Raw genomic sequence first — 57,065 nt, 5'->3', positions numbered from 1 at the left:
CCGAGTACGCACCCGCGCACCCCGAGTACGCACCCGCCGGTGCCGGCTACGGCGAGCAGGCCGCGTACGGCGGGCAGGACGGCCCGCACGGTCAGCAGGGACACGACGGTCACCAGAGTCACGACGGTCACCAGGGACACGACGGCTACGAGGCCCACGACGGTCATGAGAGCCACCAGGCCCACGGCGGTCACGAGGGTCACCAGGGCTACGACGGTCACGACGGTTACGGGAATCACGACGAGGGTCACGGGGGCCAGGACGATCACGGGGGCCAGGAGAGCCACGACGGCCCCGGGTACGACGGCTACCGGGGCGGGGGCGGCTACCGGGGCGACGGCTTCGACTTCGCCGGGGGCGGGTTCGCCGGGCCGTACGACCACCATGTGCACGCGGTCGCCCCGGCCGGCGAGGTGGACGACGGCACCAAGGGGCTGGCGGTGCTCTTCTGCGACCTGGACGGCTTCAAGTCGATCAACGACCGGTTCGGCCACCACACCGGGGACGCCGTCCTGATCGAGGTGGCCCGGCGGCTCACCGCCGGGGTGCGGGACGGGGACACGGTGGCCCGGCTGGGCGGTGACGAGTTCGTGGTGCTCGCGGACGGGCTGGGCGCGGCGGACGCGGCCGATCTCGCGGCGCGGCTGCGCAACGGCATCCTGCCGCCCATCCGGGTGGACGGCCGGGCGGTCCGGGTGGGCGCCAGCTTCGGCATCGGCTGGGCGGAGTGCGGCATGTCCGTGGAAGAGGTGCTGAACTCCGCCGACCAGCGGATGTACCTGGAGAAGCGGTCCCGCTCCAAGGTCCACCGCCGGGCCGGCTGACCGTTCGGGGGCCCGCGCGGCGCCTCCGCGGGGCCCGCCCCGGCGCGGCCGGGAGGGATCATGGGGGCGATCATGAAAGGACGGCCGCTCGGCCGTTCGGGGTAGGCTCGCCGGGTCGGTGACCGCTGGCGAGCACGATAGGAGTGACCGGGATGGCTGCCGGTAACAACGGCGCGAGCACGCCCGAGGACGACGATCCGTTCGGCTATCTGTACGCGGACGGACAGCCGGCGGGCGCTCAGCAGGGACGCCAGGGCGGCGGCTACGGCTACCCGGGCCCGGCGGCCCAGCCGGGGGTGCCCCGGACGTCGTACAACCAGGTCAGGGCCGTCGGCGAGCGCCAGTACGGCCAGCTCCCGCCGCAGCAGCCGTACGCCTCCCAGCCGGGGCAGTCCGGTCAGCCGGGCCAGCAGCCCCAGCAGCCGTACGGCCCCGGGGCCCAGCAGCCGCCCTACGGCGCTCCCCAGCAGCCGTACGGGGCGCCGAACGCGCAGTACGCCGCGCCCGAGACGTACCCCGGTGCCCCGCAGCACCAGGCCGCCCCGCCCTATCAGGAGCGCGGCGGCCGGAGCGGCGGGCCCAACACCCGGGGCCTGCTGATCGGCGCCATCGCGGTCGTCCTGGTCGTGGTGGCGGGCATCACGGTCGCCCTGGTGACCAACAACACCGGCAAGAAGGACGACAAGGCCGGTCCGGGCCCGAGCGCCTCCGCCGGCGAGCAGCAGCCGTCCCCGAGTAACGAGCCCTCCGGGGGCGCGGACGACGGCGGGAGCGGCGCCGACAAGCCCGTCGAGCTGCCCAAGCAGGACGCCGCCACCCTTCAGCTCGGCGCCCCGGCGGCGCTGGCGAAGGACGTGAAGGGCGCCGAGGGCGCGGACGGCGCCTATGTGACCAACTTCAACTCGGTCGGCGCCTCGGTCACCTGGCGGGCCAAGGTCCAGCGGGCGGGCGAGTACCGGCTCTATGTGCGGTACGCCATCCCCGCCCAGGACGCCAACGCCACGCTGACCGTGAACGACAAGGCCAACTCCAACCCGCTGGGGCTGAAGAACTTCATCGGTTCCTCGGACCCCGACCTGGAGAAGAACTGGCAGACCACCTGGGCGCCGGTGACCCTCCAGAAGGGCGAGAACACCCTGAAGATCTCCTGCGAGCAGGGCAACCAGTGCAACGCCATGTTCGACTGGCTGGAGGTCCGGCAGCCGTAGCCGTGACACGGCCTGTCAGGCCGCCGCCGGTGTCTCTTCCACCGTGACCTCGGCGCACAGCCGCCGGTACGCCTCCGCCGCGAACTCCCCGGCCGCCGGGGCCAGCACGGTGGCGGCCGAGAGGGCGACGGCCCGGACCAGCCGCTCGGGCCAGGGCAGGTCCATGACCAGGCCGGAGAGCAGGCCGGCCACGGCGGAGTCGCCGGCGCCCGTGGGGTTGCCGGCCACCGGACGGGGCGGCGCCGCCCGCCAGACGCCGTCCGGGGTGACCGCCAGCAGACCGTCCGGGCCCAGTGAGGCGACGACCGCCCGGGCGCCCCGGCGGCGGGCGTCATGGCTGGCCAGCAGCGGTTCCCGGGCGCCGGTCAGCCGGGCCAGCTCCTCGGCGTTCGGCTTGATCAGCTCCGGCCGGGCGGCGACCCCCCGGCGCAGCGGCTCCCCGCTGGTGTCCAGCAGCACCGGGACCCCCGCCGTACGGGCGCGGCGGATCAGCTCCGCGTAGGCGCCGACATGGACGCCGGGCGGGAGGCTGCCGCAGAGCGCGACCGCCCCGGTGCCGGGCAGCAACTCCTCGTAGCGGCCGAGGAAGGCGGCCCATTCGGCCGGGGTCACCTCGGGCCCGGGCTCGTTGAGCTGGGTGGTGTCCCCGGTGGCGGCGTCCACCACGGCGAGGGTGCGGCGGGTGGTGCCGGCGATCGGGACCAGGGCGTCCCGGACCGGCAGCGGGGCGAGCAACTCCCGTACGACGTCCCCGGTGGGGCCGCCCGCGAAGCCGGTGACGGTGGTCTCATGGCCGAGCGCGGCCAGCACCCGGGCCACGTTGAGCCCCTTGCCGCCCGGCCGTTCGGCCACCTCGGTGACCCGGTGCGAGGCGTGCGGGATCAGGGCCGGGACCTGGTAGGTGACATCGAGCGCCGCGTTGAGCGTGACCGTCAGGATCACCGGTGACACCCCCGGAAGTGCGCGATCGGTTGCGATGGACGGAATCCGGCGGCCGGACCCGTCCGCGAACCCGGCCCCGGACCCGGGTAACGGGCCCGCCGTACGCGCCCGTTGAACCGGTCCGCCGAAGGGGCCCGCCGAAAGGCTCCGCCGCGCGGGTCGGTCGAGCGAACCCGACGGACACCCCGGCGGACGAGCCGACGGACACCCCGGCGGACGAGCCGTCGGCCGAACCGGCCGAACAGGTCCGCCGTACCGGCCCGTTGCCCGGCTCCGCCGGACGGCCCGGGCGAACGGGTCGTCCGTACGGGCCCGTTGGACGGGTTCGCCGGACGGATCCGTGCGACGGGAATCCGGCCCCTCGGCCCTGATCATGCCAAATACCGGCCGATCGGCCCAGTCCCCGGGCGTGCCGCCGTCCGGTGCCGTGCGTCCCGGCTCACTGGTGCCGCGTTCCCGGCCGGGCCGCCCGGCGGCCGTCAGACGCGGGGCGGTTCGACCACCCAGCTGCCGCGCCGCATCACGCCCACCAGCCCGAAGTCGGCGTCCAGGACCACCAGATCGGCGTACTTGCCCGGCTCCACCGAGCCGATCTCGTCGTACCGGCCCAGCAGCCGGGCGGGGTTGGCCGACAGGGCGCGCACGATCGACTCGACCGGCAGCCGGTCCACGGTCGCCGCCCGCCGGAAGGCGGTGTCCAGGGTGAGCGTGGAGCCCGCGATCGAGCCGCCCTCGACCAGCCGGGCGACGCCCTCGCGCACCTCCACCTCCAGCGGCCCCAGGTGGTAGATCCCGTCGCCGATGCCCGCCGCGTCCATCGCGTCCGTGATGAACGCGACCCGGTCGGCGCCCGCGTGATGGAAGGCCAGTCCCAGCGCGGCCGGGTGGAGATGCGTACCGTCGTTGATCAGCTCGACGGTGACCCGCTCGTCCTCCAGCAGGGCGGTGATCGGGCCGGGGGCGCGGTGGCCGATGGCGGGCATCGCGTTGTAGAGGTGGGTGGCGACGGTGGCGCCCGCGTCGATCGCGGCCACCGTCTGCTCGTAGGTGGCGTCGGTGTGGCCGACGGCGGCGATCACCCCGTGGTCCGCGAGCAGCCGTACGGACTCGATGCCGCCGGGCAGTTCGGTGGCGAGGGTGACCATCACGGCCCGGCCGCGCGCGGCGTCGATCAGCTTCCGGACCTCGGCCGGCTCCGGGTGGCGCAGCAGCGTCTCGCTGTGCGCCCCCTTGCGGCAGGGCGAGATGAACGGGCCCTCGAAGTGGATGCCGGCGATGTCGCCCTGCTCGGCCAGTTCGGAGAGGAGCCCGGCGCGCTCGGCCAGGGTGTGCAGGTCGTCGGTGACGGTGGAGGCGACCAGGGTGGTGGTGCCGTGCAGCCGGTGGGTACGGACGCCGTGCAGGACGTCGTCGGCGGTGCCGGAGGTGAAGGAGCCACCGCCGCCGCCGTGGTTGTGCAGATCCACGAAGCCGGGCACCAGCCAGTGCCCGGTCAGGTCCACGGCCCCGGGCTCCACGGCGCCGGGCGCGGCGACTCCGGGCTCCACGGCGTCCAGGGGCGGGGCCACGGCGGTGATCCGGCCGTTCTCCACGGTCACCCGCCCGCCTTCGACCATGCCGGACGGCAGCACCACACGGGCGCCGGCGAGAACAGTGCGATCGGCCATCAGGCGGAAACCTCCCGGTCGGGGGTGGACTCGGTCTCGTTGGTCTCGTCGGACTTGTGGGACTCGGCGGACTCGTCGGACTTGTGGGACTCGGCGGACTCGGAAACGGTGTACGACCCGGGCCCGGCCGTCCCGGAACCGGCCGACGCCCCGGGCCCGGCGGGACCGCCGTCCGGACCGGACCCGGCGGGACCGGAGCCCGCCCCGTGCCCGGCGGCCCCGGCGTACGACCCGGGCCCGGCGGACCCGGTCAGCAGGTCCCAGGCGAGGAGGCCCGCGCCCAGGCAGCCGGCGGTGTCCCCGAGGGCGGCCGGCACGATCGCGGGCAGCCTCTGGAAGGTCACCCGCTCCGCCATGGCCGCCCGCAGTGGTGTGAACAGGGTTTCCCCGGCCTCGGCCAGACCGCCACCGATGATCAGGGTGCGCGGGTCCAGCAGGGTGACGGCGGTGACCAGCCCGTCGGCCAGCGCCGCGACGGCCTCCCGCCACACCCGTACGGCTCCGGGGTCGCCCGCCGCGACGGCCCTTGCGCAGTCCGCCGCGTCCGCTCCCGGGACGCCGCTCGCCGCCGCCCAGGCCCGGCCGACCGCGCCGGCCGAGGCGAGCGCCTCCAGACAGCCCCGGTTGCCGCAACCGCAGGCCGGGCCGCCGGGGCGCACCACGATGTGGCCGATCTCGCCCGCGTACCCGTGCGCCCCGGCCTCGGTGGCGCCGTCGATGCCGATGGCGCCCGCGATCCCGGTGCCCAGCGCCACGAACAGGAACCGGTCGGTGCCCCGGCCCGCTCCGACCCGGCCCTCGGCCAGTCCGCCGGTGCGCACGTCGTGGCCGAGCGCGACCGGTACGCCGGCCAGCCGTTCACTCAGCAGGGCGCGCAGCGGCAGGTCGCGCCAGCCGAGGTTGGCGGAGTACTTCGCGACGCCCCGCTCGGAGTCCACGATTCCGGGTACCGCGACCCCGGCGGCGACGGCGGGCCGGCCGTACCGGTGGTGACCGTGATCACGCAGCTCGGCGGCGAAGTCGAGGATCCCGGCCACCACGGCCCCGGTGCCACGCTCCCGGCCGGTCGCGCGGCGGGCCTCGTACAGCAGCGTCCCGTCCGCTCCGACCAGGGCGGCTTTCATTCCGGTGCCGCCCACATCGAGGGCGATGACGTGTTTCACGGGGACCAGTGTCGCCCGCCGGGGTTGAAAGGTCTAGTCCACTTGCGCGATTCCCGGAGTGGGGCCTGAGTTGCGCCGGAGCGCCGGACTGGTGTAGACCTCATCGTCTTATTGTCGGGTTAATTGCAGCTCAAAGTAGAGCCAGAGGTGGATAGCTGTGCGGCGCCGCAACATGGGGTGGATCGCGGCGGTGGCCGCGTTGGGCATGGCGGCGACGCTGTCCGGCTGTGGGGGCGAGGCGGGCGGCGGTGACGTCACCCTGAAGCTCGTCGCCGCCGACTACGGCAGCACCGATGCCAACACCTCCAAGCGCTACTGGGACGACCTGGCCCGCGCGTACGAGAAGAAGAATCCGGACACCAAGGTCGAGGTGACGGTCCTGTCCTGGAAGGACGTGGACCGCGAGGTCGCCAAGATGGTCAAGGAGGGCAACGCCCCCGACCTGGCGCAGATCGGCGCCTACGCCGACTTCGCCAAGGAGGACAAGCTCTACAAGGTCCAGGACATGGTGTCGGTGACCACCGAGGCCAACTTCCTGCCGCTGCTCAGCCAGGCGGGCGAGGTCCACCGGGTCCAGTACGGCCTGCCGTTCGCCTCCAGCACCCGGCTGCTCTTCTACAACGAGGACCTCTTCACGAAGGCCGGCGCCAAGCCCCCGACGACCTGGGCCGAGCTCCAGGAGGCCGCGCAGAAGCTGAAGGACAAGGGCGTGAAGTACCCCTTCGCCCTGCCGCTCGGCTCGGAGGAGTCCCAGGCCGAGACGCTGATGTGGATGCTGGCCGGCGGTGGCGGCTACCGCTCCAAGAACGGCGACGGCTATGCGATCGCCTCCGAGGAGAACGCCCACACCTTCAGCTGGCTCCGGGACAACCTGGTCGGCAAGGGTCTGACCGGTCCGGTCGCCCCCGGCCGGCTCGACCGCCAGCCGGCCTTCGACGCCTTCGCCAAGGGCGAGGTCGGCATGCTGAACGGCCACCCCACCCTGATGGAGCAGGCCGAGAAGGCCGGCATCAAGGTCGGCATGGTGCCGCTGCCGGGTGAGAAGGGCAAGGCCAAGGCCGCGATGGGCGTCGCGGACTGGATGATGGCCTTCAAGCAGAACGGTCACCGCAAGGAGATCGGCAAGTTCCTGGACTTCGTGTACCGGGACGACAATGTGCTGAAGTTCTCCGGCGACTACGACCTGCTGCCCGTCACCGTGACGGCGAGCCAGCAGATGACGGACGACCCGGCGCACAAGGAGCTGAAGCCGTTCCTCCAGGAGCTGCCGACCTCGGTGCTCTACCCGGTCGGTGAGACCTCCTGGGCGGCGGTCAGCAAGAGCATCAAGGCCAACATCGGCAAGGCGGTCGAGTCCAAGGGCGACCCGCAGGCCGTACTGGACCGGATCGCCACCGACGCCCAGAACGCCGAAGCGGCGGAGTGAACGCCGAAGCGGCGGAGTGACGGCCTGACGGCCGGGCCGGTACCTGGATCCTGAAGGCCGGTACCCGGGCCCGGCCGGTACCCGGGCCCGTCGGCCGGACCTGGTTCCTGACGGCCGGGGCCGGGGCCTGACGGTCGGTACCAGGGTTCTGACGGCCGGGGCCGGGCACCGACGACCGACCGTCCGCGCCCGGCCCCGTGCCGTACCGGCGGCTCCGGTCCCGGGGGCCGTACCACCGGCTCCGGTCCCGGGGGCCGTCTCACTTCCCGGGGCCCCGGCCCCCGTGCCCGTACCGTCTCCGGCCCGGAAGAGGCCCCGCCCCGGGCTCCGGGCCGTACCACCGCCCGCGCCCGGCCCCGTGTCGGTATCCACCCCGGCCCCGGGCCCCGGCCCTCGTGTCCGTACCGCCCGCCCCCGGGCCCCGGAGAGGGCTCCGTCCCGGCCCCCGGGAGGGCTCCCTCCCGGCCCCCGGGAGGGCTCCCTCCCGGCCCCCGGGAGGGCTCCCTCCCGGCCCCCGGGAGGGCTCCCTCCCGGCCCCCTCGGGAACGCCGTGCCCCCGGAAGCGTTAGGTTGCCGCCATGACCCCGTCCGATCCCGGCCCAGGCCCCGCCCCGGACGACCGGACCGCCCCGGCCGGCCGGCCGGCCGCAGGCGAACCCACCTCCGGCCCCGTGCCGGGCGCAGCCGCCTCCGGCCGCGCCCCCCGGCGGCTCACCGCGCGGGACCGGGCGGTGCTGGCCCTGGAGCGGCGGTCCTGGCCCGGGCCCGGCGCCAAGGAGCGGGCCGTCCGGGAGGAGCTGGGGCTCTCGCCCGTCCGGTACTACCAACTGCTCAACGCCCTGCTGAACGACCCGGCCGCCCTGGAGCACGACCCGGTGACCGTCAACCGGCTGCGCCGCCTTCGCGCCTCCCGCGAGGACCGCCGCTGAGCCACCGGGGACCCGGACGCGAACCGCCGGGCGGCCCCGGGACCGAGGTGTGCGCCCCGGCGACCGGGGATAGGTTCCCCCACATGGGCAGCACCCCCGACGACATCACCCCCGACGTCTCTCCCGACCGCACCACCGTCCCCGGCACCACCGCCCCGGACCCCACCGGCCCCGGCGCCCCCGCCGTCCCCGGCATCCCGGAACCGGCCACCCCCGCCGGGCGGGCCGGGCTCGACGCGCTGCTGGCCGACCCCGGCCGGGCGGTCGTCGCGCTGGACTTCGACGGCACCCTCGCCGACATCGTGGCCGACCCCGAGCAGGCCCGCGCCCACCCCGGCGCGGTGGAGGCCATCGCCCGGCTCGCCCCCCACCTGGCCGCCGTCGCCGTGATCACCGGCCGGCCCGCCGGGGTGGCCGTCGAGTACGGCGGCTTCGCCGGAGTGCCCGGCCTGGAACACCTGGTGGTCCTCGGCCACTACGGCGCCGAGCGCTGGGACGCCGGCACCGGTACGGTCCGGGCCGCTGCCCCGCACCCGGGCGTGGCCGCCGTCCGCGCCGAGCTGCCCGGGGTGCTGGAAGGGTCCGGCGCCGGTCCCGGCACCTGGATCGAGGAGAAGGGCCGGGCGGTCGCCGTCCACACCCGCCGCGCCGAGGACCCGGCCGCCGCCTTCGAGCTGCTCCGCGGCCCGCTCACCGAGCTGGCCGCCCGGCACGGGCTGGTGGTCGAGCCGGGCCGGATGGTCCTGGAGCTGCGCCCGCCCGGCATGGACAAGGGCGTGGCCCTCACCGAGCACCTGCGCGAGACCCGGGCCCGCTCCGTGCTGTACGCCGGCGACGACCTGGGCGACCTGCCCGCCTACGCGGCGGTCGGGAAGCTCCGCTCCGACGGCCTCCCCGGCGTCCTGGTGTGCAGCGCCAGCAACGAGGTCCCGGAACTGGCCGACCGCGCCGACCTCCGCCTCCCCGGCCCCGCCGGAGTCGTCGCCTTCCTGTCGCGCTTGGCCGACACCCTGGAGACCCCGCCCGCCGCCTGAGCCCCGCCCGGGGGCGCGAGCCCGGGCGGGGCCCGGGCTCGCTACGCGGGCCCGCTACGCCGTCGCCGCGCGGAGGGCCTCCAGCTGGTCGAGGAACCAGCGGGCCGGGGGAAGGGCGGTGGCGGCGGCGGCCAGCCGCTTGGAGCGTTCGGCGCGCTCGGCCGGGGGCATGGAGAGCGCCTCGTGCAGGGCGGCGGCCGTGGCGGTGATGTCGTACGGGTTCACCGTCACCGCGTCCTCGCCCAGCTCCTCGTACGCCCCCGCCTCCCGGGAGAGCACCAGCGCGCACCCCTCGTCGGAGACGACCGGGACCTCCTTGGCGACCAGGTTCATGCCGTCCCGGATCGGGTTGACCAGGGCCACGTCGGCCAGCCGGTAGGCGGCCAGCGAACGCGCGAAGTCGTCCTTCACGTGCAGCACCACCGGCGTCCAGTCGTCCGTGCCGTACTCGGTGTTGATCTCCTCGGCCAGCCGGGCCACCTCGGCCGTGTACTCCCGGTAGACCGCGAGATCCTGGCGGGAGGGATAGGCGAAGGCGACGTGCACCACCTCTCCACGCCACTGCGGGTACTCCGCCAGCAGCGTCCGGTAGGCGTGCAGCCCGCGCACGATGTTCTTGGACAGCTCGGTACGGTCCACCCGGACGATCGCCTTGCGGTCCCCGATCTGCTCCCGCAGCGCGGCCATCCGCTCGTCCACGTCCGGCCGGCGCGACCGCTCCCGGAGGAACTCCGCGTCCGCGCCCAGTCCGTGCACTCCGATCTCGGTGGAGCCGGTGCCGCCCAGCAGCCGCTCGCAGCAGCCGGCGAAGGCGTCCGCCCAGCGGCGGGTGAGGAAGCCCAGCCGGTCCGCGCCGAGCATGCCGCGCAGCAGCTCCTCGGCCACGTCGTCCGGGAGCATCCGGAAGTAGTCGGCGGGCGCCCAGGGGGTGTGCGAGAAGTGCCCGATCCGCAGGTCGGGGCGGAGCTCCCGCAGCATCCCGGGGGCGAGCGTCAGATGGTAGTCCTGGATCAGCACGGCGGCGCCCTCCGCCGCCTCGGCCGCCAGCGCCTCGGCGAAGGCCCGGTTGTAGGCGCGGTACGCCTCCCACTGGCGGCGGAACTCCGCGTCGAAGACCGGCTCCAGCGGCGTCTGGTACAGCAGGTGGTGGACGAACCAGAGCACCGAGTTGGCGACCCCGTTGTACGCGGCGGCGTGGGTCTCCGCGTCGATGTCCAGCATCCGTACGCCCGGCTCGGAGATCCCGCGCCGCACTGCCTCCCGGTCGCCCTCGCCCAGCGCCGAGCAGACCCAGAGCGCCCCCGCGTCCGGCCCGATCGCGGAGAGCCCGGAGACCAGTCCGCCGCCGCCCCGCCGGGCCTCCAGCGAGCCGTCGTCTCGGGGGGTGTAGCTGATGGGACCACGGTTCGACGCGACAAGAATCTGGGCTGCCATGGCAACGAACCTAGCCCGCCGGGGAACCACTCAAACGTACGGCGATCCGGCCAGACGCGTACCCGCCGACCCGCTGGTCAGCACCCCGCCACCCCCGGCCCCGGCCTCCCGGTCCCGCCCCCCGGGCCCCGCCGCCCCGGTCCCGCCCCCCTCGGGCCCGGCTCCCCGGTCGGCCCCCGGCCCCGTCGCCCGGCCCTGCCGCCCGGTCCGCCACCCCCAGGCCCGGCCTCCCGGCCCCGCCGTCCGGTCCGGCCCCGGCCCTGCCGCCCGGCCCCGGCCCCCTCGGGCCCGGCCCCCCTCGGCCCCGGTCCCCCCGGCCCCGCCGTCCGGTCCGACCGTCCGGCCGCCCGGGTCCCGGTCGTCGCTCAGGCCACCCGGCGGCGGCGGGCGTACTCCGCGATCTCGGCCATCGGCGGCCGTTCCTCGGTGTCCACCGGGCCGGTGGACGGGACGAAGCCCTCGGCGCCGCGCTCGAACTGGGTCAGCCTCGGCCGCACCAGATGCCCGCGCGACAGCCGCACCTGGGCCGTCCGGTAGATCGCCGCCGCCATCCGGCCGAGCGCCCGTTCATCCTGGTGCCGGTGCAGCCGGACGCCCACGTCCACCTGGGCCAGCGCGTCCAGCCCCACCGTGTGCAGCGCGTCCACCAGCAGCGCCAGCTCCACCCCGTACCCCACCGGGAACGGCAGCCGTTCCAGGAGCGTGCGGCGCGCCGCGTACTCGCCGCCCAGCGGCTGTACGAAGCCGGCCAGCAGGGGCCAGTGCAGATTCAGCAGCGGCCGCGCCACCAGCTCGGTCACCCGCCCGCCCTGCCCGCCGCCGGAGCCGGCCCCGGCGGCGGGCCCGGGACCGGCCCCGGCGCCGATCTCGGCCCCGGCCCCGGAGCCGCCTCGGTAGGGCCGGTCGTACATCGCCTTGACGAACTCCACCGAGGGGTCGGTCAGCAGCGGCCCCACGATCCCGGTCACGAAGTCGGCCGAGAACTCCCGCAGATCCGCGTCGACGAAGCAGACCACGTCCCCGCTGGTCGCCAGGAGCGAGCGCCACAGCACCTCGCCCTTGCCCGGCACCGCCGGTATCCGGGGCAGGATCGCGTCCCGCGCCACCACCCGCGCCCCGGCCGCCGCCGCCACCTCGGCCGTACGGTCGGTGGACCCGGAGTCGACCACCACCAGCTCGTCCACCAGCGGCACCGCGTCGGACATCAGCTCGCGCCGGATCACGGCGACGATCTCCCCGACCGTCGCCTCCTCGTTCAGCGCGGGGAGCACCACACTGACCGTGGTGTCCCGCTTGGCGGCCAGCAGCCGCTCCGGCGGGCGGTCCCGCACCGTCCAGGACCGCCGGGCCAGCCAGCGCTCCACCTCATCCAGCACGTGATCTCCATCTCGCGGTGCGGACGACCGGTCCGGTCGTCCAGGGGTTCGGTTACAGTCTTGAACAACGTGGCCGGCCACCGCATGGCGGGGGTCGCACGCGCATCGCCGAAGAGGCACCCGCGCACCACCGAAGACAGACAACCGAAGAACCACAACCGCATACCGCTCATCCAGAGGGGCAGAGGGACACGGCCCGTTGAAGCCCCGGCAACCCTCCAGCCGGCACTCGTGAGATCGCCTGACGATCGCACCGCGAGGCCCCGGCTAGGGAAGGTGCCAATTCCGTCTCATGGCGAGATGCGCCATGAGGAAGATGAGGAGAAAGGGCCTCGCCTCCATGGCTGTTCAGACCGTTGACACCCCCCGGACGCCCGGTACCGGAGAGGGCCACGGCCCGGCCGTCGATCTCGGACCCGCCGCCGCGCTGTCCTGCCGCGAGTGCGGCGAACGCTTCGCGCTCGGTCCCATTTTCGCCTGTGAGCTGTGCTTCGGCCCGCTGGAGGTCGCGTACGACCTGCCGGCCGGTGACCCCGAGGCGCTGCGCGCCCGTATCGAGGCCGGCCCCACCAGCATCTGGCGGTACGCCCCGCTGCTGCCGGTCCCCGCCGACGTGGCCGAGCGGCCCAATCTGAACCCGGGCTGGACCAAGCTCGTACGGGCCGACAACCTCGCCCGCGAACTGGGTGTCGAACCCGGAAAGCTGCACATCAAGGACGACTCCGGGAATCCGACCCACTCATTCAAGGACCGGGTCGTCGCCCAGGCGCTGGAGGCCGCGCGCGCCTTCGGCTTCACCACCCTCTCCTGCTCCTCCACCGGCAACCTGGCGGGCGCGGTGGGCGCCGCCGCCGCCCGCGCGGGCTTCCGCTCCTGCGTCTTCATCCCGCACGACCTGGAGCAGGGCAAGGTCGTGATGGCCGCGGTCTACGGCGGTGAACTGGTCGGCATCGAGGGCACCTACGACGACGTCAACCGCTTCTGCTCCGAGCTCATCGGGGACCCGGCGGGCGAGGGCTGGGGCTTCGTCAACGTCAACCTCCGCCCGTACTACGCCGAGGGTTCCAAGACGCTGGCGTACGAGATCTGCGAGCAGCTCGGCTGGCGGCTGCCGGACCAGCTGGTGATCCCGATCGCCTCCGGCTCCCAGCTGACCAAGATCGACAAGGGGCTGCGCGAGCTGATCGAACTGGGCCTGGTCGAGGAGAAGCCGTACAAGATCTTCGGCGCCCAGGCCGAGGGCTGCTCCCCGGTCTCCGCCGCCTTCAAGGCCGGTCACGACGTGGTCCGCCCGCAGAAGCCCGACACCATCGCCAAGTCGCTCGCCATCGGCAACCCGGCCGACGGCCCCTATGTCCTGGACATCGCCCGCCGCACCGGCGGCGCGGTGGAGGACGTGAACGACGAGCAGGTGGTGGCGGCGATCAAGCTGCTCGCCCGCACCGAGGGGATCTTCGCCGAGACGGCGGGCGGGGTGACCGTGGGCGTGACCCGGAAGCTGATCGAGGCCGGTCTGCTGGACCCCACGCTCACCACCGTGGTCCTCAACACCGGCGACGGGCTGAAGACCCTGGACGCCGTGGCTCCCACCACCGGCCCCACCGCCACCATCCGTCCCAGCCTGGACGCCTTCCGCGCGGCCGGCCTGGCACACTGACCGGCCGCCCGGGCGCCTGACGGCCCGGGCGTTCCCGGGCGCCCGGGCGCTCCCGGCGCTCTCGTGCCCGCGTCCGCGCCCGTGTCCGCCGTCGTGTGTCCACGTGCCCGCGCCCGCGCACGCCGTCGCGCGGCCGGGCGCGGCGGCCGTACGGCGCCGGGGGCGTACCGCCGCCGCGGGAGCGGGCCGGAGCGTGTACGGCCAGGGGGGTACCGCGGCTCCGGAGCCGCCGTGCCGGTGCCCGGCGCGGCGCCGGATGCCCGTACCTTTCCGGCCATCGCCCGAGCCGCCGAACCCCGCCCTGTCCCCCCGCCGCCCTGTCCCCCCGCACATCCCACCGAGCCCGATCGATCACGCCCGGACGAGCCCGTATCCGAGGGCACGAGGGCGAGAAAGCAGGACCCCATGAGCGTCAGCGTCCGCATCCCCACCATCCTGCGCACCTACACCGGCGGCCAGGCCGAGGTCACCGCCGAGGGCGCGACCCTCTCCGAGGTCATCGAGTCGCTGGAGCGCGACCACCCCGGCATCGCCGCCCGCGTCCTGGACGACCAGGGCAAGCTGCGCCGCTTCGTCAACGTCTATGTCAACGACGACGACGTGCGCTTCGAGAACGGTCTGGCCACCGCGACGCCGGACGGCGCCGGTGTCTCGATCATCCCCGCCGTCGCCGGCGGCTGCTGAGCCGTACGGCGCGTCGTACGGCCGGCCGTACGACCGGTTGTACGGCCAGTTGTACGACCGGAGACGGCGGCCGGCGGGCGGCGGGGAGCCCGCGACCGCCGTTTCCGGCCACGGAATCGCCCCCTTCGGGTGTCCTGAGCGAAGGGGGCCGTTCCGCATGGTTGAGCGCGGTAGAGTTGGGGAAGCCCGCGCCGCCGCTCATGTCACGCGCATATGAAAAGGCGCCCCGGCCCGACAAGATGAAGTCAAAGTGGCCCCGCGACATGCGGAGTTTGCCCGCTTTTCCCGGCCCGAGTTGCCCGGGATTCCGCCGAAGCGCGGAGTAGGTCCGTTCCCGCCTGCCCGGATTTCTCGTCCGACTGACCTGTTGCAGACGGCAGTTGGGCAGATACATTCAGCGGCGGTCGACGCGTTCCGGCGCACACCCCCCACCTCTCGGCCCCGGCGCCGGGGGGCCTGTTCGGGGGTGAGGTCTGACCCGGGTCCGCGAAGTGCGGTCCTGTGCAAGGGCCAGTAATAGGGGAGTTAGGCATGGCTCAGGGCACCGTCAAGTGGTTCAACGCGGAGAAGGGGTACGGCTTCATCGCGGTCGACGGTGGTGCGGATGTATTCGTCCACTACAGCGCGATCCAGATGGACGGCTACCGCACCCTTGAAGAAGGTCAGCGAGTCGAGTTCGAGATCTCGCAGGGCCAGAAGGGTCCGCAGGCGGACATGGTCAAGCTCGCCGTTGGCTGAGTGCCGCGCGATCGACCATTGACTCAGCAGCGCGCCGAGGGGTTCGTGTCCGAGGAGGGGCACGGGCCCCTCGGCGCGTCTCCGCCCCGGTCCGCCCCGGTCCGGTCCGGTACACCCCGCCTCGCCCCGGTCCGCCCCGCCTCGGTCCAGTCCGGTCCTGTCGGTGGTGCGCCCCCGCCCGCTTCCCGCCCCCGGCGCGAGCGTGCCCGGTATGCCCCGGCCCACGTCCCGCCGCCGGCGCGTGCCCGGCCCGGCCCCGGGCGCGTGTTCGGCCCGGCCCCGCTCGGGCTCCGGCGCGTATGCGTCCCTCCTCTTCGCCCCGCCCTCCGGACGGGTGTCCGGAGGGCGGGGTTCCACTGTCCGGAAGCCGGGCGGGCGCGCGGGATTCGCTTGCACTCGCAGGGGTCGAGTGCTAATCATTGGCGTTAGCACTCGACGAGTGAGAGTGACAACCGAGGATCGGGTCGGTGAGGCCCGCGGGCCAGTGGGGCAAGGAACCACAGGGGTCGCGAGCCGTCCGTCGCGGGCACCAGCGCGGTCCGGCTTTTCCACCCCGTCCGGGAGGACCACTTCACATGGCCAAGATCATCGCGTTCGACGAGGAGGCACGGCGCGGCCTCGAGCGCGGCATGAACCAGCTCGCCGACGCCGTCAAGGTGACCCTGGGCCCCAAGGGTCGCAACGTCGTCCTCGAGAAGAAGTGGGGCGCCCCCACGATCACCAACGATGGTGTCTCCATCGCCAAGGAGATCGAGCTCGAGGACCCGTACGAGAAGATCGGCGCCGAGCTGGTCAAGGAAGTCGCCAAGAAGACGGACGACGTCGCCGGTGACGGTACGACCACCGCGACCGTTCTCGCCCAGGCGCTCGTCCGCGAGGGCCTGCGCAACGTCGCCGCCGGCGCCAACCCGATGGCCCTGAAGCGCGGTATCGAGAAGGCCGTCGAGGCCGTCTCCGGCGCGCTGCTGGAGCAGGCGAAGGATGTCGAGACCAAGGAGCAGATCGCTTCCACGGCCTCCATCTCCGCCGCCGACACCCAGATCGGTGAGCTCATCGCCGAGGCCATGGACAAGGTCGGCAAGGAAGGCGTCATCACCGTCGAGGAGTCCCAGACCTTCGGTCTGGAGCTGGAGCTCACCGAGGGTATGCGCTTCGACAAGGGCTACATCTCGGCGTACTTCGCCACCGACATGGAGCGTATGGAGGCGTCCCTCGACGACCCGTACATCCTCATCGTCAACTCCAAGATCGGCAGCGTGAAGGACCTCCTGCCGCTCCTGGAGAAGGTCATGCAGTCCGGCAAGCCGCTGCTGATCATCGCCGAGGACGTCGAGGGCGAGGCCCTGTCGACCCTGCTGGTCAACAAGATCCGCGCCACCTTCAAGTCCGTCGCCGTCAAGGCCCCGGGCTTCGGTGACCGCCGCAAGGCCATGCTGAACGACATCGCCATCCTCACCGGTGGCCAGGTCATCTCCGAGGAGATCGGCCTGAAGCTGGAGAACGCCGGTCTCGACCTGCTGGGCCGCGCCCGCAAGGTCGTCATCACCAAGGACGAGACCACCATCGTCGACGGTGCCGGTGAGAGCGAGCAGGTGCAGGGTCGCGTCAAGCAGATCCGCGCCGAGATCGCGAACTCCGACTCGGACTACGACCGCGAGAAGCTCCAGGAGCGTCTGGCGAAGCTGGCCGGCGGCGTGGCCGTCATCAAGGCCGGTGCCGCCACCGAGGTCGAGCTCAAGGAGCGCAAGCACCGCATCGAGGACGCGGTGCGCAACGCCAAGGCCGCCGTCGAGGAGGGCATCGTCGCCGGTGGTGGCGTGGCTCTGATCCAGGCGTCCTCGGTCTTCGAGAAGCTGGAGCTGTCCGGTGACGAGGCGACCGGCGCCAACGCCGTGAAGCTCGCCCTGGAGGCCCCGCTGAAGCAGATCGCCGTCAACGGTGGTCTCGAGGGCGGCGTCATCGTCGAGAAGGTGCGCAACCTGCCCGTCGGTCACGGCCTGAACGCCGCCACCGGCGAGTACGTCGACATGATCGCCGAGGGCATCATCGACCCGGCGAAGGTGACCCGTTCCGCGCTGCAGAACGCCGCCTCCATCGCCGCGCTGTTCCTCACCACCGAGGCCGTCATCGCGGACAAGCCGGAGAAGGCCGCCGCGGCCGCTCCGGGCGGTATGCCGGGCGGTGACATGGACTTCTGATCCTCCGGGATCACTGCCGGTCCGGTCTCCGGGCCTCCGGAACTCCCGGACCGGCGAGTCCTCCGGATCGCGTGCCCTCCCGGCCGCGCGACCCGTACACCGAGGGCGGCACCCCACTCCAGGGGTGCCGCCCTCGGGCGTTCCCCGGCCCGGGGTTCCTTGCCCCCTTGTTGCCGCCCGGCCCCCTGGGAGGGCGTCAACGGGCGTAGTTCTTCAGCCTTTCCGTGTCGAGCGTGACCCCCACGGGGTCCGGCAGCCGCAGACTCGCGCCGTACGCGTGGCTGGTACGCCGCCGGTAGTCGCCGCTCGCCGGGTCGCTGTGCACGACCACCCGGCGTCCTCGCCGGTCGACGAACACCTGGACGGGCACCCCCGCACGGGCGTAAGCGCGGCGCTTGGCCCGCCGGTCGCGGGGGTCGCCGGGGCGGAACGAGCTGACCTCCACCGCCATGAGGCCGCCGTCCGCCGGGTGCCATTCACGCCGGCCGGCGAAGTGCCCGAGCGGCGCCAGAAAGCCGTCCGGGCGGAGCCGGGAGGGCGGGTCGGTGCCGACGCGCAGGCCTGGCAGCAGGAACAGGCCGAGTGCGGGCCGCTGTTCCCGGCACCGTCGCAGCAGCCACTGCAGAATCGCGCCGTGGTCGCCGTCCCGGGGCGGTTTCTCCCGCAACCGGCCCTCGATGAGCTCCAGTTCCACCGTTTCGGGGGCGCCGTGCGCCAGCTCCTCGAAGTGCTCGGTGATCACGTACGGCACGGCTCCGGCGGCAGGCCGGTCGCGGCTGCCCGGGCCCGGGCAGCGTGGGCGCGTACGCGGGCGGGGGAGAGGAGGCGGGCGGACGGTGGTGGGGCCGGCCGGCCCCGGCAGGGGCCGCATTCGCCGTCGAGCAGCGCCTCGGGGCGGGCCGGGTCGCCGCAGCGGGCGCATTCCAGCACCCGGAGCGGCGGGCGGACCGGGCGGATGCGCTCGGGCGGGATCTTGTCGGTCAGCCGCCGGTGGAGCAGGGCGAACGGGTGGTGGATCACCGGCGGCAGCCCGGTCGTCAGGGCGTACCGGACCTGGCGCTCCTCGGCGCCCCGGTCGAACCACGCGGTGACCAGCGGCGCCAGCCGGGTGCAGTCGGCGGACGACAGGGTCAGTGCCGGGGTCTCCCGGGTCAGCGCGGCGAGCAGCACGAAGGCCCGGGAGAGCGTGGTGCGTTTCGGCCGGTCCTCGTCCGGGACGTCCCCGCGCTGGAAGGCCGCCCACCAGGCGTCGTCGCGCGGGGTCCGCGACCACCAGGTCCGGGTCACCCACCGCGGGCCGCCCGAGGTGTCCGTCTGCTCCCGCCCCCGGCGCAGATACCCGGCCCTGACCAGGTTGTTCAGCGCCGTACTGACCGCCTGCTGGCCGTAGAGCGGCAGCACCGAGGCCAGCGTCTTGTGGCCGATGTCGGAGCCGTCCGGCAGCCGGTCGATGTATCCGGCGATGTACTGCTCACGGTGCGGAAGCTCCGCGAAGTCCGCCGCCGAGCGGGGACGTTGGCCCGGCGCGGACCGTTTGCCGTAGCCGGGACTGGCGAGCGGGTGCGCGGCGGCACTAAGCTGGCTCTCAGCCATGGGATCGCTTTCTTTCAGGTTCGACGATCTCGACGGCCAGGCCCTCGAAGGTGTTGCCGCACCTCGGGGGCTGTCGTCATTCGGGCACGTTAGAGCCTCTTCACCGTTCGTGGCAAATGCGTCGCTCCGCGTCAAGCCCTCGCCAACTGCCGGGGTGGGCGGGTGGGTTCATCCAGGCCCTTTACCCATTCCTTGCAAAGAGAGCCCGGCCCCCGAAGCTCAAGCCCCGGAGTGATCCGGCCCGGACGGCGGCCCCGGAGGGCGTCCCGGTGGGCAGTGGCTCAGTCGCCGGTGGGTCCGGCCGCCGGACGAATGGCGGACGCCGACGGGATCGCGAAGAAGACCAGAACCGCGAGACCCGCCACCCCCGCCGCGAGCGCCAGGGCACCCGGGAGGGACCGGGCCGCGACCGGTCCGGCCACTGAGGCCCCCACGGCGAATCCGGTGATCTTCATACTGGCGCCGGTGGTGAAGATCTGGCCGCGCAGCCGGTCCGGGGCCTCCCGGTGACGGACCGCGAACAGGGCGGCCAGCTGGGGGCCCTCCCCGGCCCCGGCCAGGAGTACGGCCGCGACGAGCGCGGTGGGCCGACCCGTCACGGCCAGCGCCAGGGCGGCGGCCTGGACGGCGGCTCCGGCCCAGATGACGGTGTCGGGGGCGACCGAGCGCGGAAACCGGGCGAGCACGGCGCCGGCCAGCAGCGCGGAGACCGCCGGGCCGGAGAGCAGCAGCGCACCGCGACCGGCTCCGCCCAGGGCCCGTTCCCCCAGAAGCGGGAGACAGGCCGTCAGCATGCCCTGGGCGACACAACAGACCACCGAGGTGGCGGTCGCCCGGGCCAGGGAGGGCCGACCGGCGACGGCCCGCAGACCGGCGGCGAGGTCCCCGGCCACCGAGGCCGGGCGGGCGCCCCGTTCCCGCCCGGCCTCGGTGGGGCGGGCGCCCCGCTCTCGGCCGGGACGCGCGGGCAGCCGCCACGCGGCGGGCAGCGCCAGGGCGATGAGCCCCACGGAGACCACCACGGCCGACCGGGCCCCCAGCAGTTCCGCCACCCCGCCGGCGAGAGCCGGACCGGCCAGACTCGCGGCGCTGAACGTCATGGCGTCCAGCGCGGTCGCCCGGGGCAGCCGGTCGCCCGCCACCACCCGGGGGAGCTGGGCCGTCCAGCCCCCGGAGAGGGCCGGACCCGTCAGCCCCGCCACCACGGCGACCAGGAGGGTGACGGCGAACGGCAGGCGGCCGAGCCCCGCCAGGACCGCGCCCAGGCCCACCGCGTACAGGAGGAGGGCGCCGGCCAGCAGACGGCCCGGCCGTTCCGCACGGTCGAGGAGCACCCCGACCACCGGCCCGCCGGCCGCGGCGGAGACCGTGATGCCCGCCAGCAGCGAGGCGGCGTCGACGGCCGATCCGGCCAGGGCGAACTCCGCCGGCGTCAGCGCCGGCCCCGACATCTCGTCCCCGGCCCGAGCCGTCACGGCCCCGGCGACATAGGGGGTCGAGGAACATCGGAACGGAAACCGGCGCTAAGCCCTTCCGCCCTCTGTGAGGGCTTTGACCTGGGCTTCTGCGGTGGCTGAACCTTCGGCAGTCGTGTTGATCGACTGTTTTGGAGGTCCTGGGTGCCGGTCGAGTCTTTGACGGATGAGCAGGCTGCCGCGTACGCGGCGTATCGCGGGGCGCTACCCCGTACGGAGTTGGAGCGGTTCTTTTTCGTGGACGACACGGATCGGGAGCTGATCGAGTCCAAGAGGCGGGCGCACAACCGCCTGGGGTTTGCGGCCCAGCTCACGACCGCGCGGTATCTCGGGGTGTTCCTGGACGACCCGGCCGAGGTGCCGCCGGAGGTCGTGGGCTACCCCGCCGAGCAGTTGGACATCGGGGACCCGCCGGTGCTCAAGGCGTACGGCGAGCGGGAGAACACCCGGCTGGAGCACGTACGCGAGCTGCGGCGGGTGCTGGAGTACCGGGAGTTCACCGAGGCGGAGGGCGAGCTGCGGGAGTGGGTGGACGCGCGGGCCTGGACGACTGGCGAGGGGCCGAAGGCGTTGTTCGACGCGGCGGTGGGGTGGCTGCGTGAGCGGCGGGTGCTGCTGCCGGGGGTCACGACGCTGACGAGGCTGGTGGCCTCGGTGCGGGAGGCGGCGAACCAGCGGCTGTGGGACACCTGTACGGGATGCTCGGGGTGGGGCAGCAGGCGGTGCTGGACTCCCTGCTGACGATTCCGCCCGGTGAGCGGGTCTCGGAGCTGGACCGGCTGCGCCGGGCCCGGTGCGGGTGTCGGGCCCGCAGATGAAGAGGGCCTTGGAGCGGGCGGAGGAGATTGCCGCGCTCGGGATGGGCGCGGTGGATGTGTCGGGGATACCGCCGCGCAGGTTGGCGGAGCTGTCGCGGTACGGGGTGGACGGCAAGACGTCGCTGCTGCGCCGGCACTCCGACGCCCGCCGCCTGGCGACGCTGCTGGCCACCACCGTCTACCTGACGTCGCGGGCGGTGGATGACGCGCTGGACCTGCTGGAGGTGCTGATCGCGACGAAGCTGCTGGCGAAGGCGGAGCGCGAGAGCGCGAAGGAGAAGCTGAAGACGCTGCCGCGGGTGGAGCGGGCGTCGGCGAAGCTGGCGACCGCCTTCCAGGTCGTGTTCGACACCACCTCCGAGCAGGTCGACACCGACACCGGGGAGATCGCCCCGCCGAAGGTGGAGAGCCTGGAGGCGATGTGGGCGGCCGTCGAGCAGGTGGTGCCCCGCAACGAGCTGGCCGCTGCGATCGCCGCGCTGTTCGAGCTGACCCCGCCGCTGGACTCCGATGCCGACGAGGCATGGCGGGCCATGCTGGTGGGCCGGTTCGGCACGGTCCGCCCGTTCCTGAAGCTGCTGGTCACCGTGGTGGACTTCGACGCCACTCCGGAAGGCGAGGCCGTACTGGGCGCGCTGCTGTCGCTGCCGGAGCTGATGGGCCGCAAGAAGGTCGGCCCTGCCGAGATGGACACGGGGCTGCTCACCGGGTCGTGGCGTCGCCTGGTGCTGTCGGCGCCACATCTGGAGCCGGGCACGGTGGACTGGAAGGCGTACACGTTCTGCGTGCTGGAGCAGCTGCACCGGATGCTGCGCAGCAAGCAGGTCTTCGCCCGCAACTCCTCGAAGTGGGGCGACCCGCGGGCGAAGCTGCTGGCCGGTGAGGCGTGGCAGCAGGCCCGGCCGACCGTGCTGGCCTCGCTGAACCTGCCCGGGGAGGCGGGCGGGCATCTGGCGGCGCGGGCCGCGCTGCTGGACGGCACCTATCGGGAGGTCGCCGGCCGGGTCCCGGACAACGCGCAGATCGTCTTCGACGACGACGGCCGGCTGCACTTCGCCGCCCTGGAGCCGGAGCCCGAACCGGCCTCCCTGCTCGATCTGCGGGCTGCGGTGAACGCGATGCTGCCGCGGGTGGACCTGCCCGAGGTGTTGCTGGAGGTGTTCTCCTGGACCGGTGCCGACGCCGCGTTCACCTCGGTGACCGGCGGCGAGGCGAGGTTGAAGGACCTGAACGTCACGATCGCCGCGCTGCTGGTCGCCCACGGCTGCAACGTCGGCTACACCCCGGTGATGGGCGGCGCGGACGCGCTGAAGCACGGCAGGCTGTCCCACGTTGACCAGACGTATCTGCGGCCGGCAACGTACCGGGCCGCGAACGCGACCCTCATCGACCACCAGGCGTCCATCGGTCTCGCGCAGACGTGGGGCGGGGGCCTGGTCGCCTCGGTGGACGGGATGCGATTCGTCGTCCCCGTCCCCAGCGTGTACGCGCGGCCGAACCCGAAGTACTTCGGGCGCCGGGGCGGCGCGACCTGGCTCAACATGATCAACGACCAGGCGGCGGGTCTGGGCGGGAAGGTCGTGGTCGGCACCCCGCGCGATTCCCTGTACGTGCTGGACGTCCTCTACGACCGTGACGGCGGCAAGCGTCCGGAGATGATCGTCACCGACACCGCCTCGTACAGCGACATCGTGTTCGGGCTGCTCACCCTGGCCGGGTTCGCCTACGCCCCGCAGCTCGCGGACCTGCCGGACCAGAAGATGTGGCGGATCGACCGGAGCGCCGACTACGGCGCCTTCCAGGACGCGGCCCGCGGCCGGGTCGACCTCGCCCGGATCGAGCGGCACTGGGAGGACATCCTGCGGATCATCGGCTCCATCCACACCGGAGCCGTCCGCGCGTACGACGTGATCCGGATGCTGTCGCGCGACGGACGCCCCACCCCGCTCGGCGACGCGATAGCGCACTACGGGCGGATCGCGAAGACCCTGCACATCCTGCGTCTGGCCGATGAGCCCGGCTACCGGCGCCAGATCAGGTGCAGGCCAACCTCCAGGAAGGCCGCCACGCCCTGGCCCGGAAGATTTTCCACGGCCGGGCCGGACAGCTTTACCAGCGCTACCAGGACGGCATGGAGGATCAGATCGGCGCCTTGGGCCTGGTCCTCAACGCGGTCGTGCTGACGTGCTGGGCCGCTATTCCTTCCAGCTTCCCGACCTGCCCGGCGGCCTGCGGCCCCTGCGCGACAAGCACGCCACCGACAACGGCTGACCGGGGCCGACGCCGAGGAAGGTCGCAACGGGCCTTCCCCGATCCGGACTCGTTGACCAGCACGGACGCCATCGTGAACCGGACGTGAGCCCGGCCACGGTCCGCAGGGGGGCGCCCCGGGGCTCCTACCTCCGGGGCGCCGCAGGAGGGATCAGAGGCCGAACGCGGCAGGGTACTGGATGGTGCCGGTGGGGACCGGGCGGGTGTCGTCCAGGGCCATGGCCATCATGGCCTCGTCGGGTACCTCGAAGGGGGCTCGGATGCCGAAGCGGGAGGCGGGGGTGAAGCCGAACCGCGGGTAGTAGTCGGTGTGCCCGAGGACGAGGACGAGGTTTTCTCCCATGGCCCTTGCGGCGTCCAGGGCGGCGCGGATGGCGGCGGAGCCTGCGCCGGTGCGCTGGGCCGAGGGCCGTACCGCGCAGGGGGCCAGGGCCAGGGCGGGTGCGCCGTCGACGTGGCAGCGGGTGAGCAGGGCGTGCCCGACCAAGGTGCCGTCGGGGGCCTCGGTGACCATGGACAGGCCGTCGATCCATGCCTTCGGGTCGGCGCGCAGGGCGTCGACGAGGTCGGCCTCCTCGGCGGCGGGGAATGCGGCGAGGTTGATGTCGCGGACGGCGGTGATGTCCTCGGCGGTCTCGGGGCGGGTGGTCCAGGTGGTCATGGCGGTTCCGTTCTGGGGAGTGCGAGGGGAGCGGTCGTGGGGCTGGAGGAGGTAGGCGGCGTAGTCGTAGTCGCTGCCGTGTTCGCGCCGCATGGTGATCTCTGCCCGCAGCGCCGCGAGTGCCTCGGGCCTGCCGGGCTGGTGCTGGTCCGCTTCGGCGATCCGCTGGGCGAGCGGCGTGTAGTACTCGTCCCACCAGTCGCTTTCCGGCAGCGGCCGGTGCGCGCGGAGGCGGTAGCCGGCGGCCTGCGCGGCGTCAGTGTTCGCGGCGTGGGTACGCAGCGGGTAGGCCGCGTCCCAGTACGCGCGCACCGGTCCGGCGGGTTCGGGCACGGTCCATTCGATCTCGGTGACAACGAGGACACCGCCCGGTGCGAGCAGGCGGTGCCAGGCGCGCAGGGCGACGTCGAAGCCGACGGTGTAGACCGAGCCTTCGGCCCAGATCACGTCGAAGCTGTGATCGGGGAAGGGCAGCTGGTCCATCGAGCGGTTGAGGACCGTGACCCGGTCGCCCAGGCCCCGGCGGGCCGCCTCGGCGGCGAGGCCGTCCAGGAAGGGCTGGTGCAGGTCGACCGCGGTCACGTGCGCGCCGGTTTCTTCGGCCAGCAGCAGGGTGGAGCGGCCGGGTCCGCAGCCCGCGTCGAGCACCCGAGGGCGCTCGGGCAGTGGCCCGGCCGCCTCCAGCAGGCGGCGCGTGGTGGCGTCCGAGCCGGGGCCCTGCCGGGGTAGGCCGTGGTGCAGGGCGATGAACGCCTCGGTCACCGGATCGGTGCCAGGAGTGTGGTCAGGTGTGTTGGTGGCGTTCACAGCTGGCGCTCCCGGAACTGGTAGGTGGCGCGCAGTCTTTGCGCGATGTCCTTCTTGGCGGCCTCACGTCCGTTCCGTAGCCGCGCGTCGGTGCGCGAGGCGGCGTAGGCGTTCTCCCGCAGCAGCCGGTGGTAGCTGTCCAGACGGCGCCGGGGAGTATCGCCGGCCTCGATGGCGGCCAGGACCGCGCAGCCCGGCTCGCGTCCGTGACGGCAGTCGGTGAACCGGCAGTCCTGGGCGAGGCGTTCGATATCAGCGAAGGTCTGCTCCAGTCCGTCCTGGGCGTCGTGCAGGCCGATCGCGCGCAGACCGGGGGTGTCCAGCAGAACCCCGCCGCCGGGCAGCGGCAGCAGCTCCCGCCACGCGGTGGTGTGCCGGCCTTTGCCATCCGCCTCGCGCACGGCGCCGGTAGCCAGCCGGTCCTCGCCCAGCAACTGGTTGCCCAGGGTGGACTTGCCTGCTCCGGAGGGGCCGAGCAGCACGATGGTGCCGTCCGCAACAGCCGTCAGTGTGTCCAGACCCTGGCCGGTCAGGGCGCTGGTGACCAGCACATCCGTACCCGGTGCCACCTCGGCCACCTCGGCCGCGGCCAGTTGCGCGTCGGCGCACTGGTCGGCCTTGGTGAGCACCACGACCGGCTGCGCGCCGCTCTCCCAGGCCAGGGCGAGCATGCGCTCAATCCGTCCGTGCTTGAGCGGGGCGGCCAGGGACGCGGTCACCACGACCGTGTCGACGTTGGCAGCCAGGAGATGGCCGTGCGAGGTTCGCGAGGCGGTGGAGCGCACCAGGACGGTGCGCCGTTCCAGTACCGAGTCCACCACCGGCGCGTGGCCACCAGCGGCGGGGCGCAGAGCGGCCCAGTCACCCGTGCACGGCGCCGAGAGCGGATCGCCAGTGCCGGCGGAGACCGGAATCTCCGCGCGCGCCGGGCCGGTGTCGGTGACGGCCTGGCACAGGCCACGCTCGGCCCGCACGATCCGGGCGGGAATCAGCCCGGCAGCCCGGTGCGGGGCGAAGGCGTGCTCGCACGCCTCGTCCCAGCCGTAGTCCGCCAGAGAGTGCGGTGATGGGAGGGGATTGAAGGAAGGTTGAGACAACGTAGAGACCCTTGAACAAGGACCCCGATAGGCACGAAGCACTCGCCTCCCGCAGACCGACAGACTCGGGCGGGGGCGGAAACGTCAGGTCAGACCGGGGCCCGGGACGTGAGGATGGTCCGGCGGGCACTGCACACGGCAGCGGCCTCTACGACAGTCATCAACTCACCTCCCACTCAGTCTCCGCAGTCGACCCTGTTGCCTCTGCACTCCAAACGCTAACACGCCCGTCCCCCGGTGTCGGACGATGCCGGGCCGACGGGAACTCAGCGCCGTGCATCGCCGGGTGCGAGGAGGCTGGTCAGCTCCGAGATCGCCGCGTGGGACGGCTTGAAGTACCGGCGGACGTTCTCCGGCTTCTTGTGCCGCGACTTCGCCATCAGCATCAGCAGGGACGCGCCCTGCTCGCCGAGGTGCGTCAGTGCACCGTGGCGGTACTCGTGAAGGTCCCAGCCCGTCCCCGGCCCGCGCACGGCCGTGTGCTCATCGAGAAGGGCACGGGCCTGACCGTAGGAGAGGCGGGCCAGGCCGGTATCCGGGCATACGTCGCGCGGGCTGAGAATCTTCCCCGGGCCAGGGCGGCGGTGGGTGACGAATACCGGACCGCAGGTACGGTCGCGCAGCAGCCGGCGCAGCAGCCGGCGCAGCAGCCGGGGCAGCAGCCGGGCGGTGCCGGCGTCCCAGTAGACGGTCTCCAGCACGAAGTCCTCGCGCGTCTGCCCGCGGCGGCGGACCTTGCTCCGGGCGCCCTTGGTCTTCACCGGGCAGCGGCGGGCGGCGAGGTCCAGGTCCTCGATGTTCACGCCGAGGACCTCCTCCGCGCGGGCGGCGGTCTCGTAGAGCATCCGCCACAGCGTCTTCTCCCGCAGGTGGACCTCACGGCGGGCAATGAGCCGGTCGATGGCCATCTTCGAGCGGGCCGGGGTCTCGGAGTCCGGCACCGCCAGCCGCTTCGTCCAGGCCGGGACCGCCGGGCCGTCGTAGCCGTACGACTCGCACCAACCCAGCCGGGAGAGCACCGCCGCCCGGCGGGCGTTCCAGGTGTTGACCGCCGCGGTACCCCACAGCAGTTCCAGGGCCTCGCCGATCTCGTCGTCCGCGACCGACCCCAGCGGGCGAGCCTCCCCGATCTGCTCGACGGTCTTGCCGACGCCGACTCCGTAGCTGCGGACGGTGTTCGGGTTGCGGAGCGAGTCGAGGAAGGCGTCGGCCGCCGCGCGGACGGTCATCGCCTTCCCAGCCGGCAGTTGCACGACGGTGGGCACCGCTTCCGGCTTTGCCACGGATAACAGGGCCACTTCACGTATGGCCCGGGAAACGTCACCGCAGGTGACGAATCAAGCTCCCGCAGGTAATAGGGCGTTATCCGTGGAACAACTTCACACCGGCCCTGCGACCGACGTCCCGTCAGCCACCCACCAGGGACGACGAGGGCTTAGCGCCGGTTTCCGTTCCGATGTTCCTCGACCCCCACATACCAGCGGAGTGGGTAACGCCTTGTCATTCCAGGGGCGTTACAGAGGTAACCCAAAACCCATCAATACGCGTTACATTGGCCGGGTGCCCTCCCCCGACGACCCCACCCGCCCCGCCGGCCCCGGTGCCTCCGGTGGCCCCCGCCGCCCCGCCGGCCCTGGTGCCTCCGGTGACTCCGGCGGTTCCGCCCGTTCCGCGGGCGACTGGTCCACCCGGCATTCCGTGCTGGCCACGGCCCGGCGGACCGCCGCCCTGGTCAACGCGCTCGCCGGCGACCGTCCCGACCCGGCCGGCGTGGCCGCCGTGCTGCGTGCCCACGGCGAGGCGGAACCGCTCGACCTCACCGGCGACGATGTCACCGCGATGCGTGCGGCCGCCGACCTGCTGCGCGAGGTCTTCGCCGCCGAGCACGCCGACGCCGCCGCCGTGGTCCTCAACCGTCTGCTGCGCGAGCACACCGGGCCGCTCCGGCTGACCTCGCACGGCGGTACCACCCCCTGGCACCCTCATCTCGACCACGACGACAACGCCCCCTGGGACGAGTGGCTCCTCGCCTCCTCCTGCATGGCGCTGACCGTCCTTCTCTGGGACGACCAGCTTCCGCCCGGCGGGAGCTGCGCGTCACCGGGCTGCCGGAACGTCTTCATCACCCGGGGCAGCGGGCCGGAGCGCCGCTACTGCTCCCGCCGGTGCGCCACCCGAGAACGGGTCGCGGCCCACCGCCGCTCGCGCGCTGCCCGGAGCGCGGACGGAAGCCGGTAGGCACCCGGCCGGAGGGAGCCGATAGGCGCTCTGCCGCCAGGAACCCGGTGGCCGCCCGGACGGGACCCCCGTCGGGGCGCCGCTCAGCGGCCGTCGAGCAGCCGGCGGAACCGGGCGTTGCTCGGTTCGGCTTCCCGGGTGCCGATCGCGGCGGTCCAGTGGCGGCAGGTCACCGCCACGAACACCTCCACCGCCTTCGGCTCCGCCGCCCGCCAGGCCGGGAACCGCTCCAGCCAGCCCAGGGCGGCCTCCGGCGGGTGGCCGCACTCCATGAGCCGTACCGCCGTGTACGCCAGGTCCACCCAGGCCGGGCCCAGGACGGGCATGGCCCAGTCCACGACATGCGCCCGGCCGTCCCCGTCCACCAGCAGATTGGCCGGGTTGGTGTCGGTGTGCAGCAGATACGGCCCCGCCAGCGCCTCCGCCTCACCCGCCGCGGGCAGTGCCCCGAACCGCTCGGCCAGGGGCGGGACCCGGAGCCCGGGCGCCCGGAGCCCGCTGATCCGGGCCAGCGCCCCGGCGACGGCCTCCGTGTCCCGGGACCCGGGGCTCAGGTCGGCGTGGCCGCCGTCGACGTGGTCGAAGAGCAGTCCCCGCCACCCGCCCGCCCGGAGCACGTGCCGTATCCGGGGCGCCACCGCGGTGACGGCTCCGTTCACCCGCTCCTCGTACTCCAGCGCCGCCACCCCGGGGCGGTCAGTCTCGGGGACCCCCTTCAGGAAGAGCCGCCCCTCCGCCGTGGCGAGCACCAGCGCGGCCGCGCAGTTCAGTCCCTCCCCCACGGACTCCGCCGCGACGACCCCGCCGGCCCGCCGCTCCACCGCCGTACGCAGCGGCGCCGGGAGTTCCTGCCACTCCGTGCGCTCGATCATCCGTACCCCTCCCCACCGGGGGCACCGCACCGGGCGCCCCCGAGTCCCGTCGCCCCCGCTACGGCAACTTCTTGGTGACGCCGCACTTGCGGCAGCGCTGCTTCCCGCTCCAGCCGACCCACTCGTGGTCGCACTCGCCCAGGATCCAGGGCCTCATCTCCGTCCTCCGCTCTCTTGTTCTCATCGGTCTCGTTCTCATCGGTCCGGCCGGCGAGCGGTCACTCGCGGGCGCTCAGGCGTCCGCGACGTCCGCGCTCAGGCGTCCGCGACGTCCGCGCTCAGGCGTCCGCGCTGCCGGGTGGGACGACCCACTCGGCGGGCTGGCCGGTGAGGGACGCGATCTTGTCGAAGTCGCTGTCGTAGTGCAGGACGGTCCGCCGGTTCAGCTCCGCCGTGGCGGCGACCAGCAGGTCGGGAAGCGACAGAGCGCGGTGGAAGCCCGCGTTGAGGGCATGGCGCTGGGTCTCCAGCGCGCGGGCGAAGACCTCGTCGTCGCTGTGCAGGTAGTCGAAGGCATGGAGCCAGCTGCTGATGCGGGTCGCCTCCGAGCTGTTCCGCGCCGAGTGGATCATCTCGTACTCGGTGGGTCGGCACACGGCCAGGAGACAACGCTCATGAAGCGGCTTGAGCACGTCCTTGACGCTCGGCTTCGTCCAGCGCGCCAGTGCGGACTTGTCGATCACATAGCGGTCCTGCATCAGGCGGCCCGGCCCTCGCTTTCGCGGCCTTCGCGCTTGAGGGAGCCATCGGCGTTGCGGGGGCCGGTGCTCTCCACGATCTCGCTGAAGTCGACCTCGCCGGCGTCCATGGCGTCGAAGAACTCCTGCCGCAGATGCCGTTTGACGGCGTCCTCCATGGCGAGACGCACGGCCTTGGCCTTCGTCTTGGTGCCGAAGATGCGCATGGCCTCGGCGACCATGCTGTCGTCCAGATCGATGACGGTTCTGGCCATGTCGATGGTCCTCCCGCAGGCATCATGACGGCCAAAACGATATCACTGTGGAGTGAATTTCGATGTCTTTTGCTGAGCGGGTGCGGCGGACGGGGTGGTCGGGGTGGCCGGCTCGTCGGGGGTGGTGGGGGGTGTGGAGGTGCGGGGGAAGCCGAAGAGGCAGGTGGCGAGGAAGCCGGTGACATAGCCGGTCAGCAGGCCGCCGCCGTAGATCGCGACAACGGTGCCGGAGAGGCCGTGGCCCCCGTCGAGCAGCGGGAAGAGCGCCCAGCCGGAGGGGCCGATGGCGGTGGAGCCCACCCGGTCGCCCAGCATGCTGAACAGCCCGACGAAACCGCCGCCGAAGGCCCCGCCCACGCAGGCCGTGACAAAGGGGCGGCCGAGCGGCAGGGAGACGCCGTAGATCAGCGGCTCACCGACCCCGAGCAGGCCGGCCGGGAGCGCGGACCTGATGGTGCGGCGGATCGCGGTGTCGTGGCGGAGCCGTACATGGACGGCGAGGGCCGCGCCGACCTGGCCCGCCCCGGCCATCGCCAGCATCGGCAACAGCACGGTGCTGCCCTGCTGTTCGATGAGGGTGGTGTGGATCGGGATGAGCGCTTGGTGCAGCCCCAGCATGACGAGGGGGAGGAAGAGGCCGCCGAGTACGAACCCGGCGACCGCGCCCCCGTGGGCGAGCAGCCAGTTGGCGGCCTCGCCGGTGGCGGCGGCGACCTCCCCGGCGGCGTACATCAGGCCGTAGAGGGTGATCAGCCCCGGCACCAGGACGGTGAGGGTCGGTGTGAGCAGGACGTCGAGCGCCTGCGGCACATGGCGGCGGCACCACTTCTCCACGTACACGGCGAGCAGGGCGGCGGCCAGCGCGCCCAGCACCCCGCCCTGGCCGGGCGAGAGCGGCCGGCCGAAGACCTCCACCCGGGCCACCCCCGCGTACACGACGATCGCCGCCACCGCGCCGCCCAGGACCGGTGTGCCGCCGAACTCCTTGGCGGTGTTGATTCCGACGAAGACCGCGATCAGTGCCATGAAACCGGCGGCGACGGCGGCGACGGCGGGCGTGAGGGAGGGCAGCCAACCCAGGTTGATCAGCAGGCCGTTGAGTCCGGCGATGATGCCGCAGCCGATCAGGGCGGGGATGAGCGGGACGAAGATGTCCGCGATACGGCGCAGCAGCAGCTTGACGGGCGTGGCGTTGCGCGCCCTCCGCCCGGCGCGCAGGGCGGCTCCCCGGGCGGCGAGCGCCTCGGCGGTGGTGGGGGCGGTGTCCGGCCGGTCACCGGGCTGCGGCGGTGGGGGAGCGGCCCGGACCAGGGCCTCGAACGCGGGGGTGACACGGGCGACCGCCCCGGGCCCGAGCACGATCTGGTACGTCTGCCCGTCCTCCACGACGCCGAGCACCCCGTCCTCCACGACGCCGAGCACGGCGGGCAGGGCGCGCAGTTCGGCGTCCCGTACCCGGCTCCGGTCGCGCAGGCCGAGCCGGAGGCGGGTCATGCAGTGGGCGACGGAGGCGACGTTCCCCGCGCCGCCGACGAGCGGCAGCAGGGCGGCGGCGATGGCGGCGGAAGGGGAGGTGGGAGCGGCGGGGGAGGAGCCGGGGCGCGCGTCGTTCATGGGGACCTGGCCTTGGGATGTGGTGCGTGCGGCGCTGTTCCTGGGGGTGGGGAGCGGGGGGGGGCAGGGGGGCGGACGTGTCAGGGCTTGGGGGCGGTGGTGAGGGCGGCGCGGAGGTGGCCGTCGGAGGACTTCAGCAACTGGTCGGCGGTGGTGGTGTCGGCGCCGGTGAGCAGGGTGAGGATCGCCGTCTTCACCTCGCCGTCGGCCGCCGCCAGCGCCGCCTCCACCTCGTCGGGCGGGGCGTCGGTGGCCAGGGCCACGATCCGGCGGGAGCGGGCCCGCAGCTTGTCGTTGGTGGCGCGCAGGTCGACCATCAGGTTCCCGTAGGTCTTGCCCAGCCGGATCATGGTGATGGTCGAGATCATGTTGAGCACCAGCTTCTGCGCGGTGCCCGCCTTCAACCGGGTGGATCCGGTGAGGAGTTCGGGGCCGACGACCACTTCGACGGCGTGGTCGGCGGCGGCGCCGAGCGGGCTGCCCGCGTTGCACGCCAGGCCGATGGTGAGCGCTCCGAGGGCGCGGGCGTGCTCCACCGCCCCGATGGCGTACGGGGTACGGCCGGAGGCGGACACACCGATCACCGTGTCGTCCGGGGTCGGCCCCAGGGCGGCCAGGTCGGCGGCGGCCAGCGGCTTGGAGTCCTCGGCGCCCTCGACGGCCTCGCGCACGGCGGCCGGGCCGCCCGCGATGAGGCCCACCACCCGGGACGGGTCGGTGTTGAAGGTGGGCGGGCACTCGCTGGCGTCCAGGACCCCCATCCGGCCGGCCGTGCCCGCGCCCGCGTAGATCAACCGGCCGCCGCGCGCCATCCGTTCGGCCACGGCGTCGATGGCGGTGGCGATCCGGGGCAGCTGTGCGGCGACGGCGGTGGGGACGGTCTGGTCCTCGCCGTTCATGAGGCGGACGAGTTCGGCGGTGGGCAGGGTGTCGATGTCGGCCAGCTCGGGGCGGAACGCCTCCGTGGTGAGCGTGGCGAGCTGGGCCTGGAGGCCGGAGTCCGGCCGGGAGGTGCGGGGCGGCATGGGCGTCATCGGTTCGGTCCCCGGGGGTGGGAGGGTGCGCGGGTCAGCGGGACCCTGATTTACCGCCACGGGGGGCGTGGCGGTGGGCCAGGGCCTCGTAGGAGGCGGCGAGCGCGGGTGCCGCGGTGTCGTACGTCCGCTGGAGCACACCGGTGAAGAGGCAGTCCACCACCAGGAGTTGGCTGGTCCGGGAGGACATGGCGGCGGGGCGCAGTTCGCTCTCGCGGGCCGTGGAGGTGGTCAGCACATGATCGGCGTACTGGCTGACCGGACCCTCCGGGCGGCCGGTGACGGCCACGGTGGTGGCGCCGTGCTCGAAGGCGGTCCGGAGCGGCTCGATGACATCGCCGGTGGAGCCCGAGTGGGTGATGGCGATGGCCACGTCCCCGGCCCGGAGCTGTACGGCGTTGGTGACGGCGAGGTGCGGGTCGCTGTGCGCGTGGGCGACCAGGCCGATCCGCAGCAGCTTCTGGGCCAGGTCCTGGGCGACCAGGCCGGAGGCGCCGACGCCGTAGATGTCGGTGCGGCGGGCGGCGGCGAGGGCGGTGACGGCGGCACCGAGCTGGACGGTGTCCAGAGCGGCGGCGGTGTCCGCGAGGGTCTGCTGCTCGTCGTGGGCGAGCTTGGCCACCACATCGGCCAGCGGGTCGTCCACCGCGATGTCGGCGGTCACGGCGGGGGCCCGGCCCGACTGCTGCTGGGCGGCGAGTCCGGCGAGGGCGAGGCGGAGGTCGCGGTAGCCCGGGTAGCCGAGCAGCCGGGCGGTGCGGACGACGGTGGCCTCGCTGGTGCCGGTCCGTTCCGCGAGCCCGGTGACGGTGAGGGCGGCGCACCCGGCCGGGTCCCCGGCGACGGTCTCGGCCACCCGCTGCATCGACCGGGTCATGGTCGGGGCCAGGGTGCGAACCTTGGCGGTGAGCGCGCCGGGCACGGGCGCGCGCGGGGCGGGCGGCCCGGGCGGGGTGGAGGAGGAGGCCGTCAGGACGTGCGGAACCGGGACCGGCGGGCCGGGGTGCCCGGGGTGCCCGGGGTGGCTGGGGTGGTCGGGCGGGTGGACAGGGGGAGCGGCACCGGGGGGCAGGGGCGGGGATGTGCCGCTGAAACTTTTCTTCGCCTCAGAGTTCACGTATGAAAGGTATTTTCACACCGGTGGAGCGTCAACCCCTCGTCCCCGTCCCGCCCGACCGCGCGACAATGGGCCCATGAACACCGTGGACCCCCTGGAACAGGCCCTGCACGCGGCGCGCGCCCTGGTCCTCGCGGATCTCATGGCGCGGAATGTCGCCGAGGCGGAGGTCGTGTCCCTGGTGGAGGAGGCGGTGGCGCACCGCCGTTGGTGGGTGGAGCAGTGGCCGGACGGGGCCGCGTACGTCGCCGGTCTGGTCGCCCAGGACGTCCAGGACGCGCTGCTGGAACGGTTCGGCCGCTGGCCGATCTGCCCGGTCTGCTCCTCGGGCGAGCCGCACGCGCTGGACGTGGAACCGGAGCTGGGGCCCGACCCGCACTGGGTGTGCGGCAAAGCGGGCGTGGTGGTCGCGCCGGTGGGCGGGCTCGCATGACCGTCTACATCGACCCGCCGAACTGGCCGGGGCACGGCCGGATGTGGTCGCACCTGGTCAGCGATGTGTCGTTCGACGAGCTGCACTCCTTCGCCGCCGGGATCGGCGCCCCGGGACGGGCCTTCGACCGTGACCACTACGACCTGCCGTCCGAGCGGTACGCCTCGGCGGTGGCGGCGGGCGCGGTGGAGGTCGGCTCCAAGGAACTGGTCCGGGTCCTGCGGAAGGCCGGGCTGCGCCGTCCCAAGCACCAGGGGGACGGCCCGGGGCGCTGACGGCTCGGACGCGCCGATGGCCCGGGCGCCGACGGTCCGGATCGCTGATCCGCCCGGGGCGCTGACGGTCCGGCGCGCCGGCGGCCCGGGGGCCGGGCCCGGCGCGGGTGGGGCGCGCGGTGTCCACGTACCGGCGGGAAGTCCTCCGTACAGGTGAAAAGAGGCCGGTCCGGCGCCGGGCGGCGCGGCGGGGCTGAAGACTGGGTGTTCGTCCGGCCGCGTGCTGCCGGTCCAGCCAGTTCTGTGCAGTTCCATGCAGTTCCATGCGGTCCCAGGCAGATCAGCCAGTCCGGCCAGTCCGGTCAAGGAGAGGCGGCGGCCCGATGAGCGACGGCTTCCGGCCCACCACGGGGGAGGAGAACCGGGACGAGACCGGCTTCGTCGACCTCCCGGCCCAGTACGGCTCCGTCCCCCGCGCCCCCCGGCAGCCGCCCCTCATGGGGTGCCGGCGCTGTGGCTCCCCGGTGGAGGGGCTGCCCGAGGGGCGGCTGGTCCGCTGGCACTGCGGCCACTGCGGGTACGTGATCCATTCCTGACGCCTGACCTGACCGGGACCGTACCGGGCCGGGCCGCACCGCCCCGGTGGCCCGACGGCCCCGTCGTGACCGGGCGCCTCGGTCCTGGTCCCTGATCCGGCGCCGGGCCCCGGTCGTGGTTTCTCAGTGGCCCCGGCCCCGGCTCTCAGGAGCGGGCCGGCTCCCGGGCGGTGTCCGGGGCCCCGGCCGAGCGGGCCACCACCCGGCTGCGGTTCGTCCCCGCCGGCGCCGTCGTCCGCTCCGGTCCCGGCTTCGTACCGTCGCCGGGGTCGCCGTCCCGCCGGTGCAGGCGCAGGGCGAGGGCGACCAGCGCCAGGGCGGTCAGGGTCATCGCGGCGCCCGCCCAGGCGGTGGCCGGGTAGCCGAAGCCGGCGTCGATGACCGTGCCGCCCAGCCAGGGGCCTCCGGTGTTGCCCAGGTTGAACGCGGCGGTCGCGGTGGCTCCGGCCAGTGTCGGGGCCGCGCCCGCCACCCCGAACATCCGGGCGTTCAGCGCGGGTGCGGTGAAGAAGGCCGAGACCCCGATGAGGAACGACAGCGTCACCGCTGCCACCGGCCGGTCGCCCAGCAGGGCCAGCGCGGCCAGGAAGACGGTGGACGCGGCCGTACCGGTCAGCAGCACCCCGAAGAGGTGCGCGTCCGCGACCCGGCCGCCGATCGTCGTGCCGACCAGCGCGCCGATCCCGAAGAGGGCCAGCACCGTCGGCACCCAGCCGCTGTCCAGCTCGGCCACCCGGGTGAGCAGCGGCGCCAGGTAGGAGAAGGCGCAGAAGACGCCGCCCGCCGCCAGCGCGGTGACCGCTATCGCCAGCCACACCTGCCGGTCGCGGTAGACGGCCAGCTCCCGCCGCACCTCCGGCCGCTCGGCCGGCGGCGCGATGCGCGGGACCAGGGTGAGCACCCCGGCGACGGCGAGCACGGTCGCCGCGGCCACCGCCCAGAACGCGGACCGCCAGCCCAGGTGCTCGCCCAGGAAGGCCCCGGCCGGCACGCCCAGCACATTGGCGATCGACAGCCCGCCGATCATCACGGCCATCGCCCGCGCCCGCGCGCCCACCGGGACCATGGCGACGGCCACCGCCGCGCCCAGCGCCCAGAAACCGGCGCACGCCAGCGCGCTCACCACCCGGGAGACGAAGAGCACGGTGTACGAGGGGGCCACCGCGCCCGCCAGCTGGCCGAGCCCGAAGACGGCGAGCAGCGCCACCAGCGTCGGCTTGCGCGGGAGCCGCAGGGTGGCCACGGCGAGCAGCGGCGCCCCGACCACCATGCCGATGGCGAACGCGGAGACGAGCAGCCCGGCGCGCGGGATGGAGACGCCCATGTCCTCGGCGATCGGCGGCAGCAGCCCGGAGAGCATGAACTCACTGGTGCCCAGGGCGAAGACGGAGAGGCCCAGGATGTAGACGGCCAGCGGCATACGGGCGGGCGACGCGAGACCGTGATCGGACGCGGGTGCGGACGGAGACGGGGACGCGGGCGCGGGTATGGGCGCGGAATCGGGCGGGGATGAGGGCATGATCGGTGCCAACACCACCGGCTCCGCTCGCATTCCCACAGGTGGGAGGGGTGCTCCCGGGGAGGGGGAGAGGGAGAGGAGGGCAGGGGGCGGCTCAGCCCGCCGTGGCCCCCGCAGAACCGTCCACCGGGCCGTCGGCCGTGTCCCGGGCGGATGCCGCCGGGCTGTCGGCCGTGTCCCGGGCGGATGCCGCCGGGCTGTCGGCCGTGTCCCGGGCGGATGCCGCCGGGCTGTCGGCTGCGTCCCTGGCCGGTACCGACGGGCCGTCGGCCGGGCCGGCCGCGGGGTCGTCCGTCCGGTCCCGGGCGGTGCTCGCGTCCTGCGCGGTGAGCAGGGTCAGCTCCGTGGTGAGGTTCTGCCGGGCCGGCTCCTCCCACTCCCGGACGCCGTGCGGGGTGCGGAACAGCCGGGGCAGCTCCAGCAGCCGGCGCAGCACCGCCGCGCGACCCTCCCGGAAGGCGTCGTCCGGGACGAAGCCGTACTCCTCCCGTACCGCCGCCGCGTAGGCCGCGTACGCGTCGGGCGCGCCGGCCAGCACCGCGAGGTCGGCGTCGCACAGCACGGCGCCGTCCCGGTCCTCGTCGTCGGGGTCATGGGTGAGCGTCAGCAGGACCAGCCGGGCGACCTCCGCCGTACGTGCCGGGGCATGGCCCAGCTCGGTGAGGGCGCGCTCCGCGAGCCGGGCGCTGCGCTCCTCGTTGGTGGAGCGCTCGGGGAGGTAGACGGCGTCGTGGAACCAGGCCGCGAGACGCACCAGATCGGGGTCGTCGGCGTACTCCGCCAGCTCGTCGATCCGGTCGAGCACCGCCACCAGATGGTCGGTGGTGTGATAGCGCCGCTGCGGCTCGGCCCAGCGTCCGAGCAGGTCATCGGCGTACCGGTCGAGCTCCACGGCCCCCGGGCCCGGCTGCGGTGAGCCGGCCGGGCCGGCCGCCGTGTCGGACTCCGGGCCGGGCCCGGACGCGGGCAGGGCCACCGACACGGCCGACCGCCAGCGCCGGCGGAGGTCGTCGTGGGCGGGGTGCTCGGGGAGTACGGCCATGCGGCTCATTGTGCCGCGCGGACGCCTCGGAACCGTCCGGGGGCCGGTGTCCGTCCCGGTGTGCGGAAGGACGCCGGGGCCCCGCCCGCGCGCCGGCGCCGAGCCATCCCACAGATGCCGGAAGTGGGCGGCCCGTGATCGACCCGCCGACCATGACACTGCCCCGGTCACGGCAGGCGCCCAGCGGTACAGCCGCGACCGGCCGCGTACCGGCATCCAGGACCATCGTGCCGGACGGACTGCGGGTGATGGGCGCGCCGATGGTGGTGGCCTGGCCCACCACTGTCCGGGCCCTGGGTGGTGGCTGGTCGGCCTCCGTTGGGCCGGCCTCTTCCCTCGCGCGTGCCCGGTGGCGGCTCGGCCGCCACGCGGACGTGGCACACTGGGCCCCCCTCTCCGGAAGACAACCCCGACCGGCTGAGCGAGCGCCCGCTCGCCCGCCCGCTGCGGCGCAGGCTCTCCGCGGGGGTGGCCGAAATACTGAAGCTGTCCGACAGATGAGCCGCCCGGAACGCCGGATGAATCGCTTCTGCTCGTAGTCGCGCCCCAGGACGGCCGCTGGTCCCGGCTCGTCCGTCCTGCGCCTTTCCGCAGATGTTCCGAGTCTTCCGGGGCTTCCGGCTTTTCCGGGGCTTCCGGTCGCCGGTGGCGGGCCGTGTTCCGGGCTGCCTTTCCGGCCATGGGCGCCGGTCGCCGGTGCCGGGCGCCGGGGCGCCCGGCGGTCCGTCCGGCTGGCTGCCGCTGCCGGTACGGCGCTCAGCGGGCCGGGGTCGCTCCGCTGAGGGCCGGCTCGTCAAGCGCGGTGCGCCAGGCGCGTACGGCGGTGGGGGAGACCGGGGCGGTCCAGCCTGTCGGCCGGGCGGCGCCGCCGATGTGGAAGGCGTCCACACCCGCCGCCAGCAGGGTCGGCAGATGATCCAGCCGGAGCCCGCCGCCGACCAGCAGCTGGGGCTCGTACCCCGGCTCGCCCCGCCTCGCCGCCTCCGCGAGCAGGGTCGGCAGACCGTCGTCCACGCCGGTCGCGGAGCCCGCCGTCAGATAGGTGTCGAGGCCCGGCAGCCCGGCCAGCTGCCCGCGCAGCGCGTCCCGGTCGACCGCCCGGTCGATGGCCCGGTGGAAGGTCCAGCGGCAGTCCGCCAGCTCCGCCACCAGCAGCTCCACCGCCGCCAGATCGGCCCGGCCGTCCGCGTCCAGGAAGCCGAGGACGAACTCGCCGGCCCCCTCCTCGCGCAGTTCGCGCGCCGCCCTGACCAGCGCCTTGACGTCCCCGGCCGCGAATCCGTCGGCCAGCCGCAGCATCACGCGCAGCGGGAGGTCCACGGCGGCGCGGATCCGGGTGTAGGTCTCCCGGGACGGGGTGAGGCCGTCCGCCGCCATGTCGCTGACCAGCTCCAGGCGGTCCGCCCCTCCGGCCTGCGCGGCGATCGCGTCCTCGGCGTCGAGGGCGATCACCTCCAGGACTGCACGGTTGCTCATGGGTTCCATCCTCCGGCCGATACGGGGCTCGATACGTCCCGCGCCCCGCTTCGGGCCCGGGTCGCGGGTCCGACGGGGATTCTGGGCGCTCACAGGTCTAGTCCACTCACCAGATTAGTGCCGTTGTACGGGGAAGGCACCCGAACGATCACGCCAACTAGGACGGGGAGTGAGCCGAGGGCCCCGGAGTGCGCCGTCGCTGCGCCCCGAGCGCGTATCTCCTGACAAGTGCCGGGTCCGTCCGGGCGGGTGCGCTCGCCCGAATGGACTATGGGCGAGGACCTCGGGCGGCGGGACAGTGAGGTGGCTCCCCGGGCCCCGGGCCCCTCGAAACCGGGCTTCGCCGCCGACCCGACCGTCGACGGCAAGGGTCAGGTCCTCGTGGCGTACGCCCCGCGTGTCCGTCGGCACACCTTCTCCGTGGTCCGCGCCCCCGCGCTCGCGCCGGGCGGTGCCCTCCGGCGGGGGCGGGGGAGGGCCGGTCCCAACCGTCCCGCCCGCTCCTGTCACGCCGCTCCTGTCATGTCAGCCCTGTCATGACAGCCCCGAACACCACCCCCTGGTCCCCCTGGAGGTCTCCCATGCGTACTTCTTCCCGGCTCGGCGCGCTGCTCGCCGCTCTGTCGGCCCTGGTGGGGGCGGTCGCCGCGCCCGCCACCGCCGCCGCCCGGCCGACGGCGGCGGTCCTGAACGTCATCTGTCCGGTGGGCTCCAACATCTCCACCTACACCCCGGGCCTGACGTACACCGCCAAGCCGACCCACTTCGCCGCGACCGGCCAGGTCTCCGGCTGTGTCTCACTGGGCAACCCGACCCTCACCGGGGCCAATTTCACCGCCGCCGGTGACGGAATCGCCAGCTGCATAGCCGGCTCGTTCACGAACACCGGCGTGTACCACTGGAACACCGGGCAGAGCAGCACCGTCGTGGGCACCGGCTCCATCGATCTGAGGCCCAATGGGGAGACCGTCTTCGTGCTGGTCGGCAAGGTCACCAGCGGCCTGTTCAACGGCGCCAACGTCGTGCAGACCAAGATCCTGCTCTCCACCGACCTGACCGCGTGCCTCACCCCGCAGGGCCTGACCAGCATCGCCGGTCCCATCACCCTCACGATCACCTGACATCTGCCCCCTGACGCCTGCCCCCTGACGCCCGACGCCCGACGCCGGCTGTCCGAGCGCCAGGCGGCGGGTCGTCCGGCCGGTGCCGGCCCGGCCGCCGCTACGGCAGCGGTCCGGCCGGGGCCAGCTGGGGCGGCAGCGGCTCGGCGTGCAGCACGGTCAGCCCGGAGACCGCCCGGGTGAGCGCCACGTACAGCCGGCGCAGCCCGGTCCGCTCGTCGGGCTCGCCCGCCACCACCGCCGCGGGCTCGTCCAGCACCACGTAGTCGTACTCCAGGCCCTTCGCCAGCGAGGCCGGCACCAGGGTCAGCCGGGACTCGGCGGTCGTCTCGTCGCCCGGCGACAGATACGGCAGCCCCGCCTCCGCCAATGCCTCCGCCAGCTCCGGCAGCCGGGCGTCGGCGGCGATCAGGCCCACCGAACCCGCCCGCCCCAGCGCCGCCCGGCAGGCCGCCACCACGTCCGCCGCGCCGGCCCCGGTCCGCACCTCCAGCGAACCGGGGGCCTCCCGCACCGAGCGCACCTCGGCCAGTCCGGGCGCGATGTGCGGCAGCAGCCGGGAGGCGTACGCGATCACCTCGCGCGGCACCCGGAAGCCGGCGGTCAGCTCCTCCACCAGCGCCTCCGGCTTGCCCAGGTGCTCCAGTGCCCGGGCCCAGCCACTGGTCGCCCACGGGGTGGTGCCCTGCGCCAGGTCGCCCAGGACCGTGGCGGAACCGGTGCTGCACCGGCGGCCGACCGCCCGGTACTGCATCGGGGAGAGGTCCTGCGCCTCGTCCAGCACCACATGGCCCAGCGAGTGCGTCCGGGAGACCAGGTCCATCGCCTCGTCGATCAGCACCGCGTCCGCCGCCGACCACCGTGCGGACCGCACCGAACGGGGCGGCTTCGCCCAGCGCACCGCCCGCTGTTCGGCCTCGTCCAGCAGCCCCTCGGCGTGCTCGGCCAGGAACTCCGGGTCCGACAGCAGCCGCAGCACCAGCCTGGCCGGCTCCACCTGCGGCCACACCGCCTTGACCAGCGCCTTCACCGCCGGGTTCCGGGCCACCGCGTCCTGCGTCCGGTCGTCCGGCGCCTCGCCCGCCTCCTCCATCCGGGTGAGCACGGCGTGCGCCACCCGCTGCGGCAGGGCGTCCCGGGCGGCGCCGTACCGGATGTCCCGGTCCAGCAGCTCCCGTACGAGCTCCGCCAGCTCGTACGCCGGGACCCGCCAGCGCCGGGAGCCGCGCACCACCACCAGCGCCTCGGCCGGCGTCGTCACCTGGGAGCGCAGCGCCCGGCGCAGCACCTCCGCCATCCGGGCGTCGCCCTTGACCAGCGCGGCGGCCGGCTCGTCCGTACCCCGCACCTCGACATGGGCGACCAGGTCGTCCACGGTCGCCTGGCGCACCTCCAGCTCGCCCAGCGCGGGCAGCACCTGCTCGATGTAGTGGAGGAACGAGCGGTTGGGGCCGATCACCAGCGTCCCGGTCCTGGCCAGCCGCTCCCGGTGCGCGTACAGCAGATAGGCCACCCGGTGCAGGCCGACGGCGGTCTTCCCGGTCCCGGGGCCGCCCTGCACACAGACCGTGCCGGCCAGCCCGGAGCGGACGATCTCGTCCTGCTCGGGCTGGATGGTGGCGACGATGTCCCGCATCGGGCCGACGCGCGGCCGCTCGATCTCCGCCCGGAGCAGCGCGGAGGTGTGACCGGCGGAGGCATCCGACGCGGCGGCCGGGTCCGGCGCGGCGGCCGGGCCCGGCACCCCGGCCGCCCCGGAACCCGGCCCGGCGGCCCGGCTCGGCGGTTCGGTGAGGGCCTCGTCCTCGTACGCGGTGAGCTCTCCGCCGGTGTAGCCGAACCGGCGGCGCAGCGCCACGTCCTGCGGGTCCGCGCGGGAGGCCCGGTAGAACGGCCGGGAGACCGGGGCCCGCCAGTCGACCACCATCGGATCGCCGGCCCCGTCGTGCACATGGCGCCGCCCGATGTAGAAGCTCTGCCCCTCCTGGGCGGCGGGCAGATAGTCGAGCCGGCCGAAGAAGAGGGGCGTGTGAGCGAGGTCGGCCAGTGCCTTGATCCGGTCCTCGACCTGGGCCTCCAGCACCGCCGCGTTCACCCAGTTGGCGGTTACGTCGCGGATGTCGAGCGCCCGTACGTCCTCCCGCATGGCCCGCAGCGCGGCCCGGGACGCCGCCAGATGCGCCCGCTCCCGCCCGAGCGGACCGGAATCCGGAGCCTCGGCCGGCCCGGGATCCGGAGCGTCGGCCGGCCCGGGATCCGGAGCCTCGGCCGCGGTGGCAACGGACGTGCCGGTACCGGCCGGTCTGCCTTTGGACGCTTCGGATGCTTCGGGCGCTTCGGACGGGTCGCGCTGTTCGGGTGCGTACGCGGGCATGGCGGAGCCTCCGGCTGCTGCTGGTCACGAGGGCTGGCGGGCCGTCCGGTACCGACCGGAGGGCAGCACTCCGCGAGGGGAGGCGGGCAAGCCGGGAAGTCTAGCCACCGACCCTCACCGCCCGCGAACCCTTTTCCGCCCGCACCCCCCGGGGCCCGGGCTCGTGGTGGTTCCGGCCCATCACCCCCGACGGCCCCTGAATTCGGGGTGTCCCTTCGTACTACTCCAGGTAGGGGAGGCCGTCCGCAGCGAGATGTACGCGGGCCCGGGGCCGATTCGGTCCCGGGACCGATGTGACGGGCGGAGGCGGAAACCACCATGGAGACATGACCCCACCCACATCCACCGCGCACCACTCCGGAGCGACCGCCCTCGGGACCGTGCCGCACTCCCCGCACCGCCTGGGCAACGCCCTGCGCGCGCTCAAGGTCTACGCCGAGGCGGCGCTGGAGGTCGTGGTCCTCGGTGAGTACGCCGAACAGGCGGGCGTCCGCCACCGCTGACGCCGACCGCCCCCGGCGCCACCGCCGCCGCGCCCCGGAAGCCCGGGACCGGCGCGGCGATGTGCCCCGGGCCCGGGATCAAGCAGCCGCGAGCCTCAGGACGCGTCCGGCTCCGACGCCGCCTCCGGGGAGTCGTCCCGGCCGGACGGCTCCGGTCCGCCCGCCAGCAGGTCGCTCGCGTCCACGATTCGGTAGGCGTACCCCTGCTCGGCCAGGAATCGCTGGCGGTGCGCCGCGAAGTCCTGGTCGATGGTGTCCCGGGCGACCACCGAGTAGAAGTGCGCCTGGTGCCCGTCCGCCTTGGGCCGCAGCACCCGGCCGAGTCGCTGGGCCTCCTCCTGGCGCGAGCCGAAGGTGCCGGACACCTGGATGGCGACGGTCGCCTCCGGCAGGTCGATCGAGAAGTTGGCGACCTTGGAGACCACCAGCACACTGATCTCGCCCGTCCGGAAGGCGTCGAAGAGCTTCTCCCGCTGGGCGTTGGAGGTCTCGCCCTTGATCACCGGGGCGTCCAGATGGGCGCCCAGCTCGTCCAGCTGGTCGATGTACTGGCCGATCACGAGGGTCTGCTGCCCGGCGAACTTCCGCACCAGCGCCTCGGTGACCCTCCGCTTGGTGGCGGTGGTGGCGCAGAAGCGGTACTTCTCCTCCGTCTCGGCGGTCGCGTACGCCAGCCGCTCCGACTCGGTCAGATCGACCCGCACCTCCACGCAGTCGGCGGGCGCGATGTACCCCTGCGCCTCGATCTCCTTCCACGGGGCGTCGAAGCGCTTCGGGCCGATGAGCGAGAACACGTCCGACTCCCGGCCGTCCTCCCGCACCAGGGTGGCGGTCAGCCCCAGCCGGCGGCGGGCCTGGAGGTCGGCGGTGAACTTGAAGACCGGTGCGGGCAGCAGATGCACCTCGTCGTAGACGATCAGGCCCCAGTCACGGGAGTCGAACAGCTCCAGGTGCGGATAGACGCCCTTCCGCTTGGTCGTCAGCACCTGGTAGGTGGCGATGGTGACCGGGCGGATCTCCTTCCTGGTGCCGCTGTACTCGCCGATCTCGTCCTCGGTCAGCGAGGTCCGCTTCACCAGCTCGTGCTTCCACTGGCGGGCCGAGACGGTGTTGGTGACCAGGATCAGCGTGGTCGCCTTCGCCTGGGCCATCGCACCGGCACCGACCAGCGTCTTTCCGGCGCCGCAGGGGAGCACGACGACCCCGGAGCCACCGTGCCAGAAGCCCTCGACCGCCTGCCGCTGGTACGGCCGGAGCGCCCAGCCGTCCTCGGCCAGCTCGATCCGGTGCGCCTCGCCGTCCACGTACCCGGCCAGGTCCTCGGCCGGCCAGCCCAGCTTCAGCAGCGTCTGCTTGATCTGGCCCCGCTCCGACGGGTGCACCACCACCGTGTCCGGGTCCACCCGAGCGCCCACCAGCGGCTGGACCTTCTTGGAGCGGAGCACCTCCTCCAGCACCGGCCGGTCGGTGGTGGAGAGCACCAGGCCGTGCGCCGGATGCTTGGTGAGCGTCAACCGCCCGTACCTGGCCATCGTCTCCGCCACGTCCACGAGCAGCGCGTGCGGCACCGGGTAGCGCGAGAACTCGACCAGCGCGTCCACCACCTGCTCGGCGTCGTGCCCGGCCGCCCGCGCGTTCCACAGCCCGAGCGGGGTGATCCGGTACGTGTGGATGTGCTCGGGCGCCCGCTCCAGCTCCGCGAACGGCGCGATGACCCGACGGCACGCGTCCGCCCGCTCGTGGTCCACCTCAAGCAGGAGTGTCTTGTCGCTCTGGACGATCAGTGGTCCGTTCACGCTTCACCTTTCCGGTCCCGGCGGCTCCCCGGCGGCCGGTCCGACGCCGGCCGCACGCCCGCTGCCGCGCCACGCCACCGGGTGGTGCTTCGCGTGGATCCTCGCGGTTCGCCGCGGTTTCCTCGCGTCCCACCGCTTCCGGTGGCGCGGCCAAACCCCCAGTGTCCCGCATCGGGCCGGTGAACGGGGGTGACACCGGACACTGCGGAGCGGCCGGGGCAGGTCCGTCCTCTTCGGCCAGGTCGGGCCGGGTCAGGCCGGGTCAGGCCGGGTCAGGCCGGGTCAGGTCAGGCCGAGTCGTCGGGATCGTCGGGGTCGGCGAGTTCGGAGACGCCGGTGACGCGGTGGAGGGGGTAGGTGCGGACCTCGTCAGCGGTGTGGTCGTAGGCGGTGACGAAGCCGCCCTCGACGCGGACCGGGGCGATGACGCGCTGGCTGGCGGTGCCCTCGGCGTTGACGTAGCCGATCCAGACGGCGGAGCCGGTGAGGGCGGCGGCCTGGACTGTGGCCAGCGTCTCGGCGGCGGAGGTGCGGGGCAGGCCGCCGGGGGTGCGGGCGGGTTCCGCCGCGGCGGGCTCCTTGCGGGGGACGGTGGCGGCCAGGTCGCCGGCGCGGATCGCCCGGACGGCGGCGCCGAGCAGGGTGTCGTCGGGCAGCGGCGGGCCGTCCGGGACGGGGGCGGGGGCGGCCCGGGGCGGGGTGCGGTGGGCGTCGGCCCGGGTGATCAGCACATCGCCCTCGGCGGATTCGGCGGCCGGGGCGTACCCCAGGGAGCGCAGCCCGTCGAGGAGGGTGGCGGGGTCGGTCTGGGCGGCCAGCACCGTCGGGGCGAGGCGGCGCAGCCGCAGGGCGGCCGAGCGGCGGTCGGCGAGGATCTCCCCGAGCAGGGCGTCGTCGTCGCAGCGCACATAGGCGGCCGCCGCCCCGACCCGGAGGTGGCCGTGGCGGCGGGCCACGTCGTCGATCAGATAGCTGAGCGGCTGAGGGACCGGCGTCCGGGAGTGGGCGGCCAGGAAGGCGTGCAGGTCGGAGGCGGCCCGGCCGGCGTCCAGGGCGCGGCGCACCGAGCCGGGGGTGAAGCGGTAGACGGTGGCCCCGCCCTTGGACTCCACGTCCGCGAGGACGGCGAGCGTCTCGGCGAGCGGACGCTCCAGCGGACCGGGGGCCACGGCGGTGAGGTCGGCCTGGAGGAGGACGTGGTCGACGGGCTCGGGGAGGAGGGGGGAGAGGAGGGCGGCGGGGGAGCCCAGGGAGCCGGGGCCGGAGCCCGGGCCGTGATCGGCACCTGCACCGGAACCGGCGCCCGGGCTGGAACCGGCGCCCCCACTGGAACCGGCGCCCGGGCCGGGGGCGGCACCCGCGCCGGAGCCAGGGCCCGAACCGGATACGGGGCCGGAGTCGGGGGCGGGGCCAGGAACGGGAGATCCGTCGCGGACCCGGTCGAGGAGGGCTCGGCCGTGGGTGGCGAGGGCGCCGCGGCCGGTGACGCCGAGCAGTTCCGCCTCCGCCAGGGTCCAGCGGGCCAGCCGGGCGCGCAGGTCGGCCCCGGTGCCGGGCGCGCCGGCCGGGGCGCCGCCCCGGAGCGGGCGCTCCCAGCGGAGCCGGGCCAGCAGGGACTCGGGGTCGGGTGAGGCCCCGGCCGGGAGCCCCGCGAGGAGGGCCAGCACCCGGGCCCGTACCTCCGGGGCCGCACCCCGGTCCAGGTCCGGGCCGAGCGCCGCCAGGGTGCGGCCCTTGGCGTCCTGGCCGCCCACCAGGCCGGACGTCCGGGTGGCCACCAGCCAGGCGTCCGCCAGCCGGGCCCACCGCTCGGCCGCCGGGAGTTCCAGCCACGCGTCGTATGCGGGCGTGGGCGCGTAGCGCTCGTCGGCCTCGCCGTCCGAGGCCAGCAGCCCGGCCCCGTACGCCAGCTCCAGCCAGAACGCGGCGGTCGCCTCCGGCACGTCCAGCACGGCCGCCGTACGCCGCAGGTCGCGCACGGCCAGACCGCCCGCGCGCAGCACCGCCGGACCGCCCTCGTGCCACTCCCGCAGCAGGTCCTCCACGGTCGTCAGCGCGGTGTACGCCTGGCCCGCCGCCGCGCTGTCCACAACCTGTGGACGGTGCTCGTGCGCCGGTACCACCTCGGGCGCCAGCGGCTCCGGCGTCCGGTGCGCGCGCCCGGCGCGCAAATGCAGCGCGGCCTCCCGGGGCAGTACCACCGTGCGCGCCGACACCGGCAGCAGCAGCCCCCGGTCGCGCAGCCAGCGCACCGGTGGCGTCGGGTCGGCGGTCACCTCCCCGTACGGCGGCCCCCACACCAGCCGGTCCAGCACTTCCAGGGCGCCCGCCGGGGCGGAGTCCAGCAGCGCGGCCATCCGCACCCGGTCGGTGAAGAGGCCCGTCAACGCGGCGACGGCAGACACCGGATCGTGTGTATTCGGCAGCCCGGCCTCGGCCAGGATCTCCTGGAGCCGGCCCGGCGACATCCCGGCCGTCGCCTCCGCCACCGTCGGACCGAGTCCGGTCGGCGAGGGGTGCTGCGGCGACGGCACCAGCAGCTCGCGCGCCGTCCGCACCAGCCGCAGCCGGTCGTCGTCGCCCCAGACCAGGGCCTGTTCGCGCAGCACCTCCAGCGCCGCCGGCAGCGCGCCGGCCACCTCCGGGTCGCCGTCGTCCCCGGCCAGCAGCGCCCGCAGCACCGCGTACGGCGCCGGGTCCGGGGCCACCGCCAGCGCCTCGGCGGTCTGGAGCGCGAACCGGTCCAGCCGCTCCAGCGCCCGTACGACCGAGGCGCGGGTGCCCGCCCGGGTGGCCAGCTGGGTCATGTCGCCCGGCACCGGAACCAGCAGGTCGGGGCGGGCGCGCAACAGTGCCGCGAGCCCCTTGTCCCCCCGCGCGCGCAGCGCCTCCGCCAGCGTGCGGGGAGCCGCCGCACCACCCCTGCCGCCGGTGCCCCCGGGCAGGTGCGCCGCCGTGCCGCTCCTGTCCCCGGGCAGGTGCGCTGCCGTGTCACTCCTGCCTCCGGGCACATGTGCCTCCCGATCGAGCCCACCGGTCGCCATCCGCACCACGTTAGCCCCTGCGCAGGCGCTACCGTCGGGTCAGGACGGCAGCGCAGGGCCGTGGAGGGGCACCGTGGGGATCGAGAGCGACCAGCTGGTCTTCGACTATCTGAGCCGGGTCGGTGACCTGGCCCACCGGCAACAGCTGTCGTCACACGACCGGATACGGCTGGTGACATCGCTGCGGGGCGAGATCGACCGCCGCCGCGCCCAGGACTCCGCGAGCGGTACGGAGGGGGTGCGTTCCATCCTCGCCGCCCTCGGCACACCGGACGAAGTGGTCGCGCGCGTCGCGGAGGGCAGCCCGCCGCCCGCCCGGTTCGGGAGCACCCCGGCCCCGCCGCCGTCCGCGCCCCCCGCCGGAGCGCCGGACGGCTCCGCCGTGCCGTCCGCCTCCGCGCACACCGCCCCGCCGGCCCCGCCGGCCGGCCGGACGCGCCGGCTCGTACCCCGCCCCGGCCGGGCCCCGGGCGAACAGCGGCAGCGGCAGCGGGAGAGGCGAGCGGGGAAGTGGTTCGGCGCCGGGACGGGGAAGACGCCCGCCGAGCCCGCCGGTGCCTCGGCCGACGGGGAGCCGGGGTTCTCCGCGGGGCCCGCCCCGCAGGGGCCGCATCTGATCGGGCTGGACGAGATGGGCCCGGCCGGCCGGGCGCCGCGCTGGTGGAGCATGGCCGACGGGCCGTTCGGCGACGGGGCCGGCGGCTTCGGCGGGGTCGGGGAGCTCGCACCCGGGTTCCAGGGCGGCTTCGAGATCCCGGAGATGCTGAAGCCGCCGCCCGGCCCGAAGGACGAGGCCGGCAAGGAGGGGGACGAGGACGACGGGGACGACGGGCCGCCGCCGCCCGGGCGGTTCGGGGTGCTCTCCGACCTGGCCCAGGTCCGCCGCATCCGCCGGGAGCGGGCGGCGCTGGCCGGGGCGGAGGCGGCCGGGGAGGTGCCCGTCGTACCGGAGGCGCCCGCGCCCCGCGCGTCCTGGGGCAACCCGCTGCTGCTCATCGCCGCCGGACTGCTGGTGGCCGGGGCGGTGACCGGTTTCTGGCCGGTGCTCGTGGTCGGCTGGCTGCTCGCGTACGCGTCCCGCCGGCTGAGCCGTACCGAGGCCAAGCTGGCGGTGTTCGGCGTGCCCGGGACGGTCGCGGTGGGCGCGGGCGTCTGGTTCTGGGGCCGGGCCGGCGGACGCTGGGGCGAGCCGCTGCCGCCGGGCCAGGGCGCCCTGAGCGAGGCGCTGGGCGGGGCGTTCCCGGTGGTGGTGCGGATCGCCGCCGTGGCCTCCGCGCTCTACCTGGTGTGGCGGGCGCGGAGGCTCTGAGGATCGGGGCCCGGTGGAGGGGGACCCGCTGCGGCCATGGCGCTCTGCCGAACTGGTGGCCACGGCCCTCGGCGGTCGTACTGGTGGTCGCGGCCCCTTCGGTGGCGGGGCCCGGTGGCCATGGCTTTCGGCGGCGGGCCCGGTGGTCGCGGCCCCGGGTGGTCGGACTGTCGGTCACGGCCCTCGGGGGCCGGACCGCCGGTCACGGCCCTTGGCGCCGACCCGGTGGTCGTGGCGCTCGGCGCCGGACGGTCGGTCACGGCCCCTTCGGTGGCGGGGCCCGGTGGCCATGGCCCTCGGCGGTCGTGCCGGTGGTCGCGGCTCTGGCCGGCCCGGTGGCTGTGTCGCTCGGGTGGCCGACCGGTGGGCGCGGCCGCCCGGGAGGTCGACTTGGAGCTCGCGGCTCTCGGGGGCCGGACCGCCGGTCACGGCCCTTGGTGCCGGCCCGGTGGTCGTGGCCCTCGGCGGCCGGATTGGTGGTCGCGGCCCCTTCGGTGGCGGGACCCGGCGGTCATGGCCCTCCGCCGCCGGAGCGGCGGTCACCTCGCCGGGCCCGCCGGGTCCGCCGGAGCGGTGGTCGATTCGCCGGGCTCCATGGGGAAGCGGTGGTCACTTCGTCAGGTCGGTCCGGAGCTCGTCCAGGATCCTGCCGGCGGCGGTGTAGCCGATGCCCTGGATCCAGAGCTGGTCCTCGACCGGGAAGACCTTGCCCTTCTTGACGGCGGTCAGGCCCTTCCACAGCCCGCTGCCGAGCGTCGCGGTCCGCTTGGCCTTCGCCGGGTCCCCGTATGTCGCGTGGAAGATGACATCGGCGTCCGCGAGGTCGATCTTCTCCGGGCTCACGTCGTACGAGAACCCGTCCTTGGCCCGGTCGGTGACGGGCGGCCGGCCCAGGCCGACGTCGGCCAGGATGGTGGCGATGTAGTTGCGCTTGCCGTAGATGCGGATGTCGGCGCCCTCCACGAACCGGACCACATTGACCCTGGTCGCCGCCGCCTTCGCCGTGCCGCCCAGCGCGGCGGTGACCTCGGCGGCATGGGCCCGGTACGCCGCGACCGCCTTCGCCGCCTCGGTCTTCCTGCCCAGCGCGTCGGCGTGCAGCTGGAAGTTCTCCCGCCAGGGGAAGCCGGTGTTCTCGGTCATCACGGTCGGGGCGATGGCGCTCAGTTCCTTGTACTTGTCCCCGTGCCGGACCTTGCTGGTGAGGATCAGATCCGGGTCGAGCTCCGCGATGGCCTCCAGATTGGGGTTCATCATCTCGCCCACGTCCTTGACGCCGGCCAGCTTCTCCCTGGGCAGATACGCCGGGAAGCCGGAGGCCGCGTCGGTGTGGGTGGCGCCCACCGGCTTCACCCCGAGGGTGAGGGCGGAGTCCAGCTCGGCGGTGTCCAGGACGACGACCCGCCGGGGTGTCTCCGCCACCTTGACGTCACCGAACAGCGTCCGGACCGTACGGGTCTTCCCGCCGGACGAGCCGCCGTCACCGGTCTCACCGCCACCACCGTCCGAGGAGCCGCAGGCGGTGAGCGCCAGGGCGGCGACGAGCGCGAACGCGCAGGCGGCCGGCGGGACGGCGGTCCGGCGGCGAGGGAGGGGAAGAGGGAAGGGGAGGGGGAGGGTTCGGCGCATCTGAGGGCCCTGCCTTTCGACGATGGGGCGGTGCGGTCGACTCTTCGGTTCTTCAGGTTCTTCTTGCTCTTCGACTCTTTGGCTCTTCGGTTCTTCGGATGTCCGGCTCTTCGGATGTCCGGTTCTGCGGTCGTTCGGTTCTGCGGTGGTCCGGCTTTCCGTGGTGGTGACGAGACGGGGTGTACGGGCGAGTGCGTCGCGCAGCGCCGGGGCTACGGCGGGGGCCCGCCCGACCAGGGGGCGGCCGGGACGACCAGGGGGGAGCCGGTCACCGGGTCCGGGACGACCACCGCCTCCAGCCCGAACACCTCCCGGACCAGGGCGGCCGTGACCACCTCCCGGGGCGGGCCCTCGGCGGCGATCCGGCCGGCCCGCATGGCGATCAGGTGATCGGCGTACCGGGCGGCCTGGTTGAGGTCGTGCAGGACCAGCACCACGGTCCGGCCCCGGGTGCGGTTGAGGCGGCGGATCAGGTCCAGCACCTCCACCTGGTGGGCGATGTCCAGGAAAGTGGTGGGCTCGTCGAGCAGCAGCAGCTCCGTCTCCTGGGCCAGCGCCATCGCCAGCCACACCCGCTGGCGCTGGCCGCCGGACAGCTCGTCCACCGGGCGGTCGGCCAGCGCGGTCACCCCGGTGCGGGCCATCGCGTCCGTGACGGCCCGCTCGTCCTCGTCCGACCACTGCCGCCACCACGCCTGGTGCGGCTGGCGTCCGCGCGCGACCAGATCGGCGACGGTGATGGCCTCCGGGGCGACCGGGGACTGCGGCAGCAGCCCGATGGACCGGGCCACCCGCCTGGTCGGCAGCCGGGCCAGCTCCGTACCGTCCAGCAGTACGGCGCCGCCCCGGGGCCGCAGCAGCCGGCCGAGCGCCCGGAGGGTGGTCGACTTGCCGCAGGCGTTGGGACCGACGATCGCCGTCACCCGGCCGTCCGGCACCGCCAGCTCCAGGCCGTCCACGACCGTCCGGTCGTCATAGGCGAGCGTCAGCCCGCGTGCCGTCAGTCTGCTCACGCCCCGACTCCCTTGCCCGGCCGGTCCGTTCCCCCGGCCGCCGTACGGTCCACCGCATGCCTCCGTGGGCGGGACCGGAGCCCGCGCCCACCTCGTACGGATCCGGTCCCGCGCCCACCCCGTGCGGAACCGGTCGCGCGTCCGCCCCGGCGGATCAGCCAGATCAGGTACGGCGCGCCCACCGCCGCCGTCAGTACCCCCACCGGCAGTTCGGTGGGCGCGAACAGCCGCCGCGCCAGCAGATCGGCGGCGACCACCAGCAGCGCCCCCAGCAGCGCCGAGCAGCCGAGCGGCAGCGCGGCCGTACGGGTCAGCCGGCGGGCGATCTGCGGGGAGAGCAGCGCCACGAACTCCACCGGCCCGGCCGCCCCGGTCGCCATCGAGGCCAGCACCACGCCCAGCGACACCAGTCCCAGCCGCACCCGGCCGAGCCGGACGCCCAGGCCGGTCGCCGTGTCGTCGTCCAGCGCCACCGTCCGCTGGGCGCGGGCCGCCCATCCCACCGCCGGGAGCAGGAACAGCAGCGTCCAGCCGAGCGGCGCCGCCTCGTCCCAGCCGCGTCCGTTGAGCGAACCGGTCAGCCAGATCTGCGCCTGCTGGGCCACCCGGTAGTCGCCCTTGGTCATCAGCAGGGTGGTCACCGACCGCAGGGCGATGGCGCAGCCGATGCCGATCAGCACGAACCGGATCGCGTGCAGCCCGCCGCGCCAGGCGAAGACGTACACCAGCGCCGCCGCCGCGATCCCGCCCGCCACCGGGAGCCAGGGGAGTACGGAGCCGGATCCGGTCTCGGCTCCGGCTCCGGCTCCGAAGGTGAGCGCGGCCACCGTCACCGCGCCCGCGCCCTGGCTGACACCGATCACGTCCGGGCTGGCCAGCGGATTGCGGGCGACGGTCTGGATCAGCGCGCCCGCCACCCCGAGGGCCGCGCCCACCAGCAGGCCGGTCACCATCCGGGGCAGCCGCAGCTCCGCCACCAGCAGCCGGCTCCGGGACGGCTGCCCGGCCAGCACCCGTAACACCTCGCCGGGCGGGACGAACCGCTCGCCCGCGCAGAGGTACGCCACGCACACCGCCGCCAGCAGGACCGCCAGCAGCACCCCGGCGAGCAGGGCGCGCCGGTGCAGCAGAAACGTCCCGCGCCCGGCGCGCACCACCGCGTACCCGGCCGGGCGCACCGGGGCGGGTTCCACCGGCGCGACCGGTGCCCTGGGAGCCGCCGTCATGCGGGCACCTCCCCGGGTTCGGGCCGGGCCGCCGTCATGCGGGCACCGCCTTGCGGCGCACCAGGACGATCAGGAACGGCACCCCGAGCAGCGCCGTCATCACCCCGGCCGGCACCTCGCTCGGCGGGAAGACCAGCCGCCCGGCCACATCGGAGAGCAGCACCACCACCGGGCCCAGCAGCGTCGCCATCGGCAGCAGCCGGCGGTGGTCGGCGCCGGTGACGGCCCGGGCGATGTGCGGCACCGCGAGGCCCACGAAGGCGATCGGCCCGGCCGCCGCCACCGCCGCACCGGTCAGTACGGTCGCCCCGAGGCCGCCGACCACCCGGACCAGCGCCACCCGGCGGCCGAGCCCCTTCGCCACGTCCTCGCCCAGCGCCAGCGCGTCGAGCCCCCGGGCCACGGCCACCACGAGCACCCCGCCGGCCAGCAGGAACGGCCACACCTGGGCGACCACGGCCCCGCCCCGGCCGGCCACCGAGCCGACCTGCCAGAAGCGGAACTCCTCCAGCGCCGAGCCCCGGGTGGTGAGCACCGCCGTCGTCACCGAGACCAGCAGCGCGTTGATCGCGGCGCCGCCCAGCGCCAGCTTGGCCGGGGTCGCCCCGCCCCGGCCGCCGGACGCGACCGCGTACACCGCGACGGAGGCCAGCGCCGCCCCGCCGAAGCCGAACCAGACATAGCCGCTCAGGGTGTGCGCCCCGGCGAAGGCGATGGCCAGCACCACGCCGACCGCCGCGCCCTGGGCGATGCCGAGCACCCCGGGGTCGGCGATCGGGTTGCGGGTGATGCCCTGGAGCGCGGTGCCCGCCACCGCGAGCGCGGCGCCGACCAGCAGTCCCAGCAGCGTCCGGGGCACCCGCAGCTCCCGCACCACCTCGGCGTCGGGGGTGTCGCCGCCGTGCAGCAGCGCCTCCAGCACCGCCCCGGGCGCCACCACCCGGGCGCCCACCCCGAGGCTCAGCACGACGGCGACCAGCAGGGCGAGCAGGACCGCCGAGGTCGCGACGAGTCGGGTGGAGCGGCGAGCGGCGGACATCGGCCCCCAACGGTCCGGCCCCGGGACGCCCCGGGCGCGCGAGCCCCACCGGACCCGGTAAGGCTCGGCTAAGTCTACGGAGCCTGATCGCCACCGTCCGGGAAAATCCGCCGACCCGCCACCGCCCCCGGCGGCTGGATCCCACCACAGAACCCGTCCCGGCCGAGTCCATCCCCGGCCGAATCCACCCCCGGCTGGATCCCACCACCGGGCCCGCCCCCGGCGAACCCGCCCCGGCCGAACCCGCCCCCGACCGGTCACGCCGGCGGCCGGTCACGCCCTTCCCGGCCGGTCACGCCGCAGCCGGTCACGCCCTTCCCGGCCGGTCACGCCGCAGCCGATCACGCCCTTCCCGGCCGGTCAGGCTCGCGGCCCGGGAACCCGCGCCCCCGGCCCGGGAACCCGCGCCCCCGGCCCGGGAACCCGCGCCCCCGGCCCGGGGTCCCTCGCCGGGGGCCCGGGGGCCGCTCGGCAGAATGGGGGGCATGGCTCCGCGAACCTCCCCGCTCACCGTCGGCTTCGACCTCGACATGACGCTCATCGACTCGCGCCCCGGCATCCGGGCCGCCTACCGGGCGCTCGCCGCCGAGACCGGGGTGGAGATCGACGCGGACCTGGCCGTCACCCGGCTCGGACCGCCGCTGGAACAGGAGCTGGCGCACTGGTTCCCCGCCGAGCGCATCCCGGCGACCGCCGAACGCTACCGCGCGCTCTACCCGGCGTACGCCGTCACCGCGACCTGCGCCCTGCCCGGTGCGGGGGATGCGATTCAAGCCGTTCGCGCGGCGGGTGGCAGGTCCCTGGTGGTCACCGCCAAGTACGAGGCCAACGCCGAGCTGCACCTCGCCCACCTCGGCCTGAAACCGGACGCGCTGTTCGGCGGGCTCTGGGCCGAGGGCAAGGCGGAGGCGCTGCGGGCGCAGGGCGCGGGCGTCTACGTCGGGGACCACACCGGCGATGTCCGGGGCGCCCGCGCGGCCGGGGCGCTGTCCGTCGCGGTGGCCACCGGACCGTGTGACGCCGAGGAACTGCGGGCGGCCGGCGCGGACGTGGTGCTGCCCGACCTGACGGCCTTTCCGGCCTGGTGGGAGGCGTATCGGGCCCGGCTCGGCTGAGCGCGGGACGGGGCTCCGGCGGGCTACCCGGCGGACCTGGCCCGACGGCGCTGGACCGCGATGGAGCGCAGCACACCGGCCGCCGCGATCAGAAAGCCGAGGCCCATCAGCATGCACACCCCGTAGGCGACCGGGGGGAAGGGCTCGGTGCCCAGGAAGAGCGGTGCGACGGTGACCAGGGTCGCCACCGCGCCGATCAGGAAGACGATCGCACCGGCCCGGACGAGGCCGTCCCCCGGCCCCGTGCCGTCCGTGCTGTTGGAAGGGGTTTCACTACGCATTCGGCCAGGGTAGTTCCCCGGCCGGAGGGCAAACCCGGGGACGTCTTGTCACCGGCCCCTGGACCATTAGCCTTGGTCCTTGGCGGGTCGGGCGACCCGCTGTAGTGCTGTCCAGAGCCGATTTATCCGGCGTCGGCGCTTCACCCATCGAGTACGAGGACGAGGACAGACGTGCCTACCGGCAAGGTCAAGTGGTTCAACAGCGAGAAGGGCTTCGGCTTTCTCTCCCGCGACGACGGCGGCGACGTCTTCGTGCACTCGTCGGTGCTCCCCGCCGGAGTGGAGGCACTCAAGCCGGGCCAGCGCGTCGAGTTCGGTGTGGTGGCGGGCCAGCGCGGTGACCAGGCCCTTTCGGTGACGGTCCTCGATCCCGCCCCCTCGGTGGCCGCGGCCCAGCGGCGCAAGCCGGACGAGCTCGCCTCGATCGTCCAGGACCTCACCACCCTGCTGGAGAACATCACGCCGATGCTGGAGCGCGGCCGCTACCCGGACAAGGTGCACGGCAAGAAGATCGCGGGCCTGCTGCGCGCGGTCGCCGATCAGCTGGACGTCTGACCGGACCGACGAGGCCGGCCGGCGCCTGACCGGCCGGGCCGGACCGACCGGGACCCTCTCACGGGAAGCGCAGGGCCTCCGGGGCGAGGGGCGGCACCAGTCCCTCGGCGGCGGCCCGGGTCAGCAGCCCCCGTACCGCCGCGTAGCCGTCCTCGCCCAGGTCGGCCGTGAACTCGTTGACGTACAGCCCGATGTGCTGGTCCGCCACGCCCGGGTCCATCTCCTGGGCGTGCGCGCGGACATAGGGGCGGGAGACCTCGGGGTCGTCCCAGGCCATCCGTACCGAGGTCCGGGCCGACTCGGCCAGCAGCTTCAGGGTGGGCTCGCCCAGCGAGCGGCGGGCGATGATCGCGCCGAGCGGGATCGGCAGCCCGGTGGTGGCCTCCCAGTGCTCGCCCATGTCCGCGAGACAGTGCAGGCCGTAGTCCTGATAGGTGAACCGGGCCTCGTGGATGACCAGTCCGGCGTCCACCCGGCCGTCCCGCACGGCGGGCATGATCTCGTGGAACGGCAGCACCACGATCTTCCCGACCCCGCCCGGCACGGTGTCCGCCGCCCAGAGCCGGAAGAGCAGATAGGCGGTGGAGCGCTCGCTCGGCACCGCCACCGTCCGCCCGGCGAGACCGGCCCCGGTGCCCGGCTCCCGGGTGAGGACGAGCGGCCCGCACCCCCGGCCGAGCGCCCCGCCGCAGGGCAGCAGCGCGTACTCGTCCAGTACCCAGGGGAGCACCGCGTACGACACCTTCAGCACGTCGAAGCCGGGCGAGCCGGCCTCCGCGAGCCCATTGGTGACGTCGATGTCCGCGAAGGTCACGTCCAGCTCGGGCGCGCCCGGCACCCGGCCGTGTGCCCAGGCGTCGAAGACGAAGGTGTCATTGGGGCACGGCGAGTACGCGATCCGCAGGGTCACAGCCTCTCCTCCGGCGAAGTCACGGGTGGCGTGGGGGACA

General features: G+C 74.4%; 45 protein-coding genes, 3 pseudogenes and 1 riboswitch (1 of these 49 cut by a window edge). Of the genes and pseudogenes, 19 read left to right on the top strand and 29 right to left on the bottom strand.

Going from position 1 to position 57,065, the window contains the following annotated elements; genetic code table 11:
* Both NX801_RS10095 and NX801_RS10090 read left to right on the top strand, forming a co-directional pair.
* On the top strand, window positions 1-824 hold the 3' portion of the coding sequence (locus NX801_RS10095; protein WP_258786956.1) for a diguanylate cyclase domain-containing protein. The gene continues 1,291 nt to the left of window position 1, outside the view; the window shows 824 of its 2,115 coding nt (coding positions 1,292-2,115); the start codon falls outside the window, past its left edge; its stop codon occupies window positions 822-824.
* Window positions 825-976: 152 nt separating this feature from the next.
* Window positions 977-2,032 (top strand): CBM35 domain-containing protein, encoded by a 1,056-nt coding sequence (locus NX801_RS10090; RefSeq protein WP_258786955.1) that lies wholly within the window; start codon window positions 977-979, stop codon window positions 2,030-2,032.
* Window positions 2,033-2,047: 15 nt separating this feature from the next.
* On the opposite strand, the gene NX801_RS10085 is transcribed toward NX801_RS10090, so the two are convergent.
* The 3 genes and pseudogenes from NX801_RS10085 to NX801_RS10075 form a co-directional block, all read right to left on the bottom strand.
* Window positions 2,048-2,974 (bottom strand): 1-phosphofructokinase family hexose kinase, encoded by a 927-nt coding sequence (locus tag NX801_RS10085; protein WP_258786954.1) that lies wholly within the window; start codon window positions 2,972-2,974, stop codon window positions 2,048-2,050.
* Between the two features lie 479 nt (window positions 2,975-3,453).
* A complete protein-coding gene (nagA, locus tag NX801_RS10080; RefSeq protein ID WP_258786953.1) occupies window positions 3,454-4,641 on the bottom strand; it encodes an N-acetylglucosamine-6-phosphate deacetylase in 1,188 nt (395 codons plus the stop codon).
* Between the two features lie 248 nt (window positions 4,642-4,889).
* A pseudogene (locus NX801_RS10075) lies at window positions 4,890-5,804 on the bottom strand (ROK family protein); the annotation flags it as partial.
* Window positions 5,805-5,961: 157 nt separating this feature from the next.
* On the opposite strand from NX801_RS10075, the gene NX801_RS10070 reads away from it, so the two are divergent.
* The 3 genes from NX801_RS10070 to otsB all read left to right on the top strand — a co-directional run bounded on the left by NX801_RS10070 (window position 5,962) and on the right by otsB (window position 9,193).
* Window positions 5,962-7,230, top strand: a complete 1,269-nt coding sequence (locus NX801_RS10070) for an extracellular solute-binding protein (protein ID WP_487403418.1) — start codon at window positions 5,962-5,964, stop codon at window positions 7,228-7,230.
* 578 nt (window positions 7,231-7,808) lie between these two features.
* A complete protein-coding gene (locus NX801_RS10065; RefSeq protein WP_258786952.1) occupies window positions 7,809-8,159 on the top strand; it encodes a DUF3263 domain-containing protein in 351 nt (116 codons plus the stop codon).
* An 83-nt stretch (window positions 8,160-8,242) separates the two neighbouring features.
* Window positions 8,243-9,193: a trehalose-phosphatase gene (otsB, locus tag NX801_RS10060; RefSeq protein WP_258786950.1), complete on the top strand. Its 951-nt coding sequence runs from the start codon at window positions 8,243-8,245 to the stop codon at window positions 9,191-9,193.
* A 54-nt stretch (window positions 9,194-9,247) separates the two neighbouring features.
* Here the strand turns inward: otsB and NX801_RS10055 are convergent, their stop codons facing one another.
* Entirely contained in the window at window positions 9,248-10,627 is a 1,380-nt protein-coding gene (locus NX801_RS10055) for an alpha,alpha-trehalose-phosphate synthase (UDP-forming) (RefSeq protein ID WP_258786949.1), read from the bottom strand.
* A gap of 365 nt (window positions 10,628-10,992) precedes the next feature.
* Window positions 10,993-12,003 carry a glucosyl-3-phosphoglycerate synthase gene (locus NX801_RS10050; RefSeq protein WP_258786948.1) on the bottom strand — a complete coding sequence of 337 codons (1,011 nt, stop codon included), beginning with the start codon at window positions 12,001-12,003 and terminating at the stop codon, window positions 10,993-10,995.
* A 166-nt stretch (window positions 12,004-12,169) separates the two neighbouring features.
* A riboswitch (SAM riboswitch) is annotated at window positions 12,170-12,326 on the top strand.
* Here NX801_RS10050 and thrC point away from each other — a divergent pair.
* The 4 genes from thrC to groL all read left to right on the top strand — a co-directional run bounded on the left by thrC (window position 12,320) and on the right by groL (window position 17,280).
* Window positions 12,320-13,660, top strand: a complete 1,341-nt coding sequence (thrC, locus tag NX801_RS10045; RefSeq protein ID WP_258787007.1) for a threonine synthase — start codon at window positions 12,320-12,322, stop codon at window positions 13,658-13,660. (Overlaps the previous riboswitch by 7 nt.)
* Before the next feature lie 405 nt (window positions 13,661-14,065).
* Window positions 14,066-14,344 (top strand): ubiquitin-like small modifier protein 1, encoded by a 279-nt coding sequence (locus NX801_RS10040; protein WP_258786947.1) that lies wholly within the window; start codon window positions 14,066-14,068, stop codon window positions 14,342-14,344.
* 531 nt (window positions 14,345-14,875) lie between these two features.
* Window positions 14,876-15,082: a cold-shock protein gene (locus NX801_RS10035; protein WP_003967346.1), complete on the top strand. Its 207-nt coding sequence runs from the start codon at window positions 14,876-14,878 to the stop codon at window positions 15,080-15,082.
* Between the two features lie 575 nt (window positions 15,083-15,657).
* Window positions 15,658-17,280 (top strand): chaperonin GroEL, encoded by a 1,623-nt coding sequence (gene groL / locus NX801_RS10030; protein WP_258786946.1) that lies wholly within the window; start codon window positions 15,658-15,660, stop codon window positions 17,278-17,280.
* A 196-nt stretch (window positions 17,281-17,476) separates the two neighbouring features.
* Here groL and NX801_RS10025 read toward each other — a convergent pair whose 3' ends face one another.
* From NX801_RS10025 to NX801_RS10015, 3 genes are all read right to left on the bottom strand, one after another.
* Complete coding sequence (locus NX801_RS10025; protein ID WP_258786945.1) at window positions 17,477-18,031, bottom strand: Uma2 family endonuclease; 555 nt, start codon at window positions 18,029-18,031, stop codon at window positions 17,477-17,479.
* Window positions 18,019-18,873, bottom strand: a complete 855-nt coding sequence (locus tag NX801_RS10020) for a hypothetical protein (RefSeq protein ID WP_258786943.1) — start codon at window positions 18,871-18,873, stop codon at window positions 18,019-18,021. The genes NX801_RS10025 and NX801_RS10020 overlap by 13 nt, the downstream gene beginning before the upstream one ends.
* A 281-nt stretch (window positions 18,874-19,154) precedes the next feature.
* A complete protein-coding gene (locus tag NX801_RS10015; RefSeq protein ID WP_258787006.1) occupies window positions 19,155-20,324 on the bottom strand; it encodes an MFS transporter in 1,170 nt (389 codons plus the stop codon).
* 168 nt (window positions 20,325-20,492) lie between these two features.
* On the opposite strand from NX801_RS10015, the pseudogene NX801_RS10005 reads away from it, so the two are divergent.
* Window positions 20,493-23,437 (top strand): annotated as a pseudogene (locus NX801_RS10005) (Tn3 family transposase).
* A 151-nt stretch (window positions 23,438-23,588) separates the two neighbouring features.
* Here the strand turns inward: NX801_RS10005 and NX801_RS09995 are convergent.
* From NX801_RS09995 to NX801_RS09985, 3 genes are all read right to left on the bottom strand, one after another.
* On the bottom strand, window positions 23,589-24,905 hold the full coding sequence (locus NX801_RS09995; protein ID WP_258786940.1) for a bifunctional class I SAM-dependent methyltransferase/N-acetyltransferase: 1,317 nt from the start codon (window positions 24,903-24,905) through the stop codon (window positions 23,589-23,591).
* Window positions 24,902-26,002, bottom strand: a complete 1,101-nt coding sequence (gene rsgA, locus NX801_RS09990) for a ribosome small subunit-dependent GTPase A (RefSeq protein WP_258786939.1) — start codon at window positions 26,000-26,002, stop codon at window positions 24,902-24,904. The genes NX801_RS09995 and rsgA overlap by 4 nt, the downstream gene beginning before the upstream one ends.
* A gap of 266 nt (window positions 26,003-26,268) precedes the next feature.
* The gene (locus NX801_RS09985; RefSeq protein ID WP_258787004.1) at window positions 26,269-27,267 is read right to left on the bottom strand and encodes a site-specific integrase; all 999 of its coding nucleotides are present in this window, start codon (window positions 27,265-27,267) and stop codon (window positions 26,269-26,271) included.
* Between the two features lie 433 nt (window positions 27,268-27,700).
* Between NX801_RS09985 and NX801_RS09980 the strand changes: the two genes are divergently transcribed.
* Entirely contained in the window at window positions 27,701-28,240 is a 540-nt protein-coding gene (locus tag NX801_RS09980; protein WP_258787003.1) for a CGNR zinc finger domain-containing protein, read from the top strand.
* Window positions 28,241-28,323: 83 nt separating this feature from the next.
* Here the strand turns inward: NX801_RS09980 and NX801_RS09975 are convergent, their stop codons facing one another.
* From NX801_RS09975 to NX801_RS09950, 6 genes are all read right to left on the bottom strand, one after another.
* Window positions 28,324-29,112, bottom strand: a complete 789-nt coding sequence (locus NX801_RS09975) for a phosphotransferase (protein ID WP_258786938.1) — start codon at window positions 29,110-29,112, stop codon at window positions 28,324-28,326.
* Window positions 29,113-29,390: 278 nt separating this feature from the next.
* Complete coding sequence (locus tag NX801_RS09970) at window positions 29,391-29,810, bottom strand: PIN domain nuclease (protein ID WP_258786937.1); 420 nt, start codon at window positions 29,808-29,810, stop codon at window positions 29,391-29,393.
* Window positions 29,810-30,064: a type II toxin-antitoxin system VapB family antitoxin gene (locus NX801_RS09965; protein ID WP_258786935.1), complete on the bottom strand. Its 255-nt coding sequence runs from the start codon at window positions 30,062-30,064 to the stop codon at window positions 29,810-29,812. Before NX801_RS09965 ends, NX801_RS09970 begins: the two co-directional genes overlap by 1 nt.
* 42 nt (window positions 30,065-30,106) lie before the next feature.
* Window positions 30,107-31,678, bottom strand: coding sequence for a PTS transporter subunit EIIC (locus NX801_RS09960; protein WP_258786934.1), 1,572 nt, complete (start codon window positions 31,676-31,678; stop codon window positions 30,107-30,109).
* 80 nt (window positions 31,679-31,758) lie between these two features.
* Window positions 31,759-32,712 (bottom strand): N-acetylmuramic acid 6-phosphate etherase, encoded by a 954-nt coding sequence (gene murQ, locus NX801_RS09955; protein WP_258786933.1) that lies wholly within the window; start codon window positions 32,710-32,712, stop codon window positions 31,759-31,761.
* 34 nt (window positions 32,713-32,746) lie between these two features.
* A complete protein-coding gene (locus NX801_RS09950; protein WP_258787002.1) occupies window positions 32,747-33,685 on the bottom strand; it encodes a MurR/RpiR family transcriptional regulator in 939 nt (312 codons plus the stop codon).
* A gap of 220 nt (window positions 33,686-33,905) precedes the next feature.
* Between NX801_RS09950 and NX801_RS09945 the strand changes: the two genes are divergently transcribed.
* The 3 genes from NX801_RS09945 to NX801_RS09935 all read left to right on the top strand — a co-directional run bounded on the left by NX801_RS09945 (window position 33,906) and on the right by NX801_RS09935 (window position 35,073).
* Complete coding sequence (locus NX801_RS09945; RefSeq protein ID WP_258786932.1) at window positions 33,906-34,262, top strand: hypothetical protein; 357 nt, start codon at window positions 33,906-33,908, stop codon at window positions 34,260-34,262.
* A complete protein-coding gene (locus tag NX801_RS09940) occupies window positions 34,259-34,537 on the top strand; it encodes a DUF4031 domain-containing protein (RefSeq protein ID WP_258786931.1) in 279 nt (92 codons plus the stop codon). The genes NX801_RS09945 and NX801_RS09940 overlap by 4 nt, the downstream gene beginning before the upstream one ends.
* A gap of 323 nt (window positions 34,538-34,860) precedes the next feature.
* Window positions 34,861-35,073, top strand: coding sequence for a transposase (locus NX801_RS09935; RefSeq protein ID WP_258786930.1), 213 nt, complete (start codon window positions 34,861-34,863; stop codon window positions 35,071-35,073).
* 145 nt (window positions 35,074-35,218) lie between these two features.
* On the opposite strand, the gene NX801_RS09930 is transcribed toward NX801_RS09935, so the two are convergent.
* The 3 genes and pseudogenes from NX801_RS09930 to NX801_RS09920 form a co-directional block, all read right to left on the bottom strand.
* The gene (locus tag NX801_RS09930; RefSeq protein WP_258786929.1) at window positions 35,219-36,493 is read right to left on the bottom strand and encodes a Cmx/CmrA family chloramphenicol efflux MFS transporter; all 1,275 of its coding nucleotides are present in this window, start codon (window positions 36,491-36,493) and stop codon (window positions 35,219-35,221) included.
* Between the two features lie 424 nt (window positions 36,494-36,917).
* A pseudogene (locus NX801_RS09925) lies at window positions 36,918-37,634 on the bottom strand (HD domain-containing protein); the annotation flags it as partial.
* A 756-nt stretch (window positions 37,635-38,390) separates the two neighbouring features.
* Window positions 38,391-39,110, bottom strand: coding sequence for a copper homeostasis protein CutC (locus NX801_RS09920; RefSeq protein ID WP_258786928.1), 720 nt, complete (start codon window positions 39,108-39,110; stop codon window positions 38,391-38,393).
* Between the two features lie 581 nt (window positions 39,111-39,691).
* On the opposite strand from NX801_RS09920, the gene NX801_RS09915 reads away from it, so the two are divergent.
* Entirely contained in the window at window positions 39,692-40,231 is a 540-nt protein-coding gene (locus tag NX801_RS09915) for a hypothetical protein (RefSeq protein WP_258786927.1), read from the top strand.
* Window positions 40,232-40,331: 100 nt separating this feature from the next.
* Here the strand turns inward: NX801_RS09915 and NX801_RS09910 are convergent, their stop codons facing one another.
* Entirely contained in the window at window positions 40,332-42,377 is a 2,046-nt protein-coding gene (locus NX801_RS09910) for a HelD family protein (protein WP_428986111.1), read from the bottom strand.
* A 554-nt stretch (window positions 42,378-42,931) separates the two neighbouring features.
* On the opposite strand from NX801_RS09910, the gene NX801_RS09905 reads away from it, so the two are divergent.
* A complete protein-coding gene (locus NX801_RS09905) occupies window positions 42,932-43,108 on the top strand; it encodes a hypothetical protein (protein ID WP_258786926.1) in 177 nt (58 codons plus the stop codon).
* 95 nt (window positions 43,109-43,203) lie between these two features.
* On the opposite strand, the gene NX801_RS09900 is transcribed toward NX801_RS09905, so the two are convergent.
* Together NX801_RS09900 and NX801_RS09895 are read right to left on the bottom strand one after the other, a co-directional pair.
* Complete coding sequence (locus NX801_RS09900) at window positions 43,204-44,904, bottom strand: DNA repair helicase XPB (RefSeq protein WP_258786925.1); 1,701 nt, start codon at window positions 44,902-44,904, stop codon at window positions 43,204-43,206.
* A gap of 287 nt (window positions 44,905-45,191) precedes the next feature.
* Window positions 45,192-47,948, bottom strand: coding sequence for a helicase C-terminal domain-containing protein (locus NX801_RS09895; protein ID WP_258786924.1), 2,757 nt, complete (start codon window positions 47,946-47,948; stop codon window positions 45,192-45,194).
* 73 nt (window positions 47,949-48,021) lie between these two features.
* Between NX801_RS09895 and NX801_RS09890 the strand changes: the two genes are divergently transcribed.
* Entirely contained in the window at window positions 48,022-49,257 is a 1,236-nt protein-coding gene (locus tag NX801_RS09890) for a hypothetical protein (protein WP_258786923.1), read from the top strand.
* 609 nt (window positions 49,258-49,866) lie between these two features.
* Here the strand turns inward: NX801_RS09890 and NX801_RS09885 are convergent.
* The 4 genes from NX801_RS09885 to NX801_RS09870 form a co-directional block, all read right to left on the bottom strand.
* Window positions 49,867-50,886 carry an ABC transporter substrate-binding protein gene (locus tag NX801_RS09885; protein WP_258786922.1) on the bottom strand — a complete coding sequence of 340 codons (1,020 nt, stop codon included), beginning with the start codon at window positions 50,884-50,886 and terminating at the stop codon, window positions 49,867-49,869.
* Between the two features lie 212 nt (window positions 50,887-51,098).
* Window positions 51,099-51,899: an ABC transporter ATP-binding protein gene (locus NX801_RS09880; protein WP_258786921.1), complete on the bottom strand. Its 801-nt coding sequence runs from the start codon at window positions 51,897-51,899 to the stop codon at window positions 51,099-51,101.
* On the bottom strand, window positions 51,896-53,125 hold the full coding sequence (locus NX801_RS09875; RefSeq protein WP_258786919.1) for a FecCD family ABC transporter permease: 1,230 nt from the start codon (window positions 53,123-53,125) through the stop codon (window positions 51,896-51,898). Before NX801_RS09875 ends, NX801_RS09880 begins: the two co-directional genes overlap by 4 nt.
* Before the next feature lie 34 nt (window positions 53,126-53,159).
* Window positions 53,160-54,164 carry a FecCD family ABC transporter permease gene (locus NX801_RS09870; RefSeq protein ID WP_258786918.1) on the bottom strand — a complete coding sequence of 335 codons (1,005 nt, stop codon included), beginning with the start codon at window positions 54,162-54,164 and terminating at the stop codon, window positions 53,160-53,162.
* Window positions 54,165-54,649: 485 nt separating this feature from the next.
* On the opposite strand from NX801_RS09870, the gene NX801_RS09865 reads away from it, so the two are divergent.
* Complete coding sequence (locus NX801_RS09865; RefSeq protein ID WP_258786916.1) at window positions 54,650-55,279, top strand: HAD family hydrolase; 630 nt, start codon at window positions 54,650-54,652, stop codon at window positions 55,277-55,279.
* Between the two features lie 23 nt (window positions 55,280-55,302).
* Here NX801_RS09865 and NX801_RS09860 read toward each other — a convergent pair whose 3' ends face one another.
* Window positions 55,303-55,560, bottom strand: coding sequence for an SUR7/PalI family protein (locus tag NX801_RS09860; RefSeq protein ID WP_258786915.1), 258 nt, complete (start codon window positions 55,558-55,560; stop codon window positions 55,303-55,305).
* A gap of 171 nt (window positions 55,561-55,731) precedes the next feature.
* Between NX801_RS09860 and NX801_RS30740 the strand changes: the two genes are divergently transcribed.
* On the top strand, window positions 55,732-56,115 hold the full coding sequence (locus NX801_RS30740; protein ID WP_309505812.1) for a cold-shock protein: 384 nt from the start codon (window positions 55,732-55,734) through the stop codon (window positions 56,113-56,115).
* A 58-nt stretch (window positions 56,116-56,173) separates the two neighbouring features.
* Here NX801_RS30740 and NX801_RS09850 read toward each other — a convergent pair whose 3' ends face one another.
* The gene (locus NX801_RS09850; protein ID WP_258786913.1) at window positions 56,174-57,025 is read right to left on the bottom strand and encodes a 1,4-dihydroxy-6-naphtoate synthase; all 852 of its coding nucleotides are present in this window, start codon (window positions 57,023-57,025) and stop codon (window positions 56,174-56,176) included.
* Window positions 57,026-57,065 lie beyond the last annotated feature (40 nt).

This window comes from Streptomyces pyxinae (assembly GCF_024756275.1).
In the GTDB taxonomy this organism is placed as follows: domain Bacteria; phylum Actinomycetota; class Actinomycetes; order Streptomycetales; family Streptomycetaceae; genus Streptomyces; species Streptomyces pyxinae.
The sequence above is the reverse complement of the archived record's forward strand: the minus strand, read 5'-3'. Positions and strand labels throughout refer to the sequence as shown.

Excerpts from the sequence above, each read along its gene's own strand:
- NX801_RS10065 (WP_258786952.1), top strand. The coding sequence starts at position 7,809 with ATGACCCCGTCCGATCCCGGCCCAGGCCCCGCCCCGGACGACCGGACC.
- nagA (WP_258786953.1), bottom strand. The coding sequence starts at position 4,641 with ATGGCCGATCGCACTGTTCTCGCCGGCGCCCGTGTGGTGCTGCCGTCC.
- NX801_RS09930 (WP_258786929.1), bottom strand. The coding sequence starts at position 36,493 with ATGCCGCTGGCCGTCTACATCCTGGGCCTCTCCGTCTTCGCCCTGGGC.
- NX801_RS09870 (WP_258786918.1), bottom strand. The coding sequence starts at position 54,164 with ATGTCCGCCGCTCGCCGCTCCACCCGACTCGTCGCGACCTCGGCGGTC.
- murQ (WP_258786933.1), bottom strand. The coding sequence starts at position 32,712 with ATGACGCCCATGCCGCCCCGCACCTCCCGGCCGGACTCCGGCCTCCAG.
- NX801_RS09915 (WP_258786927.1), top strand. The coding sequence starts at position 39,692 with ATGCGTACTTCTTCCCGGCTCGGCGCGCTGCTCGCCGCTCTGTCGGCC.
- thrC (WP_258787007.1), top strand. The coding sequence starts at position 12,320 with ATGAGGAGAAAGGGCCTCGCCTCCATGGCTGTTCAGACCGTTGACACC.
- NX801_RS10040 (WP_258786947.1), top strand. The coding sequence starts at position 14,066 with ATGAGCGTCAGCGTCCGCATCCCCACCATCCTGCGCACCTACACCGGC.
- NX801_RS10020 (WP_258786943.1), bottom strand. The coding sequence starts at position 18,873 with ATGGCTGAGAGCCAGCTTAGTGCCGCCGCGCACCCGCTCGCCAGTCCC.
- NX801_RS09865 (WP_258786916.1), top strand. The coding sequence starts at position 54,650 with ATGGCTCCGCGAACCTCCCCGCTCACCGTCGGCTTCGACCTCGACATG.
- NX801_RS10035 (WP_003967346.1), top strand. The coding sequence starts at position 14,876 with ATGGCTCAGGGCACCGTCAAGTGGTTCAACGCGGAGAAGGGGTACGGC.
- NX801_RS09945 (WP_258786932.1), top strand. The coding sequence starts at position 33,906 with ATGAACACCGTGGACCCCCTGGAACAGGCCCTGCACGCGGCGCGCGCC.
- NX801_RS09965 (WP_258786935.1), bottom strand. The coding sequence starts at position 30,064 with ATGGCCAGAACCGTCATCGATCTGGACGACAGCATGGTCGCCGAGGCC.
- NX801_RS09905 (WP_258786926.1), top strand. The coding sequence starts at position 42,932 with ATGACCCCACCCACATCCACCGCGCACCACTCCGGAGCGACCGCCCTC.
- NX801_RS09970 (WP_258786937.1), bottom strand. The coding sequence starts at position 29,810 with ATGCAGGACCGCTATGTGATCGACAAGTCCGCACTGGCGCGCTGGACG.
- otsB (WP_258786950.1), top strand. The coding sequence starts at position 8,243 with ATGGGCAGCACCCCCGACGACATCACCCCCGACGTCTCTCCCGACCGC.
- NX801_RS09875 (WP_258786919.1), bottom strand. The coding sequence starts at position 53,125 with ATGACGGCGGCTCCCAGGGCACCGGTCGCGCCGGTGGAACCCGCCCCG.
- NX801_RS09940 (WP_258786931.1), top strand. The coding sequence starts at position 34,259 with ATGACCGTCTACATCGACCCGCCGAACTGGCCGGGGCACGGCCGGATG.
- NX801_RS09860 (WP_258786915.1), bottom strand. The coding sequence starts at position 55,560 with ATGCGTAGTGAAACCCCTTCCAACAGCACGGACGGCACGGGGCCGGGG.
- groL (WP_258786946.1), top strand. The coding sequence starts at position 15,658 with ATGGCCAAGATCATCGCGTTCGACGAGGAGGCACGGCGCGGCCTCGAG.
- NX801_RS10090 (WP_258786955.1), top strand. The coding sequence starts at position 977 with ATGGCTGCCGGTAACAACGGCGCGAGCACGCCCGAGGACGACGATCCG.
- NX801_RS09975 (WP_258786938.1), bottom strand. The coding sequence starts at position 29,112 with ATGATCGAGCGCACGGAGTGGCAGGAACTCCCGGCGCCGCTGCGTACG.
- NX801_RS10055 (WP_258786949.1), bottom strand. The coding sequence starts at position 10,627 with ATGGCAGCCCAGATTCTTGTCGCGTCGAACCGTGGTCCCATCAGCTAC.
- NX801_RS09935 (WP_258786930.1), top strand. The coding sequence starts at position 34,861 with ATGAGCGACGGCTTCCGGCCCACCACGGGGGAGGAGAACCGGGACGAG.
- NX801_RS09910 (WP_428986111.1), bottom strand. The coding sequence starts at position 42,377 with ATGCGGGAGGACGTACGGGCGCTCGACATCCGCGACGTAACCGCCAAC.
- NX801_RS10015 (WP_258787006.1), bottom strand. The coding sequence starts at position 20,324 with ATGTCGGGGCCGGCGCTGACGCCGGCGGAGTTCGCCCTGGCCGGATCG.
- NX801_RS09885 (WP_258786922.1), bottom strand. The coding sequence starts at position 50,886 with ATGCGCCGAACCCTCCCCCTCCCCTTCCCTCTTCCCCTCCCTCGCCGC.
- NX801_RS09895 (WP_258786924.1), bottom strand. The coding sequence starts at position 47,948 with ATGGCGACCGGTGGGCTCGATCGGGAGGCACATGTGCCCGGAGGCAGG.
- NX801_RS09920 (WP_258786928.1), bottom strand. The coding sequence starts at position 39,110 with ATGAGCAACCGTGCAGTCCTGGAGGTGATCGCCCTCGACGCCGAGGAC.
- NX801_RS09960 (WP_258786934.1), bottom strand. The coding sequence starts at position 31,678 with ATGAACGACGCGCGCCCCGGCTCCTCCCCCGCCGCTCCCACCTCCCCT.